This window comes from Bernardetia sp. MNP-M8, assembly GCF_037126285.1.
Taxonomy (GTDB): domain Bacteria; phylum Bacteroidota; class Bacteroidia; order Cytophagales; family Bernardetiaceae; genus Bernardetia.
Genome location: NZ_CP147012.1, coordinates 4,260,932 through 4,318,602 on the forward strand (window position 1 = coordinate 4,260,932; position 57,671 = coordinate 4,318,602).

At 32.6% G+C, this 57,671-nt stretch carries 39 protein-coding genes (2 of these 39 running past the window's edge); 22 read left to right on the top strand and 17 right to left on the bottom strand.

What is annotated here, in order from left to right:
• Positions 1-1,104 carry the 3' portion of a DNA helicase RecQ gene (gene recQ, locus V9L04_RS17340; RefSeq protein WP_338791179.1) on the top strand. It extends 1,050 nt beyond the left edge of the window, so 1,104 of the gene's 2,154 nt are visible here — the last part of the coding sequence; its start codon lies off the left edge, out of view; its stop codon occupies positions 1,102-1,104.
• Between the two features lie 136 nt (positions 1,105-1,240).
• On the top strand, positions 1,241-2,110 hold the full coding sequence (locus V9L04_RS17345; RefSeq protein WP_338791181.1) for a transketolase: 870 nt from the start codon (positions 1,241-1,243) through the stop codon (positions 2,108-2,110).
• Positions 2,111-2,236: 126 nt separating this feature from the next.
• Here V9L04_RS17345 and V9L04_RS17350 read toward each other — a convergent pair whose 3' ends face one another.
• Both V9L04_RS17350 and V9L04_RS17355 read right to left on the bottom strand, forming a co-directional pair.
• Positions 2,237-2,767: an inorganic diphosphatase gene (locus V9L04_RS17350; RefSeq protein WP_338791183.1), complete on the bottom strand. Its 531-nt coding sequence runs from the start codon at positions 2,765-2,767 to the stop codon at positions 2,237-2,239.
• Positions 2,768-2,920: 153 nt separating this feature from the next.
• Positions 2,921-7,207: a CHAT domain-containing protein gene (locus V9L04_RS17355; RefSeq protein ID WP_338791185.1), complete on the bottom strand. Its 4,287-nt coding sequence runs from the start codon at positions 7,205-7,207 to the stop codon at positions 2,921-2,923.
• Positions 7,208-7,425: 218 nt separating this feature from the next.
• On the opposite strand from V9L04_RS17355, the gene V9L04_RS17360 reads away from it, so the two are divergent.
• Both V9L04_RS17360 and V9L04_RS17365 read left to right on the top strand, forming a co-directional pair.
• The gene (locus tag V9L04_RS17360) at positions 7,426-8,256 is read left to right on the top strand and encodes a VanW family protein (RefSeq protein ID WP_338791186.1); all 831 of its coding nucleotides are present in this window, start codon (positions 7,426-7,428) and stop codon (positions 8,254-8,256) included.
• Between the two features lie 62 nt (positions 8,257-8,318).
• Positions 8,319-9,131, top strand: coding sequence for a YdcF family protein (locus tag V9L04_RS17365; protein WP_338791187.1), 813 nt, complete (start codon positions 8,319-8,321; stop codon positions 9,129-9,131).
• A 71-nt stretch (positions 9,132-9,202) separates the two neighbouring features.
• Here the strand turns inward: V9L04_RS17365 and V9L04_RS17370 are convergent, their stop codons facing one another.
• Together V9L04_RS17370 and V9L04_RS17375 are read right to left on the bottom strand one after the other, a co-directional pair.
• Entirely contained in the window at positions 9,203-10,153 is a 951-nt protein-coding gene (locus V9L04_RS17370; RefSeq protein ID WP_338791189.1) for a nuclear transport factor 2 family protein, read from the bottom strand.
• A gap of 235 nt (positions 10,154-10,388) precedes the next feature.
• Complete coding sequence (locus V9L04_RS17375) at positions 10,389-11,117, bottom strand: hypothetical protein (RefSeq protein WP_338791190.1); 729 nt, start codon at positions 11,115-11,117, stop codon at positions 10,389-10,391.
• A 214-nt stretch (positions 11,118-11,331) separates the two neighbouring features.
• Here V9L04_RS17375 and V9L04_RS17380 point away from each other — a divergent pair, with 214 nt between their 5' ends.
• On the top strand, positions 11,332-11,922 hold the full coding sequence (locus V9L04_RS17380; protein WP_338791191.1) for a hypothetical protein: 591 nt from the start codon (positions 11,332-11,334) through the stop codon (positions 11,920-11,922).
• Between the two features lie 96 nt (positions 11,923-12,018).
• Here V9L04_RS17380 and V9L04_RS17385 read toward each other — a convergent pair whose 3' ends face one another.
• Positions 12,019-14,451 (bottom strand): endonuclease MutS2, encoded by a 2,433-nt coding sequence (locus V9L04_RS17385; protein WP_338791192.1) that lies wholly within the window; start codon positions 14,449-14,451, stop codon positions 12,019-12,021.
• A gap of 539 nt (positions 14,452-14,990) precedes the next feature.
• Between V9L04_RS17385 and hisD the strand changes: the two genes are divergently transcribed.
• The 7 genes from hisD to V9L04_RS17420 all read left to right on the top strand — a co-directional run bounded on the left by hisD (position 14,991) and on the right by V9L04_RS17420 (position 22,440).
• Entirely contained in the window at positions 14,991-16,262 is a 1,272-nt protein-coding gene (gene hisD / locus V9L04_RS17390) for a histidinol dehydrogenase (RefSeq protein ID WP_338791193.1), read from the top strand.
• Positions 16,263-16,420: 158 nt separating this feature from the next.
• Positions 16,421-18,298 carry a SpoIIE family protein phosphatase gene (locus tag V9L04_RS17395; protein ID WP_338791195.1) on the top strand — a complete coding sequence of 626 codons (1,878 nt, stop codon included), beginning with the start codon at positions 16,421-16,423 and terminating at the stop codon, positions 18,296-18,298.
• A 98-nt stretch (positions 18,299-18,396) separates the two neighbouring features.
• Entirely contained in the window at positions 18,397-19,401 is a 1,005-nt protein-coding gene (dusB, locus tag V9L04_RS17400; RefSeq protein ID WP_338791196.1) for a tRNA dihydrouridine synthase DusB, read from the top strand.
• 55 nt (positions 19,402-19,456) lie between these two features.
• On the top strand, positions 19,457-19,939 hold the full coding sequence (locus V9L04_RS17405; protein ID WP_338791197.1) for a gliding motility lipoprotein GldH: 483 nt from the start codon (positions 19,457-19,459) through the stop codon (positions 19,937-19,939).
• Between the two features lie 76 nt (positions 19,940-20,015).
• Positions 20,016-20,717, top strand: a complete 702-nt coding sequence (hisA, locus tag V9L04_RS17410) for a 1-(5-phosphoribosyl)-5-[(5-phosphoribosylamino)methylideneamino]imidazole-4-carboxamide isomerase (RefSeq protein WP_338791198.1) — start codon at positions 20,016-20,018, stop codon at positions 20,715-20,717.
• 50 nt (positions 20,718-20,767) lie between these two features.
• Positions 20,768-21,538 carry an imidazole glycerol phosphate synthase subunit HisF gene (gene hisF / locus V9L04_RS17415; RefSeq protein WP_338791199.1) on the top strand — a complete coding sequence of 257 codons (771 nt, stop codon included), beginning with the start codon at positions 20,768-20,770 and terminating at the stop codon, positions 21,536-21,538.
• Between the two features lie 140 nt (positions 21,539-21,678).
• Entirely contained in the window at positions 21,679-22,440 is a 762-nt protein-coding gene (locus tag V9L04_RS17420; RefSeq protein ID WP_338791200.1) for a DUF3891 family protein, read from the top strand.
• A gap of 387 nt (positions 22,441-22,827) precedes the next feature.
• On the opposite strand, the gene V9L04_RS17425 is transcribed toward V9L04_RS17420, so the two are convergent.
• From V9L04_RS17425 to V9L04_RS17455, 7 genes are all read right to left on the bottom strand, one after another.
• Entirely contained in the window at positions 22,828-23,640 is an 813-nt protein-coding gene (locus V9L04_RS17425; protein ID WP_338791201.1) for a peroxiredoxin-like family protein, read from the bottom strand.
• A 164-nt stretch (positions 23,641-23,804) separates the two neighbouring features.
• Positions 23,805-24,437, bottom strand: coding sequence for a DinB family protein (locus V9L04_RS17430; RefSeq protein WP_338791202.1), 633 nt, complete (start codon positions 24,435-24,437; stop codon positions 23,805-23,807).
• 123 nt (positions 24,438-24,560) lie between these two features.
• Positions 24,561-25,970, bottom strand: a complete 1,410-nt coding sequence (locus tag V9L04_RS17435) for an S-layer homology domain-containing protein (protein WP_338791203.1) — start codon at positions 25,968-25,970, stop codon at positions 24,561-24,563.
• A gap of 159 nt (positions 25,971-26,129) precedes the next feature.
• Positions 26,130-27,665, bottom strand: a complete 1,536-nt coding sequence (locus tag V9L04_RS17440) for an S-layer homology domain-containing protein (RefSeq protein WP_338791204.1) — start codon at positions 27,663-27,665, stop codon at positions 26,130-26,132.
• Between the two features lie 105 nt (positions 27,666-27,770).
• The gene (locus tag V9L04_RS17445; protein ID WP_338791205.1) at positions 27,771-30,824 is read right to left on the bottom strand and encodes an S-layer homology domain-containing protein; all 3,054 of its coding nucleotides are present in this window, start codon (positions 30,822-30,824) and stop codon (positions 27,771-27,773) included.
• A gap of 137 nt (positions 30,825-30,961) precedes the next feature.
• Complete coding sequence (locus V9L04_RS17450; protein WP_338791206.1) at positions 30,962-34,171, bottom strand: S-layer homology domain-containing protein; 3,210 nt, start codon at positions 34,169-34,171, stop codon at positions 30,962-30,964.
• Positions 34,172-34,251: 80 nt separating this feature from the next.
• Positions 34,252-37,167 (bottom strand): S-layer homology domain-containing protein, encoded by a 2,916-nt coding sequence (locus tag V9L04_RS17455; RefSeq protein ID WP_338791207.1) that lies wholly within the window; start codon positions 37,165-37,167, stop codon positions 34,252-34,254.
• An 831-nt stretch (positions 37,168-37,998) separates the two neighbouring features.
• On the opposite strand from V9L04_RS17455, the gene V9L04_RS17460 reads away from it, so the two are divergent.
• Positions 37,999-39,372 carry a hypothetical protein gene (locus tag V9L04_RS17460; protein ID WP_338790948.1) on the top strand — a complete coding sequence of 458 codons (1,374 nt, stop codon included), beginning with the start codon at positions 37,999-38,001 and terminating at the stop codon, positions 39,370-39,372.
• A gap of 265 nt (positions 39,373-39,637) precedes the next feature.
• On the opposite strand, the gene V9L04_RS17465 is transcribed toward V9L04_RS17460, so the two are convergent.
• Both V9L04_RS17465 and V9L04_RS17470 read right to left on the bottom strand, forming a co-directional pair.
• Complete coding sequence (locus V9L04_RS17465; RefSeq protein WP_338791208.1) at positions 39,638-44,704, bottom strand: BspA family leucine-rich repeat surface protein; 5,067 nt, start codon at positions 44,702-44,704, stop codon at positions 39,638-39,640.
• A gap of 193 nt (positions 44,705-44,897) precedes the next feature.
• On the bottom strand, positions 44,898-46,037 hold the full coding sequence (locus V9L04_RS17470; protein WP_338791209.1) for a hypothetical protein: 1,140 nt from the start codon (positions 46,035-46,037) through the stop codon (positions 44,898-44,900).
• A 128-nt stretch (positions 46,038-46,165) separates the two neighbouring features.
• Between V9L04_RS17470 and fabD the strand changes: the two genes are divergently transcribed.
• From fabD to clpX, 6 genes are all read left to right on the top strand, one after another.
• Positions 46,166-47,038, top strand: a complete 873-nt coding sequence (gene fabD / locus V9L04_RS17475; RefSeq protein WP_338791210.1) for an ACP S-malonyltransferase — start codon at positions 46,166-46,168, stop codon at positions 47,036-47,038.
• 51 nt (positions 47,039-47,089) lie between these two features.
• Positions 47,090-47,785, top strand: coding sequence for a rhomboid family intramembrane serine protease (locus V9L04_RS17480; protein WP_338791211.1), 696 nt, complete (start codon positions 47,090-47,092; stop codon positions 47,783-47,785).
• A gap of 60 nt (positions 47,786-47,845) precedes the next feature.
• Positions 47,846-48,892, top strand: a complete 1,047-nt coding sequence (locus tag V9L04_RS17485; protein ID WP_338791212.1) for a glycosyltransferase — start codon at positions 47,846-47,848, stop codon at positions 48,890-48,892.
• Between the two features lie 182 nt (positions 48,893-49,074).
• Positions 49,075-49,935: a 2,3,4,5-tetrahydropyridine-2,6-dicarboxylate N-succinyltransferase gene (locus V9L04_RS17490; RefSeq protein ID WP_338791213.1), complete on the top strand. Its 861-nt coding sequence runs from the start codon at positions 49,075-49,077 to the stop codon at positions 49,933-49,935.
• A gap of 124 nt (positions 49,936-50,059) precedes the next feature.
• Positions 50,060-50,716 (top strand): cytochrome c, encoded by a 657-nt coding sequence (locus V9L04_RS17495; protein ID WP_338791214.1) that lies wholly within the window; start codon positions 50,060-50,062, stop codon positions 50,714-50,716.
• A 160-nt stretch (positions 50,717-50,876) separates the two neighbouring features.
• A complete protein-coding gene (gene clpX, locus V9L04_RS17500; protein WP_338791215.1) occupies positions 50,877-52,133 on the top strand; it encodes an ATP-dependent Clp protease ATP-binding subunit ClpX in 1,257 nt (418 codons plus the stop codon).
• Positions 52,134-52,284: 151 nt separating this feature from the next.
• On the opposite strand, the gene pth is transcribed toward clpX, so the two are convergent.
• Complete coding sequence (gene pth, locus V9L04_RS17505; RefSeq protein WP_338791217.1) at positions 52,285-52,845, bottom strand: aminoacyl-tRNA hydrolase; 561 nt, start codon at positions 52,843-52,845, stop codon at positions 52,285-52,287.
• A gap of 351 nt (positions 52,846-53,196) precedes the next feature.
• Here pth and V9L04_RS17510 point away from each other — a divergent pair, with 351 nt between their 5' ends.
• A complete protein-coding gene (locus V9L04_RS17510) occupies positions 53,197-54,216 on the top strand; it encodes a GSCFA domain-containing protein (protein WP_338791218.1) in 1,020 nt (339 codons plus the stop codon).
• Positions 54,217-54,323: 107 nt separating this feature from the next.
• On the top strand, positions 54,324-55,064 hold the full coding sequence (locus V9L04_RS17515; RefSeq protein ID WP_338791219.1) for an isoprenylcysteine carboxylmethyltransferase family protein: 741 nt from the start codon (positions 54,324-54,326) through the stop codon (positions 55,062-55,064).
• Between the two features lie 170 nt (positions 55,065-55,234).
• Here V9L04_RS17515 and V9L04_RS17520 read toward each other — a convergent pair whose 3' ends face one another.
• On the bottom strand, positions 55,235-55,984 hold the full coding sequence (locus V9L04_RS17520; RefSeq protein ID WP_338791220.1) for a hypothetical protein: 750 nt from the start codon (positions 55,982-55,984) through the stop codon (positions 55,235-55,237).
• Positions 55,985-56,203: 219 nt separating this feature from the next.
• Here V9L04_RS17520 and holA point away from each other — a divergent pair, with 219 nt between their 5' ends.
• The gene (holA, locus tag V9L04_RS17525; RefSeq protein ID WP_338791221.1) at positions 56,204-57,241 is read left to right on the top strand and encodes a DNA polymerase III subunit delta; all 1,038 of its coding nucleotides are present in this window, start codon (positions 56,204-56,206) and stop codon (positions 57,239-57,241) included.
• A 93-nt stretch (positions 57,242-57,334) separates the two neighbouring features.
• On the opposite strand, the gene V9L04_RS17530 is transcribed toward holA, so the two are convergent.
• On the bottom strand, positions 57,335-57,671 hold the 3' portion of the coding sequence (locus V9L04_RS17530; RefSeq protein ID WP_338791222.1) for a hypothetical protein. 179 nt of this gene lie beyond the right edge of the window; 337 of the gene's 516 nt are visible here — the last part of the coding sequence; the start codon falls outside the window, past its right edge; the stop codon is at positions 57,335-57,337.

Genomic DNA, 57,671 nt, shown 5'->3' on the forward strand with positions numbered 1-57,671 from the left:
AAAGAATTGCAACTTGCAAAACTAGAACGTATGCAACAATATGCAGATGCGCAGATTTGTAGACGGAAAATTCTATTGAGTTATTTTGGAGAAACACTAAGTGAAAATTGTGGGAATTGTGATGTGTGTAGAAATCCTCCCAAGCATTTTGATGGAACAATTATCGCACAAAAAGCATTTTCTGCTATGATGCGAATGGATGAAAAAGTAGGTTTTACGATGCTTATAGATGTTTTGCGTGGTTCGCAACGTCAGGAAGTTTTGGAAAAAGGATATGATAAAATAAAAACGTATGGCGCAGGTTCGGATATTTCAGCAGGCATTTGGCAACAGCATTTGTTACAGTTTCTCAATATGGGACTTATAGAAATTGCTTATGACCAAAACAATGCGTTGAAACTTACTGACGCTGCTAAAGCTGTTTTGTTTCAAAAAAAGAAAGTAGATTTGGTTAAGTTTGAGTTTAAATCTAAGAAAGAAAGAGAAAAAGAATTTGAAAGACCAAAAAGCAAAAAACGAGAACTTCAAGACGGTTTGTTTGAAGAATTGCGTCAGCTCAGAAAACAAATTGCAGATTCAAAAGGAATTGCTCCTTATATGGTCTTTGGAGATGCAACACTGAAAGATATGGTTGATAAATCGCCTACTCATTTGTTTCAGATGCGACAAGTTTCTGGAGTTGGAGATGTCAAATTGAGAGAATTTGGACAAATATTTTTAGATACAGTCGTAAATTATCTCAAAAATCAAGAAGTAGCAGACCAAGCAAAACTGACCAGTTCGCACCAAGTAACTTATGAAATGTTTGCCAACGAAAATAAATCACTAACACAAATAGCCAAAGAACGAAATATTACCGAAGGAACTGCTTTAGGACATTTATATAAAGCAAGTCAAGATGGTTTTGAAATTGATTGGTTAGAGTTTGTAAGTTTGGAAGAAATTGAAATTATTGAAAAAGCTATCAAGACAGTTAGAAAACGTATTCCAAAAGATGAAACATTCCGAATGAAATTTGTCTATGAATATTTAGAAGAAAAAATGAGTTATGTAAAATTGCGTGCTGCTGTTTCATACAAGAAAAATCAAGAAGCTATTTCATAAATTCATATTTATCCAAAATTTGCATTCTTAATTCTAGTTTGAATAGCTACACTTTCGTACTTTTGTAAAATAGACACATTTCAACGATGTAACTATAAAAAATCAACTATAAAACTCATTTCAAATCTACTTCAAAATGGCTTCGTACAAAAAAAATGATAAGGAATTCTTAGAAAATATGGTCTCACAAGTCCGTAGAGACATTGTCAGAATGGTTCATCAAGTAAATTCTGGACACCCTGGAGGTTCTTTGGGTTGTGCCGAACTGTTGGTAGCACTTTATTTTGAGATTATGGAACATAATCCTTCTTTTGATATGGACGGAAATAATGAGGATTTGTTTTTCTTATCAAATGGGCATATTTCCCCTGTTTGGTATAGTGTTTTGGCTCGTAGTGGCTATTTTAGCATCAATGATTTGGCTACTTTTCGTAAAATAAATTCTCGTTTGCAAGGACACCCAGCAACAGAAGAAGGTTTGGAGGGAATTCGTATTGCTTCAGGTTCATTGGGTCAAGGACTTTCAGTAGCTATTGGTGCAGCTCTTTCTAAAAAAATGAACAATGACAATAAAACTGTCTTTGTTTTGATGGGAGATGGTGAGCAGCAAGAAGGACAAGTTTGGGAAGCTGCTATTTTTGCAGCCCATCAAAAAGTAGATAATCTAATTGCAATTATTGATGCCAATGGAAGACAAATTGATGGAGATGTAAAAGATGTAATGGATTTAGGCGACCTAAAAGGATTAGAACAAAAATATAAAGCCTTTGGTTGGAACGTTTTGACATGTCAGAATGGAAATGATTTTGATACTTTAATCCCAATCATTCGACAAGCAAAAGACCTTACAGGAAATCATAAACCAACAGTTATCTTAATGAAAACTGAAATGGGACATGGGGTAGATTATATGATGGGAAGTCATAAATGGCATGGTGTAGCTCCAAATGATGAACAATTAGAAACTGCTTTAACTCAAAATGAATCTACGTATGGAGATTACTAAAGTAAATAATTAGAAATAATTTTGAAATACAAAGTAAAGTATTTTGTTTTCAAAAAAATATAGTTTCAAAAAAGGCATAGATTGCAATAATCTATGCCTTTTTTATAAGAATAAGTTTGATATATTTTATATTCCTGGACGGATAGAAAATACTTCTTTTTTGTTTTCTTTGTAACGCTCTTGACACTGTAAAACGATTTCAACAGCATGTTTTTCGTCTTGCCAATCTTCTACTGAAACCTTTTTCTTTTCTAAGTCTTTATAAACTTCAAAGAAGTGTCCAATCTCTTTTAGTAAGTGAGGATTTACATCTTCAAATTTATGGATGCTATTCCAAATAGGATCAGAAACAGGTACACAAAGCACTTTTGCATCAGGACCTTTTTCATCTGTCATATTGAAAATACCAACAGCACGTACTTCAATCAAACACCCAGGAAAAGTAGGCTCAGAAACTAAAACCAAAACATCCAAGGCATCTCCATCTAAAGCAAGTGTTTCAGGAACAAATCCATAGTCACTTGGATAGTGCATTGAAGAAAAAATCATACGGTCGTAACGAATCATGCGTTTTTCAGCATCGTATTCGTATTTGTTTCTGCTTCCTTTTGGTATCTCAACGATAACGTCAAAAGTAAAATCTTTTTGATCTGCCATTATTTTTTTATTTGTATTATAATAAATAGTGCTAATTAATTTTATTTCGTGTGATATGTCCCATCTTGGTTTTGATAAAAGGGAGTGCAAAGGTAACTTTTTTACCTTAATTTATCAACTTCTTTCACAAATGTAAATTTTTGTCTCTTGTTTTTATCTTCCTATCATTACAAATGCACCCCAATAAATAGGATCTACATATTTTGGATTTTGACGAAGCTCTCGTTTTGCTTCTCTGATAGCTACTCGTTTGTCACCTGTTTCTTTCCATCTTGTATAGAAAATACGCATTAGCTCTTGAGTTGCATCGTCATCTACTTTAAATAAAGACATTAGAAGTGCATCTGCACCAGCAAGTAAAAATGCACTTTGCAAACCATACACACCTTCTCCCACTTTACTTTCTCCACGCCCTGTTTCACAAGCACTAAGAATAAAAAGAGGAGAATTAATATTCATTGTAGCTACTTCAGAAGCTGTTAGAACACCATCAGCTTTGTTATATTCGTGTACACTTTTATTTTGAACCATATCGCCTCCACCTGTAAAAAGTAATCCAGAACGCATTAAAGGATCATTATATGTTCCCAAAACAGCCGAACGTTCACGTTCTTGCTCTGAAATATCTTCTTTAAAGATACCATGGGTAGCAATATGATAAACAGTATTATTCTGACTATTTAGTTCTTTTATTTGTTTTTCCTTTGCATTTTCTTTTAAGTAGGTAGTTACATTTTTATTTCCTCCTTCTAGTTGAGTAGAAATAATTTCTACTTCACGTTCTGCTCCTAAAAGAGTAGGGAAACTTTGTGCTCCTTTATAATCTACATAAAAAAGAGGATTTCCAAACAAAACAAAATTATTAGGAAATACATTTTTTACTTCTTCTTCAACAATTTGGCGAGTGCTAGTAAGCTGTGCAACAAAATAATTATCTATCACAAAATCATTATCTGCCATTCTAAATGTTTCCACATTAAGCTGATTATAAACTCCATCACAAGCAAGATAAATTTTACCTGCATTTTTATCTATTTTATCTCCGATAGGTTTCCAATAAATTTTATAAGAATCATAATCTTCTAAAGAGAATTCTACTGTATTTCTGTAATATTGTAAATCGCCGTCTTCCATTTTGTTTCCATTTGGCATTTGAGCCAACCTGATATTACCAGAAGAAGGCAACACTAAAGCAATATATTTAATACTATCTGTAAATTCTTTATCAAACTGACGATAGCGAATAATTTCGACAGCATACTCTTTATTTTCTAAATTTTTCTGAATATCTTTCCAACTAATTGGTTTTTGAGCAGTAGCTGCTGCAAAATCAGAAGACTGACGAGAAAGTATTTTTGATAAATCCTCAATTTCTTTCTGCAAATTACGAACATCTATATTTTCTTGCTTTAACTGTTCTGGATTTAACGCCAAAGCTGCATTGAGCCTAATCTTCTTTAATTGCCATTTTTCAAAATTAATACGCAATGTGTCATCAGGACTTCTTTTGTAAATTTCATTACGCAGTTTTTGAGATTGCCCTAACAAAATTCCTTTTGTAAGTAAAATATTATCATACAAATCACGTAACAATTTTTTCTTTTTGGGTTGTAATTGAATGACTAAATGTGTGAAAAACTCAAAGTCTGGACGAATCTGTTCCCAGTTTTTTGCTTTTTCTCGTTCACTAAGTACAGCAAAAGTAGTATTGATATACTCTTTATGTTTATCCAAAACTTCGCTCAAGTATTTTTCAGCTTTTTTGTAATCATTTTTTACATAATACATACGAGCAATACGAGCCAATACATGCACGTATTTTGGATGAACTTCACTAAAAACCTTAGCGTATTTCTTGCGAGCATCTTCATAAAAATCCTTTGCTTTGTCAGGGTTATCTTGTTGAATCTGTAAGTCTCCTAGCAAAACATTTATTTCTGCCAAACTTACAAGTGATGCCGAAGGTAGTTTTTCTAGGATATTTAATGCCTTTCCTAGCTTATCAGAAGCACTTTTTATGTCTTTATGAGCAACATACAGTTCTGCCGATGTTTTCAAAAATCCTGCATAAACAGGCGTATTTTCTCCTAAATTGGCTATAAGCATTTTATCAGCTTCATCAAGCTCGTTTGTTACCTTTTTCCAATCAGCTGTAGAGTAAAAATTAATTCTAGCAAGTTGAATAAGTGTACTTGCTCTATCCAAATGCTCATTGCCAAGTATATCCGTTTTTATTTTAAGTGCTTTTTGAGCAAATTCTTGTGCTTTTTCATAATCTCCAATAGCTAGATTGTAATCAGCCAAAATACTCAAACTTTCCACTGTACGAATAGAATTTTGACCAAATATATTTTGAGCAATCAGTAATGCTTTATTAGCAAACTGCTCTGCTTCGATATACTTTCCGTTAGCAAACTCTAAATGTGCGCTCTGATTGTATGTATTGATTAGAAAACGACTATCTGTTCCATATCTTTTTTCTTTTTCTGCAATTGTTTCTTTTAAAAGCTGTTCGGCTGCACTAAAATCAGCCGTTTCTATATATAAAAAAGCTAATTCTTCTGCTGTACTGGAGTTTGCAATTGACTGACTAGAACGATTAAATCTTCTTTTAGCTTGATTTAATAAATCTTCTGCACGGTCATAAAGTCCCATTATCATATAATAATGAGCTGCTGTTTCTAGTGCTTGAGCATGTTCGAAAGCTAAAGAAGGGTTATATTGTTTTTCATAGATTTGTAGCATTTGGCTTACTTGTGTATCTACTTTTTTGTAGTTACTTTGTTGCATATTCAGACGTGCAGCAATTTCAAGTTGAGCTGCATAGCGTGGGTGTTTGTCGCCATATCTTTGTTGAATCAAATCTAATGCTTCTTTTGATTTTTTATTTGCTTCTTCAAACTGGTCATTTGCCATATAATAATCAATCCAATCATTTAATGAATTGATATAAATAAGACTTTTAGGTTCGACAAACTTTGTCAATGACTGCATGTGAGTGTTATAAAGCTGACCAGCTTCTTTAAATTTTTCAGTATAATTAAAATAATATTTAGCAAGTTTTAGATTTGCTAAATGATAACCAAGCGTATTTTTTCCATGAATACGTGCATGAGAATCTACCCACTCTTCCATTAATTTTCCAGCTTCTTTATAATCATCAGCAGCCAAACGAACATAATAAATATCTTCTATGATAGCCAAACGTCTTTGATGATCTTTAGGAACTAATGCTGTATTTTTATACATATCTATCAGCATTTTCAGTGATTGAGAATAGCGTTGGTTTTCATAGTTCCACATTGCATCTGCTTGAAGTGCAGTAGAATATTGCAAATGTCCTGTACCATAATATTTTGCTGCATTGCGTTCTAACTCCCAACGCTGACGAACATTTTGGGTGCTATACTTTATGTTTTGTAAAAATCTTGGCTTTAAAGAAAATCCTTTGCTTTCTTCGTCTTGCTGCACCACAAAACCACTATTTACATAATAATCAATTAATAAAGCATGTAATTTGATATAATCTTTGTGTACTGTTCCGACAGTTCTTTCAGCCCGATAAAGTGTCTTTTCTAGTAGTTTACGTATTTCATCTCGTTCCTCTCCATTATCAATCATGAGTTGAATTCTGACATATTGATTACGCACATAAGCAAGCTGACGAGTAGATAATTCTGTTTTTATAAAGTTATCTGCTTGTTCTATATATTTACTTGCTTCATTATATCTTCCTGCTAGTCGGGCAGCGTCTGCTTGTAAAGATAGTATTTGAGCATAATCTGTTTTTTTTCGTATTTCTTCTCTATCTGACAGATTACGAGTTTCAGTTTGTTTGCTAACATCACTAAAAAACTGAGTTTCTTTTCCAATAAGTGATTTGCGTACACTCAATAAATCTTGAATTTGATAATCTAATAAATTTAAAAAATTCCCTCTTTGAAAATCAATCAGTATTTGTGTATAATATAAATCTGAAAAAATATAATTTTCAGTTGGTTTTTCTCCTACTATTTTTTTAGCGTCGTTCAAATAGTTTTCTGCTTGCTGTGTAAATGAATATTCAGCATAATATTTTGCAGCCTGTAAGAGTGCTAATCCATATCCTTTACTATTCTCACCTTGTTTTTTGCGATTAGCTATAAATTTTTGTGTTATGGCATGAAACTTTGAAATTTCTCCTGTTGCTTCGTAATATTTAATTAAATACTTTTCTATTTTTGTAGATAAATCAATATTTCCTCTTCTTTGAGTCTTTTTATAGAGTTTTTCAGCTTCAGATAAAGCTTTTTTATAATCTCCATCTTCAAAATAGCGTTCACAGATTTCTAAGTTTCTCTGTAATTGTCTTTCAGCTCCATTTTCTTGTGCAAAGCCAAAAGTAGGCTGTAAAGTAAAAAGGAGAAAGAATATAAATAGTAGTATATTATTTTTTGACATAAAAATTATTTTCTTGATGAAGAAAAATTAGAATACAATTATCTTTATTTAATGAATATATTTTCTCTGAATCCAAAAAAGTAACACATTTAATATTTTATCTAAAAATAGATTATTTATAGATGATATAAAACTGTAAAATAAAAATACTGATGAACCGAGTTTTACTTTAGATTGTAAATCGAAATTACAAAAAATAGTCATTAAAACCTTACCTTATGCAACTCTATTTACCCAAACCTATTACAAGAACAAAATTAAGAATCTTTTTAGGTAAAAAATACTATCGTATTAAGCGATATTTTCGTTGGTATTTTTATACAAATAATTTTGCAAAAGAAAGACAAACTCAAAAAAAACTTCCTTTTTTAGTCAAAAATCATCAATCTATGCTTCTGCGTCCACTTATGGGGGTAGATATGAAACTTCAAGAACAAAAAATTACAAATTTGAAACTTGCTACTGATAGAATAAATGGACTTATTATAAAACCAAATCAAACTTTTTCTTTTTGGTTTTTGGTAGGAAAACCAACCAAAAAAAGAGGCTTTTTAGAAGGTTTAGTTTTAGAAAAAGGAAAAACGACTGTTGGAATTGGAGGAGGATTGTGTCAGCTTGCTAATCTTCTACATTGGATTTTATTACATTCACCTTTAGAAATAACTGAACGTTGGCGACACAGTTATGATGTTTTTCCTGATGCTCAGCGAAAAGTGCCTTTTGGAAGTGGTGCAACAGTAGCTTATAATTATATAGATTTGCAGTTTAAAAATACTACTTTACAAGACTTTCAATTAAATTTTGAGATAAACGAAACCCATCTAAAAGGAGAGTTATTGACGACTATAGATTTGAAAGAAAACTATCAAATAAAAGAAAACAAACATTTTTTTCGTCAAGAAGACTGGGGAGGCTATTCTCGTCATAATGAATTGGAAAGAATTCTGACAGATAAAGAAACAAATCAAGAAATAATGAGAGAAATTATTGCACAAAATCATGCACTTTTAATGTATGAGCCTTTTCTTAGTCATGAGTCAGTAAAATAAATTTGAAAGAGGTAAAGGAATATTTTGTCTAATTGTAATTTTTAATTCGTAATCAAAATACTATGTTTTTCTTTTTATCAAAAACGTTATTTTATTTTTTGATGCCCATTACTTGGGTTACATTTTTTTTATTGATAGCTGTTTTTATCAAAAAATGGCGCATAAAATCACTGAGAATAGGTGTCGTTTTGTTTTTGTTGTTTACAAATCCTTTTTTGGCAAATGAAATGTATTTACTGTGGGAAGTTCCACCAACACCAATAAAAGAGGTCAGAAATTATGAAGTAGGAATAGTTTTGACAGGAATGAGTAATGCAGGAAAAGAACCAAAAGACAGGATTTATGCAGGTTCAGGTATTGATAGGCTCTTGCAAGCTGTTCGTCTATATAAAGAAGGCAAGATTAAAAAAATAATGATTGTTGGAATGTCAGAAGAAATAGACTGGATAAGTGGTAAAGAAAAGCTACCGAAGCGAACCTATAAATACAAGGACATGTTAAAATCTATGTGTATAAAAGAAGAAGATATTTTGATAGAACCCAAATCAAAAAACACCTACGAAAATGCACAGCTTGCAGCACAATTTTTACAAAAAAATAAAGACAAATTAAATTTAAGATTTAACTCTGATTCAATCCATCAGAGTCAAATTTTAGTTATCACTTCAGCTTTCCATTTGAGACGCTCTTTAGGCTGTTTTGAGCAAGCAGAATTACAAGTTGATGGTTTTTCTACAGATTTTATAGCCAATGAACGAAAAAATATGTTTACTATTTTGAGTTTGATTCCGACAGAAGATGCAATGGCAAAATGGGGAAAGATTATTCACGAAATGATAGGCTATGTAGTGTATGACTTAACAGGGAAATTATAAAAATAAAATCAATAAAAAAGCACTTTCTATTTTTTAGAAAGTGCTTTTTTGAGGTTTAATGAAAAAGATATTTATCTTTTCAAATTGATATTTGTACAGTTTTCGGAATATACATCATATTTGAGTATAGACATAATAGCTAATACTTCGTCATTAGGATGAGATTTTGCTATTAAATCTCCTTGAGTTCCATCTGCATTTTGTTTGAAGATATCACCTGTTTGTGTCCATTTATAAACATTATCACCTACTCTTACAGTGCGTTCGCCACTCTGTCCACCCTGATTTTCGTACAAAAATTCAAAGTTACTTACCATAGTAGAGTAATTTTTTCCACTAGGAACAATGGTCTTTACCAAATAATTTCCAGAGTTTACGCCTGTGCTAGACTTATAGAGTTCACATGAACAAATTCCTTTGATGCGCTCATCTTCTGTTCCGATAACTGAATAATGAGCAATTTTCCAATCACTAGTTTGCTTTTCATTTCTGAAAACCATCGAAACCGTTTCAGTTCCCTTAGACCAAATTTCTTTATCTTTTGTAATTGTATATTCTACGACATAAACAATAACACCGATTGCTCCTTTTACCTCATTTTTCAAAACTTCTTTTATAGAATAACTTATCTTTAAGCCTTCTGTACGTGTTATTTTGGTCAAATAACTCAAAAAACCTTCATAATCACTATTCAAAACAGAACCTCTATCTGAAATGTTGAAAGTAACTAATGTAGATGTAACGTCTTTTGCCATGTGTTGCATCACTGATTTTACGTCTTTAGTATCACCTAATTTTGAATAAGCATCTGCAAATTCCATCAAGTTTTTCTTAATAATTACCTCAGCAGCTTTGTCTCTAGCTTTTTGTTTTTCTTCTTCACTTATTTTTGAATTTTTTTGAGCGTAGACGGTAGAGTAAAACAATGAGGAAGAAAACAATAGTAATAATACAAAACAAATCTTAGAAAGGGAGTTTTGAAAAGTTCTCATTGAATGAGAAGGAGATGATGAATATATCATGAAAGTATAAATTTAAGAATGAGTTTGGATAAAATAAAATTAAGGATTAAATAAAATTACTACTTATCCAACAAATACATTTTGAAAAATAGGTAACAAAAAATAATTATGTAAAAATAGGTTTTTGTAGAGAAATAATAGGTTTTCTGCTTTTTTTGGAATTAATTAATAAGATAAATATCGATTTTACAAGAATTAATCCAATGAAATGTAAATTTCGTTAAAATTATAGGAGTTATTTACTTATTCCATAGAAAAGGGTAAAAAATGCAGAGGGAAAAATTTGCTTGTTTTCTGCTAATCCCATAATCTCTATTTTTTTTGAGTAGGCATCAATCATCATTCCAGCTTCAAAACCTACTTGAGAGCCTTTGAAAGCACTAAACTCTAAAGCGAGAGATGTTTTTAGACTAGCTCCTAACTGAATTTTGGCATCTGTTATACGCTTTCCAAATGAACCTGTGCCTATTACAGCTTCAAAAGAAGTATGGACATTTGGGTCATACTGTTCAGTTCGAATTATTTCATTAGTAAATTGATAATCAATAATATAAGGTGCTACAATGCCAATAGTTGGACCTACTGCGCCAATAGCATTTACTTGAATACCACGTTCTTCTGCCTTTCTAAACAAAACCCATTCTCTACCATATTGAGGACGCAAAACATACAAAAAATTACGTTTACCAGGGGTAAAAAATTCACCTGACAAGCGACTTGCTCTTCGTTGTTCTTTGGGGTGTCTTACATCAACAAGCTCTAATGAAAAGCTATGAAACATAGTTTCATTTATTGCCTTTGAATAACGAAAAGAAAAACCACCAATCAGACCAGATTGTGTATTCAAATTAATACCATAAACAAACTGAGTTTCATAATCAAAATCATCAGCATTACTTTGTGAAAAAGAAGGAATACTGATAAATATTAAAAATGCTGTGAGAAAGAAGAATAAAAATTTCATATATAAATAGTTAGAAAATAGGCAAAATACTTTGTACTGCTTCAATGTTAAGTGTTTTTTTTGTAAATATACATAGAAAATTATCTTAATAGATTAACCTAGAAAAACGAATTGTGTTTGAATACGGTTTTTTTATCAAAATCTATATAAATAGAATAGTATTTGCTTTCTTTGCTAAAAATAATTTTCTATCTCCTACAAAAAATAATCTTATATGTTAGCTCGCAATAAAATAAATTATTTTCTATTATTTACTTTCTTCTTCCTAATAAGTGGATTTTTAAATTCATTATTTGCTCAAGTTATTATTTCTGATGAAGAAAGAAAATTATTTACAACCATAGAAAATCTTGAACCTTTAGGAATTGTATATGAAAATGCAAGTGCAGGAGAAGAAATAGAAAAGGAAGATTATGGGGATGGTTCACTCCTTTATACATACGAATTTGAAGATTCTGATTTATGGTTACACGAACTCTTATGGGTAGAATCATCTGCACAAGCAGCAAATTTTACGTATGAAGCCTATGGAGAAGCTAGTAAAACTTACCTTTCAGAAGGACTTATTCTTTCAGCTTTTAGAGTTATCAACTTATCAAATTCGAATGCAGAGGTAGTAGTAGCTGATGTTTATAATGAAAAACAAAAAAAAGTAGGTGCTATTGTTCGATTTAAAGAGCGAAATATAAGTGGTATGCTTATTTTGATAGGAATGGAATTTCAGGAAAGAGTAATAGAAAAATTTCTGAATACAGAAATGCAGCAAATGAATCAAGCGTGTTCGAAACTCTCACTTTGGAGATAAAAAATAAAGCAATTCCTATATTCTTCTCTAGTCTAAAAAACTATTGACAGCCTTGTGAAAGGACTGTCAAAGTTTATAAATAGATTAATTAGTTGATTACTTCAAGGCTACCAAAGTAACACCTGCGCCACCTCTATCAGCATGTTCATCTTTGATACTCTGAACTTGTGGATACTGGCGAAGTGCATCCCTAACTACCTGACGCAAAATACCTTCACCTTTCCCATGCAATATTCGAAGATTTTTTTGAGAAAGCATGACAGCATCATCCATAAACTCAGTTACTATTGGGTTTACTTCTTCGGCACGCTTTCCACGCACATCCAAATCTGGACTAAAATGTAAAACTTTGTTATGAAGTGTAGAGCCTGAACCTGAACCCGAATTAGTAGTAGAATTCATATTTCCTGTAATAGAAGTAGGTAATATCTTTTCATCTACTTTCTGCAAACGATTCATTTTTACAGTAGTTTTGAGCGAACCAATACGAAGCAAGGCATCTTTATTTTTGATTGAAAGAACTTCTGCCACAGCCGTTTGTCCTTTTATCTGTACAAAATCACCTTGTTTTATTTCAGTATCTACATAACGAATCATTTCTTCATCGTTTTTAGGAAGTTGTTTTTCTTCTGATTCGTATTCTACTCGGTTGAGTTCGTCTTGTAGGCTATCCAAATCTTTTCTGACTGACTTTGTAATTTTCTTGTCAGCTTGTTGTTCTTTAATAGTTCGGATAGTATTTTCGATGCGTTGATTTGCCTTTTGTAGTAAAGCCTCTGCTTCTTTTTTAGCTTCTTGCATATATTTTTGCTTATTTTTCTTCAAATCATCTTTCAATGCTTGATTTTCTCTAAGCAATTTGTCTACTTCCAAACCTTGTTTTCTGAGGGAAGTTTGTTCTCTATCTAAATTCGAACGCTGTTTTTCCAATTGTCTTAATAATCGTTCTACTTCTAACTGTTCGCCACCTAGTTTTGAATGAGCTGATTTAATAACATCGGAAGGTAGACCAATTTTTTTAGCAATTTCTAATGCAAACGAACTCCCTGGCTTTCCTATTTCTAGTTTAAAGAGAGGTTCTAATTTATCTACATCATAACGCATTGCTCCATTAACAATAAACTGCGATTTTTCTGCCATAAACTTCAGATTCGCATAGTGAGTCGTAATTACAGCATACATTCTCTGTTTTTCAAACTCTTCTAAAATGGCTTCTGCTATCGATGCACCTACTTGTGGCTCTGTTCCTGTTCCAAATTCATCTATTAAAGCAAGTGTTCGTTTGTTTCCTGCAATAAGGAATTTTTTCATGTTATAAAGATGCGAACTGTATGTACTCAAATCATTGTCAATTGATTGTTCGTCGCCTATATCTATGAAAAGCTGATCGAAAATACCAATCTTTGAGCCTTCCTGTACTGGAATAAGTAAGCCACTTTGAAACATATATTGTAGCAAACCAACTGTTTTTAAAAGAACTGATTTACCACCTGCATTTGGTCCTGAAATAAGTAAAATTCGTTGATTTCCATCTAAAAACAGTGTATTTGGAAGAACTGTTTTTCCTTGTTTTTTATATGATAAATAAAGAAGAGGATGGTAGGCATTTTGCCAATCTATCAAAGCACGTTTTTGAAAATCTGGATTTATGGCATTTAATTTTATGGCAAAACGAGCTTTTGCACGAATAAAATCTACTTGAGCCAAAAATTCATACGCATACTTTAATGTATATAAATGAGGACGTAAAAACGTTGTGAGGTCAGTCAGAATACGCACAATTTCGAAACGCTCTTGGTGCATAAACTGTTTAATATCGTTATTCAAATCTACAATTGCTTCAGGTTCTATAAAAATAGTTTGTCCTGTTGAAGAGGTATCATGAACAATTCCTTTTAGCTGTTTTCGATATTCTGTTTTGATAGGAACTACCATTCTGCCTTCTCTGACAGTTGTGTCGACATCAGAGCGTAAATAATCGTTTTTTCGAAGATCTTCTACAATAGAAACTAATTTTTTTCGAAGTGTGACCTGCGTTCTGACAATGGCTTGACGAATTTTTTGAAGTTCTGGCGAAGCATTGCTTCTCATCTGTCCTTTATCATCAATTACTCTTTCTATATCTTGAATGACTTCATAAGGAACTTCTATATCCTGACACATAGATTGCAGGCGTGGAAATTCTTCTTTGGGCTGTCGTCGAATTACCCTTAAAGTCTGATATAATGTATCTAAAGAGCGTTTGATATCATAAAATTCACTTTCTGTAAGGAAATTATTGACAATTGAAGCCTTTGCCAGATAAGCTGTTACATCAAAATAATAACTTTCTGGTGGACTTTGCCCTGTTTCTATGAGTTTTTTAAATTCTTCAGTCTGTTCGGTAAGGCTGGCAATGGTTTCATAATCATTATGAAATTCCATTTTATCTATAAGCTGTCTGCCCAAAATTCCTTGGCATTCATCAGCTAAAAGTTCTCGGACTTTATCAAATCCTAATTTTGATTCTATATTTTCGGGATAAACCATGTTCAGTTATCAGTAATCAGTGAAACAGTGACCAGTTAATTTCAAGTAGCTGACAGTTTAACTTCGTTGAGGGCTGAAGCCACTTCAACTGTCAGAAATAGAGTGATTCTTGTGAAACTGTTTTAGTATTTTTATTTTGTAATGCTTAGATAAACTCAATAACCCATTTTCTTTAGTTTTGATTCAAAAAGATAAAACTTTTTTTGAAGAGTCTGTAAATCAATGACTTTTGTTTCAATAATTTGTTGAAAATTCTCTAAGATTATAGATTATTTTGTTTACTAATAAGAATGATATAGCTTTAATAAAACTTCTGATAGATTAAGCAGATAAAAATATAAACAAATTTTAAAACACTGTATTAACAGGAACGTCATTGTCAGTTTCTGACCGACGAGATAGTTAATTAATCACCCAATTTTGAAAAAACTAACTTCATGACTACTTTTGTCTAACATTATGGTTTCTCAAAAGATTAGCTTTTTTTGATTCAAATTTATATCTAATGTTTATTTAAAATTATAGCCTTTATTTTTCCAATGAAAATATATAACCAACCTGCTCGCAACGAGTGGGAATCTATCTGTACTCGTCCTACTTTTTCTTTAAAACAAATTGAAACACAAGTTCAAAATATTCTACAATCTATTAAAGAAGAAGGCGATACAGCTCTCAAAAAATTTACAAAAGAATTTGATAAAATAGATATAGAAGATTTTAGAGTAAGCGTAGAAGAACTTCAAGAAGCTGAAAATCTAGTTTCTGAGTCACTCAAAACGGCTATTAATCACGCTTATAAAAATATTTTAATCTTTCACCAAAGTCAACAAGACCAAGTAAAGAAAGTTGAAATTACAAAAGGAATTACGTGTTGGAGAAAAAGTGTAGGTATAGAAAAAGTAGGTTTGTATATTCCGGGGGGAACTGCTCCTCTTTTTTCTACTGTTTTGATGCTTGGAATTCCTGCCAAAATTGCTGGCTGTAAGAATGTAGTTTTGTGTTCTCCTCCCAATAAAGAAGGCAAAATTCACCCTGCTATTCTCTATGCTGCTCATCTTGTAGGTGCAACTGATATTTTCAAGATTGGAGGCATACAGGCGATTGGTGCAATGGCGTATGGAACGGAGTCTGTGCCAAAAGTATATAAAATTTTTGGTCCTGGAAATCAGTATGTAACGGTTGCCAAACAACTTATTCAAAATGAAGGAATTGCAATTGACATGCCTGCTGGTCCTTCTGAAGTAGCTGTTTTGGCTGATAAAAGTTGTGTTCCTAGCTTTGTAGCTGCTGATTTGCTTTCTCAAGCCGAACATGGAAAAGATAGCCAAGTTATTTTGATGACAGACAATGAAGAAACAGCAAATCAAATAAAAGCAGAAGTAGAAAAACAGCTAGAATCACTTCCTAGAAAAGAATTTGCTCAAAAATCGTTAGAAAATAGTCGTTTTGTTGTCTTGAAAAACAGACAAGAAATTTTAGATATGAGTAATTTTTATGCTCCTGAGCATTTGATTATTGCTCTTGAAAATCCAGAAGAAGCAGCCGAACATATCATTAATGCAGGTTCTGTGTTTTTAGGAAATTACACACCTGAGTCTGTTGGAGATTATGCTTCTGGCACAAATCATACCTTGCCAACAGATGGACATGCAAGAGCTTATAGTGGAGTTTCATTAGATAGTTTTGTCAAAAAAATTACATTTCAATCTCTTACAAAAGAAGGACTGAGTCAAATTGGACAAACAGTAATTGAGATGGCAGAAGCAGAAGAATTAAAAGCTCATGCAAATGCTGTTCGTGTTAGATTATAAAAGATAGAAATGCTGTCAAGGCTTGTTGATTTGAACCTTGGCAGCTACTATAAAATAAAATTTCGTCATTGATTTTTAATTTCTTACATAAAATAGCGTTATATTTGGGTTAAAATATGTTTTTTTAGTAATCCTTCTGTCTATTCTAATCAGCAACAATGCGAAATTATTTATTTAGTTCTTTTTTATTTTTGGTTTTTCTATCATTTTTTGTGTTTCCTACAAAAGCTCAGTTTGTAACAAATGATGGTGAAAGGCTGACTGTTGAAATGTGTTTAGAAAAATCTGAAGGGCGCAAAAATCAAGGTGATTATAGAGGAGCAAGTGATTTTTTGAATAAAGCAGCTCTAATCCATTGGGACAAAAAAGAATTGCGACCAGCCATTACTTATTTTCAAAAGTCATTAATTTTCAATCAGAAAGTAGATAATCAGAGTGGAATGTATGGCATTTATAGTAACCTTGCTACTATTTATGCCGATTTAGAAAAATTTGATTCTGCACTTATTTTCTTCCAAAGAACATTAGAAGGACGAAAAAAACAAGGTATAAAAGAACCTATTATTTCAGCTCAAATAAATACGGCTGTTGTTTTAAATAATCTCAAAAGACACGATGAAGCAGCCAAGCAACTAGTAGATGGATTAAGTTTAGCAAAAGAATCCTTTGATTTGGAACAAATGAGAAGCATTTATGGAATGCTTGCCGAAACCTACGAAAAAGCAGGAAACTCTGAAAAAACAAAAGAATATTTTGAATTGTATCGCAATTTTCATGAGATGTCACAACAAAGAAAAATGGCTGTTGTGAGTGCAGAAGCAGACAAAGCAAGACTACAAGCAGCTTTAGCAGAAACAGAAAAACAACGAGCAGAATTAGAAATTGCCTTAAAAAACACCAAACTACAAGAACAAGAAAAAAATATAGAAAGTAAAAATGATGAATTAAATAAACTAGAATCTAATTTCACAAAACAAGAACTAGCCTATAAAGTCCTTCAACAAGAAACAGACTTACAAGAAGCCAAGTTTGCCCAAGAACAAGCCGAAAATGAACAGAAAATAGCAAGACAAAGACTTTATATCGGAGGCATTGCAGCTATTTTATTACTTGCTCTAGTAGGAATTATTTTTATTTATAGAAGCAGGCAACAAAAAAAGAGAGCCAATTTAGAATTACAAGATAAAAATGACGAGATTAGTTTTCAACAAATGCACATCATGCAACAAAACCATGAGTTAGCGAAAGCTGTAAATGAAATTGAAGATAAAAATCATCAAATTACATCTAGTATTACTTACGCAAAACGCATTCAAGAGGCAATGCTTCCCAATATTGCCAATATTCAAAAAGCACTACCCGAATCATTTGTCTACTTTCGTCCTCGTGATATTGTAAGTGGCGACTTTTACTTTTTTCATCATTTTGAGGAAGAACAAAAAGTAGTTTTAGCTGCTGTTGATTGTACAGGTCATGGCGTACCAGGAGCATTTATGTCTATGATAGGAAATGAAATTTTGAGTAGAATTGTAGCAGAAAATAATATATGTTCGCCTGCAAAAATTCTGACTCAGTTAGATAAAGGAATTACAACAGCTTTACACAAAGACGAAACAAATATCCATGATGGAATGGATTTAGCTCTCGTTTGTATAGATAAAAAGAATAAAACCCTTACTTTTGCAGGAGCAAAAAACCCTATTTTTTATATCCAAAATAATCAATTAGAGGTAATAAAGGGCGATAAGATGCCTATTGGTGGTTCAGAAAGAGAACATAAAAGTGAGTTTACAGAGCATGTTATTGATATTTCTATTCCAACCACATTTTATATTTTTTCTGATGGTTTTCAAGACCAATTTGGAGGAGAGCGAGGACGCAAGTTTATGGTAAAAAACTTTAGAGAGCTACTATTTGATATTCATACAGAAGATACAGCAGAACAAAAACAAATTCTCTATCAAACTTTTAAAAATTGGATAGGAAACGAACATAAACCAATTGACGATGTACTTGTAATTGGTGGTAGAGTTTAGAATATTTATTCTGAATGACGTTTGAAATAGTATTTTTTGTAAATTTGTAGTGTTAAAATTAACTTTAAATAAAAAGTAAGAAGATAAGATAAAATAATATGGTAAAGATTGGAAATGTAGAGTTAGGCGACTTCCCTCTTTTGCTTGCACCGATGGAAGATGTAAGTGATCCTCCTTTTCGTGCTGTCTGTAAAGCCTGTGGTGCAGATATGATGTACACCGAATTTATTTCGGTAGAAGGATTAATAAGAGATGCAGATAAGAGTGTAGAGAAATTAGATATTTTTGATTACGAGCGTCCTGTTGGTATTCAAATTTTTGGTGCTGAGCTAGATTCTATGCTTTTGGCTACCGAAATTGTTGAACGAGAAAATCCAGAAGTTTTGGATATAAATTTTGGTTGTCCTGTCAAAAAAGTTGTTTGTAAAGGTGCAGGAGCTGCAATTTTGAAAGATATTCCTAAAATGGAACTCTTATCAAAGGAAATTGTAAATAAAACCAAACTTCCTGTTACGGTAAAAACCCGTTTGGGTTGGGATCACGATTCTATAAAAATTTTAGAAGTTGCAAAGCGTTTGCAAGGGGTTGGTGTTCAGGCACTTTCTATTCATGGACGTACTCGTAAGCAGATGTATACAGGAGAAGCTGACTGGTCGTATATTGCAGAAGTCAAAAATAGTCCTGATATTCATATTCCTATCTTTGGAAATGGCGATATTGATTCTCCTCAAAAAGCATTAGAATACAAAAATCGTTTTGGTGTTGATGGAATTATGATAGGACGTGCAGCCATTGGTTATCCTTGGATTTTTAGAGAAATAAAACATTATTTGGCTACTGGCGAGCTTTTACCACCTCCAACATTAGAAGAGCGTTTGGACATTTGTAGAAAACATTTTATGTTTTCTTTAGAATGGAAAAGAAGTGAAATAACAGCAATTAATGAAATGAAACGTCATTATGCAGCTTATTTTAAAGGATTAAGAGGAATTAAACAATATAGAATGCGACTTGTTCAGTCTAGTAGTTCACAAGAAGTATTTGATATTCTAAACGAAATTGAAACTCAATATGCAGGAATAGAGTTTGTCCACGAATATTAATCAATAAAATTACCAAACAGACAAAATGTCTGTTCTACATTAAACCAAAAATATCATGAAATTTATCAAATCTGTTTTTCCAGTCATTACATTAGCTGTTTTGTTTTTATTTTCTTCTTGTGATGAAAACAATATTTATAGAAATCATGAAGACGTAAATTCGGTAGGTTTTAAGTGGAATATGAGCGATGAGAAAACCTATAAAGTAAATGTAGAAGAAGCAGGAATGTATGATATTTCGATAGAATTACGTCACGGAATAGCCATTCCTTATCAAAACCTTTTACTTACACTTACTTACGAAACGCCAGATGGAAAAGCATCTGAAGAAAAAGTAGATTTTACATTACGTGATGCTGGTGGACGTGCAGTAGGCGAAGGTGTAGGCGAAACATATGATACAAGACAAGTGGTGATGTCTAATTCCGAATTAGAAAAGGGAACATATACTTTCAAAATAAAACACGCAATGCCAAAACAAGATCCTATAAATCCAGTCTTGGAAGTCGGTTTGGTAGTGGATAAAGTAAAGAAATAAATCTGTAGCGTACCTTTTAAGGTGCGAAAATGTAATGTAGCCTTTAGGCTGCGATTTATGATTAGATAAAATAACTATGAATCTTCAACTCATTCCTGCCATTGATTTAATTGATGGTAAATGTGTTCGTCTTACGCATGGCGATTATGACACACAAAAGATATACAATTCAGACCCTTTAGACCAAGCCAAAATCTTTGAAGACAAGGGAATAAAACGTCTTCATATAGTAGATTTGGATGGCGCAAAAGCTGGACAACCAAAACACTTACAAATTCTAGAAAAAATTGCTTCTCAAACTGATTTAGTTATCGATTTTGGTGGAGGAATCCGTCATTCTGATTCTATTAAAAGTATTCTTTCTAGTGGTGCTAAAATGGTAAGTGTAGGAAGTGTAGCTGTAAAAAATCCAGAGATGTTTGAAAGTTGGTTATCTGAATTTGGTGGAAATTCTATTTTATTGGCTGCTGATGTTCGTGGTGAAAAGCTACTTACAGATGCGTGGAAAAAAGAAAGTGAATTTACCATTTTTGAGTTTATTGAAAAATGGAAACAAAAAGGACTTACCCAATTTTTTTGTACTGATATTACCAAAGATGGCGCATTAGAAGGCTTAAATACTGACTTTTATGGAGAATTAAAAACTAAATTTCCAGATCTTACAGTCATAGCTAGTGGAGGAGTAACCAGTCAAGATGATTTAGTTTTGCTTGATAAATTAGGCGTTGATGGTGCAATCGTAGGAAAGGCAATTTATGAAAATAGAATTACTATTTGATTTTATAATTCATTAATAATTTATCATTCACAATTAATAATTCAAAAACTTTGTTATCCAAAAGAATAATTCCCTGTTTAGATATAAAAGATGGTCAGACCGTAAAAGGAGTTCAGTTTGAAGAACTTCGTTTTGCTGGCGACCCTGTTGAGTTAGGCGAAAAATACGCAAAAGAAGGAGCTGACGAACTTGTTTTTTTAGATATTACAGCCACGCATGAAAAGAGAAAAACACTTAAAGAACTAGCTCTCCGAATTGCCAAAAACTTAAATATTCCGTTTACAGTTGGTGGTGGTGTGAGTAGCGTTGAAGATGTTTCTGTTTTGCTAGAAGCTGGTGCAGATAAAGTTACCATAAATTCGGCTGCCGTTCTGAATCCAAACCTCATTGAAGAAACTTCCAAACGTTTTGGTAATCAATGTATTGTCATTGCGATTGATGCTAAAATGAATGTGTCAGGAATAAACAAAGGAAAATGGGAAGTACACACAGGAGGAGGACGAAAAAATTTAGGAATTGACCTTTATGAATGGGCAAAAGAAGCACAAGAACGAGGAGCAGGAGAAATTTTGTTTACCTCAATGAGTCACGACGGAACAAAAAATGGTTTTGCTTGTGATGTCTATTCAAAACTAAGTCAGATTTGTAGCATTCCGATTATTGCAAGTGGAGGAGCAGGAACTACACAGCATTTTGTAGATGTTTTTAATGAAGGAAGAGCGGATGCTGCCCTTGCTGCCAGTATTTTTCACTTTGGAGAAATTCCTGTTCCTGTTTTGAAAAAAGAACTTTTTGAGAAGGGAATTCATGTTAGGATTTAAGAGAAGATTGGAAATTAGGAATTAGGAAAAAGGCTACTTTTATTAAACTTGTTTTAATAAAAGTAGTTATAAATTGAAATTTCATACAATAAAAATGCTATTGTAGTTACTTCTACCTTCCTAATTCTAAATTGGTTTCTATGATTGTCAATACTTCTACTCAAGGTTGGGAAATAATTTTTCAACGAGCGCACGGACTTTTGGCTTCCAAAATTGGTTTTTATTGGCAAAAAAGAGAACGTCCAGAAAGATGGTTAGAAACGCTTACAGCCATTGCCGAACACGACGACGAGCAAATCGGTTGGAAAGGAATGTATCATATCACAGAAGCTGGTGCACCTCAAGATTTTTCTTTATCCAAATTTTCATTAGAACAAGCACAGAGGATTGCAGCCGTTTCTCGTTACAAATCTCAATGGATTGCCTTGATGATTTCGATGCATTTGTCTTATTTATACGAATCTTTAAGAGAAGAAAAAGCTGCAAAAGAAGAAGGACTGACTTTGAAAGAACATAAAAAAACGATTGAATTTTTGAATTTACAGAAAGAAAATCAGAAATTATTTCGAAAAAATTTGAAAGTAAATCAACAAGAAGCTCAAAAAGCCTATAATCTTATTCATTTTTGTGATAGATGTTCGCTTATTTTATGTAGACAGAATATTCCCGAAGACGGACGTAAAGTAGAAGTTTTTGTTTTGCCAAACGGAGAAAAAAGCTATTTACATCAACGAGAAGACAAAACAATTTGTATTACACCGTGGGTTTTTGAAGAATCCGAATTTGAGGTAAAGGTAGAAGTGCATTGTCTTTCTCAATTAAAATTTGAAAATGATAAAGAATTAGCCAATGCGCTTCCGTCTGCTACAATTATAGAAAAAAAATGGTTTTTTAGGAAGTAAAATTAGACCCTAAGGCTAGGCTGTTTAGAATTTCAAAAATTCTTCCTAGAAAAGATGATTATTTTAAATCATTTTATTTTTGTAGAAATTTAGCTGCGTAGCTGCGAAACATTGGTAGAATCGAAAAATATTAAGTTCAAAAAGCTGCGTAGCTGCGTAATATTGTTGTTTGGTATTTGAAAGTTATTAAATTTCAACATTTCGCAGCTACGCAGTTCTAAATACGGAAATTAATTTGATTCTCTACATCCGAAGGTCAGCGAGTCAGCGAAGCTAAACATTACGCAGCTATGCAGCTAAAATACGCTACATTTTTAAAAATCATAATTACAAAACTGCACGAAAAAATAACCAAATTATAAACACCCTACCCTAAGGGTCTGTATTTTATTTCATATCCTTTACTTTCTGCAAAACCTCTCTAGGTTCTGCACGTTTTTTATAATCTGCATCTAAGAAAGCATATACAATTTCATTTTCAGAATTTATAATATAGGTCGCAGCCAAAGGCAATGTATAAGAAGCGTCTCCATTATACTTTTCTAAACCCATATTTTTATAGGCTTCTCTGATAGATTCGTCCAATGGAAAAACAATTCCATAGTCTTTTGCTACTTTATTTCCTACATCACTCAAAACTTCAAATTCTAATGCGTTTTTTTCTTTTGTAGAAAGTGTACTATCTGGAAGTTCGGGCGTAATGGCAATTAACTCAATATTTTCAGCTTTTATTTCTGGTAAAATATCTTGCCAAGCAGCCAAAGTAAGATTACAATATGGACACCAGCCTCCTCTATACCACGTAATGATAGTATAACCATTTTTTGTTTTGTCGGCTAAAGTTATTTTTTTTCCTGTTGCATTTGGAAGTGTAAAATTAGGAGCTTTATCACCTTCTTTTTTAGAGTTGCCTATAATTCCACTTGCAGCTACTTTTTCGATGGCAGCTTCATACGTTTTTACTTTTTCTGGGTCTGCACGCTCTTTGAAAGCAGTTGCTTTATTTTCTAGTTGTTCGGTTAGTGATTGTATTTCTGTTTGGTTAGTTTCATCTACAAGCACTTCTGTTTTTGGTGTTGTTACTTCTACTTGTTCTTCGCTTTGTGCTTTTTTGTTATTGGAACATGAAAAAAAGCCAAAAGTCAGCAATAAAGAAAGAATAAATAAAATTTTTGATAACTTGAATGTTTTGTTAGTCATTTTGAAATGAATTTTCTAAAAAAATATAATTGATTGGTGTATTTCTTTCCCTCTATTTTTCTTGTAAAGATATATAAATCAGAACGTTTGTTCCAATTAGCTATGAAAAATTTGTAATTAAATAACAAATCCTTTTATTGTGAGTGAATAAAAGGATTTGATAACTAGTTTTTTAATTGCGTATTTGATAAAATATTTTTAATTTGAATAAAGTGTCTAATTTCATGGTTTATCACAAAACGAAATGTATCACCCAAATTAAATTTCAGAAGAGGAAGCGTAAGAGAAACCTTTGTTTTGTTCCAATCTACCTGTTGAGCCTTTTCTAAAAGTCGCATAAATTCATTTTGGTCATCGATAAAAGTGTCCAAAACTCGTCTATCTACGCCACTATGAATTGGGTTTTTGTCTTTGAAAGTCTTCATTTTGTTTCCAATTCGCAAAGAATGATTTGCTGTCGGACTTTTATTCTCACTTATCGAAACGATTCCTTTCTGAACAGGAAGCATAGAATTAGCTGAATAATTTCCTAAAAATCCACTTTTGAAAATGTAATCTTGATTTGATGTGAGTTTGTTTTTGTCTATTTTTTCATCAATTCGCTTTTCGATCTCTTCCAAATAAAAAATACTATATCGATTTAGATGTTCGATACATTCTAAGACAGTCCAACTTTCTGTATTCGGACGAAAATTTAATTCATCATTTGATAACTGTTGAAGCTGAACTGTTTTTTGAAGAATTGTTTTGATTTCTTCAATTAGACTCTGATTAAGTTTTGAGGTTTGTATTTTCATAGAGAAAGAATTTTAATAGTTTGATTATTTACTACAAAAATACAAGCCTTTATACTTTAAAACATTGATTGAAATCAAGAATTTGAAATAATCATAATTTTATACTACTTGATACTTATTCTTCTATCTATTAATTCTTTGTCTAAATAAAGCAAGTGTAGTCAAATCTTTGCCAATTCCGATGCGTGGAATAGAGTAATTTGCTGGTGCATTTTTATAACCAAAAAAGTTGACTGCAAACGCTATTTTGAAATAAGTAGGAGCTTGTCTGGTTACTTCTTCACTATATGACCCAAATGGATAAGCTAAATACTCACAAGTTTTATTTAACTGGCTTTCAATAGTAGCTTTTGAGTTAGCTAACTCACTTTGTACTTGTGTAGGAGTCATATTTTCTAAATACCCATGATTTACAGTATGCGATTCTACTTCAAAAAGTGAATTTGCTTCAATACTACGCAACTGATTCCAACTCATTTTTGAGTGTGAACCTCCTGTAGTTCCTACAAAACCTGTATGAACAAAAAAAGCAGCTTTAAAATTATGTTGCTCTAAAATAGGTAGCGCATTGGTGTAGTTTCCAATGTATCCATCATCAAAAGTAAGCAAAACACTTTTTTGAGGAACAACAGCATGATTTGTAACAACTTCATAAAATTCATCTAAAGAAAGCGTACGATAGCCTTGAGACTTGAAGAAATTCATTTGTTCGATAAAATTAGGTGTACTTACATCACTACCATATATAGGATTTGTCAAAACCTCGTGATACATCACTACCAAAGGCATTCTATCATACGTTATCAAATAGGGATTTTTGTAGTCTGTAGCTCTATTTTGTTTCACCAAAGCACGATAAAGAATTACAGAAACTTCTCCACGAGTAGTATTTTCATTTGCTCTGAAATTACGTTTGTTTGGATAGTTAGCGACCAAATTATTGATTGTGGCATTAGCTATGGAAGGTTTCGCCCATGTTGCTAGTTGAGAAGCATCATCGTAATAAGAAGATAAACGAGCTACATCTCCACCTGTCAGATTAAGTCCATTCGAAATTGCTACTAAAGATTGTGTACGAGTAAGATTTGCAGAAGGCATAAATGTTCCATCAGGATAACCAGATAAAAACCCACCACGATATGCCTTTTGAATAGCATTATAAGCCCAATGTGTTGTAGGAACATCAGGAAATTCGATGGCTGTGCGTATAGGTGTAGGATTCAAAACACTTGAAATAAAAGCTGCAAACTCTGCTCTTGTTAGAAAATTATTTGGTTTAAATGTTCCATCAGGATAACCTGAAGCGTAATTATTAGAAATAAGATATTCTATTTCAAACTTTGCCCAATGTCCATTAATATCAGAAACAGAGAATAATTGTTGAGGGGAGTTTAAATTTTTAGAAGAACTTGTTTTTTGATAGGATTTGGCAGAAGTCTCAGTGCAATCATGATGAGAAGCATTCTCCATAATCTCTTGATTTATAATTTGCCCTTCATCTACACAAGCAGAGAGAGAAAATATAAAAAACATCAAACATAATTTGATGCATATTTTACTTGATTTATAATTAAATTTTAACATTTTATTAATTAGGTTTTAAAAAAACAACCTTTTGTATTTATAATCCAGTAGCCAAACTATCAGCAGTGATGGATTTTGTACAAAAGGTTGTAGTATATTATTTATGGCTTAGTTAGTAGAATAAACTCTGTGCATCCAAAGTAAGCCATCAGGAGAGAAAGCTGCACGAATAGCACTTTTCCTATATCTAGTAGCTTTTCCGATTGTTTGACCACGAGTATATCCAGAACTATAAGCTACTTGATCCCATTTTCCATATGGGTCATGAACATAATAATAATCAGCATCATGCCCTAAAAACACTAAAACATGTCCAAAACTTGTAGTATATCCATGAGCAATAACAGGCTTTCCTTGGTCTAATAAAGTCTCCATTTGAGCTAATGTACCATTCTGCTTTCCTTCTACTCGTACATTCAAACCAAAATAAGCCGCTTCAGAATTGAATACAGCTTGTAAACCAGACACAGTTTGCGCTCTATCTTTTCCATATTCTCTAGTTATGTCATCAGGAGTAGTGCTTCCACCATAATAATTAATTACCATGGCAATGGAAGTGTTCTGACAAGAAGTACCGGGATACAACGCATTATTACGTTGATAGAAATAAGGTACATTTTGCATAAAAGGACTAGCTTGACGCACGTCGATAGTTTGATTACGTGCTTTTACCAAAGTAGTACCATTATATCCTTCTACACGAAGAACACGAGCTATACCAGCATTATTGATAGTAGCTGTAAAAGAATAAGAACCATTACTTGGAGTAGTACCTAATGGATATCCATCTATAAAGAATTTGAGTAGGGTAATACCTGTACTTGTACCTGAAAATGTAACAGGACTTCCTGCATCTACAGGACTTGGATAATTCAATGAAAAATCGCCTGTAACAGGTGGTGTGCTAGTAGGATTTACTAAATACTGATTTGTATAAGAAAGGTTTCCATTTGTTCTCTTCATAGCACAATACATCAATGCAGTTGCATCAGCTCGTGTAGCATTTTTGAGTGGAGTAAATAGAGTTTTTGTAGGATAATTCAATACCAATCTATTCGTTAGGGCATTTGCCACACTTTGTTTTGCCCAAGTTGGAATCTCTGCATTATCTGTAAAAAAAGTAGTTAAATTAGTTACATTTCCTCCTGAAACAGCCAAACCATTTGATATAGCAATAACAATTTGAAGTTTACTGATATTTTGATTGGGCATAAATGTTCCATCAGGATAACCAGATAAAAAACCAGCCTTTGCAGCTTGTAAGATATTGTTTTTTGCCCAGTGTGTACTAATATCTGAAAATATAATAGTTGAATTTTCAGGTTTTGGAGTTGGATTAAGACAACCCACAATCATTGTAGCAAATTCAGCACGAGTAATCGTATTATTTGGCTTAAATGTTCCATCAGGAAACCCTGACATATAGCCATTTGAAGTCATATAATTAATTTCTGTTTCTGCCCAATTTCCTGCTACATCAGGCATAATTGCCATTACTTGATCTGATGAGTTTTGGTTGGAGTGTTTTTGCTTGTTGTGATTAATTGAGTTTGTTGCAAGATTTTCTGTCAAAATTTCATCTTGACTACAACCTCCAAATAATAATAAGACAATACCAATAAGAACTAAATTCAGTGTTTTCATGAAAAAGTTTTTGTTTAAATGTAATTGAATAGGGGATTTTTTTTAAGACTTTTACAAAAAATAATAGCACTATTTTTTTGTAAAAGTCTTATTTTTATTAAAAAATTAATTTTTAATAAATCTAACCGTTTGTGTTTGGGCAGTAGAAATAATGCGCAAAATATAAGTTCCTGTCTGAAGATTGAGTTTTGATAAATCAAATTCTTCTTGAAACATTCCTTCTTTGCTATCTTCATTGAATAATAGTGAAATTTCTTCTCCTAAGACATTATACAATCGTATCTCAACAGGAGTAGATTCTTCTAATAAGAATTTCAATTTTAAATTATTACCCTCTAATGGATTTGGATATAAGACTAGACTTTGGAGTGATTTATCTTCTGACTTTGCAGCCACTTTAGAAGCAGGATTTGCAGGCACAACAATATAGGTATTGAATAATTCGGGAGCACGATTTAGATAACGTAACGCTTGATACATTACCACAGTAGCATTTGCTCTTGTACTATTATCATTTGGCTTGTAATAGTTTTTATCTGGATGATTTGCTACAAAACGATTTGCTATTCCATTTGTAACCGAACTAGTAGCCCAAGCAGGCACATCATTTTTATCTGTAAATAGATTTAATAATGTACTTGTTCCTCCTGTTACTCCTAGTCCATTTGAAATAGAAAGTGTTACTTGCATTCTTGTAATAGGGTCATTTGGTCTGAATGTTCCATCTGTATAACCACTCAAATAACCTGCACGAGCTGCTTTCAAAATGTTTGCTTCTGCCCAATGTCCACTAATATCAGTAAAACTACGACTCGCCACAGTAGGGTCACTTGAAATACTTGGGTCAATAATAACAGCTATCATTGTCGCAAATTCGGCACGACTTGTCGTGTTATTTGGACGAAATGTATTATCAGCATATCCTGACATAAATCCATTATCTAACATATAACGAATTTCATTTTCTGCCCAGTTGCCTGTAATATCTGTTATAGCTGGTGTGCCAATAGTAACATTTGCATTGGCTACATTAGAAAAATTACCTGCTGCATCTCTTACAATAGATTTTACTTGTCCAGTTGCAGCTAAATTAGTACGCAAATCTTTTCCATTTGTATTTCCTACAGTTACTGTAACGCCTGTGCTTCTTCCTTTATACACTTTCAAGTCATCAAACTCTACATTTGCTTGATTAGTACGAAGCGAAATATAACTTCCAGAAGTAAGTGGACTAGAATCTGTCCATTCTGTGAGTAAGGCATCATTTCTAAACACTTCAATTTTACCTGTGGTGGTAGAATAAGCTACTTTGTAATCTGCCCAACTTGTACCTACAGTGATAGAAGCACTTGCACGAGTATTGAGTGTATTATTAATAGTTTCATAAATAGTAACAGAACCCCCATCTTCTGAGAACCAAACTAAATAAGAGTTTCCTCTTTCAGAATCAGTTTGAGAAGCCATAATATGAATTCCAAAACGACGGTTTCCAGTTGTACTATTGAGTTTTGCAGCAAAATTATATAAATAACTTTGTCCGTTTGTTTGAGATAAGAATGTAGATAAAGAAGTATTTGTACTTGTGGTATTTGATTGAACCAAACGTCCAGAAGAGTTAGCTGACCAGCTTCCTGTTCCTACAGTATAATCTGAATGAAGCGAACCTGTAGAAAAATTATCATTATAAAAACCATTGCCACGATTAGCACGAGTTTCAGAGGCATAATTTTCTAAGATTTGATAAAAACGACCTGTTACAGATACATTATCAGCATCTGTAAAACTAGCAGAAAAATCACTTGTTGCACTACTTGGTGCTGTAATGCTTGTTGTTGGATCTACTGTGTCTGATGGTGTGCCTGTTCCTGCTGTATATTTATAGCCTTGACGAGGTTGTCCTACATCTGAAAAAGTTCCTATGGTAGAAGAATTTCCCCCTGCTGCACGCCATTCGAAGTGTAAGTGATCTCCTGAAGATTGTCCTGTTGTTCCTTCTAATCCTAATATAGTTCCTTGCTGTACACTCTGCCCTGAACTAGTTAAAACTTGTTTCATGTGAGCGTAATACGTACGAGTTCCGTCAGAATGCTGAACAATTACTAAATTTCCATACCCACAACCACAATCTCCTGCTGAAGTTACAGTTCCTGCTGCTGCTGCACGCAAATTTTGGTCTGCATTATCAGGTGTATCAAAATCAACGGCTGCATATCCATGTTGTCCAATTCCATCATAAATAGAAGTTCTTGAGCCTGTAGGATTATGAAAACCACTCGGTGCAGGAGTTCCATGGCGAGAAACATAATAAGCTCTTCCTGAATCCCACGGTAAGAAATAATCAATAGTAGAAGAAACTCGGTGTTCATCCTTTGTTTCATTTGGGGAAATTTTATGAACTTTTATGTCATTATTTTCCTTTTCTTTAACCCAACCCGCTAACTGTAAAGGTGTTTTATCCTTTTTGTAGGTAGATTTTTCTTTTGCTCCTTCAATATTATACACCATAATCTCATCAGCATAGCCATGTAATAAATCTCTTTTGGCTTCATTACTATTGAGATATAAAAAATAATTTCGGTCAGGAGAAAGCATCGGAGTAGTAAAATAATCTTTCGAAATAGATAATTTACTCATCTGCTTTGTTTTTAAATCATATTTCCAAATTCCTTCATGGTCAAAATCTGTATCAAATTTTAGCATTTCTAAATAAAATGCAGATTTATCAGCACTCCAAGCTATTGGTTTGAAAGAATAATTTTCTTTAGGAGTAGTTTTTTGATTCAGCAAAAGCGTTTTTTGATGAGTATCTGCATCGTAGAACCAAAGTGAAAATTCTGTTCCTATTTGAGTACGTTCCATATAAATCCACGTATTAGAATAAGGAGATTTTAGTCCTTGAAAAAACACCCAATCTTTTGGAATAGAAAGCTCTGCCGAAATATCCTTTGGAAAAAGAGCAATTTTATCAATTTTGACAAAATCATCTTGTTCGTATCTAAGATTTTCGCCTATATTTTTAGTACTATGTTTTTTAAGATTTGTATTCATCAAATCATTTCCATTATAGAAAGCAATTTGAGCATCTTGTGCAAGAACATTTCCTGCTAGGGTTATTCCAAAACCTAAAATAAGGTTTTGAAAAATTTTTGAAAGTTTCATATTTTTTTAATTTTATTATTTAAAAGGGAATAAAGAAGTCAATGAATCATTTTTTCAGATTAAATCTTTTTTAAACTGATTCATTGACTTCTTCTATTTTTGTGAAATTGGGTAGCTTAAAAGTATTCTACTACATTTTATAGTTTTACTAAACGCAATGTTTGAGTTCCTTCTTTAGAAGAAATTTTGATAATATACGTTCCTGCTTTTAAGCGAAGAGTAGAAAGTTCGAACTCTTCTTTGTGAGTTCCTGCTTCTTTATTTCCTTGATATAAAATAGAAATTTCTTCTCCTAAAATGCTGTATAAACGAATGCTTACATCAGACGCTTCTTTCAAAGAATAAGCTAGATTTAAGCGAGAGTTTTCTATTGGATTTGGAAATAAAGACATCTCTGCTAAGATATTTTCATCTAATTCATTTGTAGTGGCAGCCACTTTAGAAGCAGGATTTGCAGGCACAACAATATAGGTATTGAATAATTCTGACGCACGACTCAAGTAACGCAACGCCTGATACATCACTACAGTAGCATTTGCTCTAGTGCTGTTTTCATTTGGTTTGTAGTAATTTTTATCAGGATGATTTGCTACAAAACGATTTGCTATTCCATTTGTAACCGAAGTAGTAGCCCACGAAGGAACATCATTTTTATCTGTAAATAAGTTAAGCATAGTGCTTGTTCCTCCACTTACGCCCAATCCATTTGAAATAGAAAGTGTTACTTGCATTCTTGTAATAGGGTCATTTGGTCTAAATGTGCCATCCGTATAACCACTCAAATACCCAGCACGAGCTGCTTTCAAAATGTTTGCTTCTGCCCAATGTCCACTAATATCAGTAAAACTACGACTCGCCACAGCAGGGTCACTTGAAATACTTGGGTCAATAATAACAGCTATCATTGTCGCAAATTCGGCACGACTTGTCGTGTTATTTGGACGAAATGTATTATCAGCATATCCTGACATAAATCCATTATCTAACATATAACGAATTTCATTTTCTGCCCAGTTGCCTGTAATATCTGTTATAGCTGGTGTGCCAATAGTAATATTTGCATTAGCTACGCTAGAAAAGTTTCCTGCTGCATCTCTTACAATAGATTTTACTTGTCCTGTTGAAGCTAGATTAGTACGCAAATCTTTTCCATTTGTATTTCCTACAGTTACTGTAACACCTGTGCTTCTTCCTTTATACACTTTCAAGTCATCAAATTCTACATTGGCTTGATTGGTACGAAGCGAGATATAACTTCCTGAAGTCAAAGGACTTGAATCTGTCCATTGCGTCAATAAAGCATCATTTCTAAACACTTCAATTTTACCTGTGGTGGTAGAATAAGCCACTTTGTAATCTGCCCAACTTGTACCTGTAGTAATAGAAGCACTTGCTCTTGTATTCAAGACATTATTTACTGTTTCAAGAATACTGACTGTTCCACCATCTGCCGAAAACCAAATTAAGTAAGAGTTTCCTCTTTCAGAATCAGTTTGTGAAGCCATAATATGAATTCCAAAACGACGGTTTCCAGTTGTACTGTTGAGTTTTGCAGCAAAATTATACAAATAACTTTGTCCATTCGTTTGAGATAAAAATGTAGATAAAGAAGTATTTGTACTTGTGGTATTTGATTGAACCAAACGTCCAGAAGAGTTAGCTGACCAGCTTCCTGTTCCTACAGTATAATCTGAATGAAGCGAACCAGTAGAAAAGTTATCATTATAAAAACCATTGCCACGATTAGCACGAGTTTCAGAAGCATAGTTTTCTAATACTTGATAGAAACGACCTGTTACACCCACATTATCAGCATCTGTAAAAGTAGCAGAAAAATCACTTGTTGAATTGCTTGGAGCTGTAATGCTTGTTGTTGGATCTACAGTATCACTAGGTGTACTACTACCACTTCTTTCTATTCCCCCAGGATTGTAATAGTGGTCAAGAATCCAGCCATAAGTTTTGTTTTGCTGACTTGCCCAGCGTTGAGAACCCCATTGTGAAAGACCTCTTCCGTGTCCGAACGATGCGTTACCAGCGTTAATAGCATCAGAAATACAAGGCCAACCTTGATACGTATTTACTGAACAAGAAACACCATTAAAACCTGTACCTCCTGTACCTGCAAAACCATCTCCACACCCAGAGTTATTATTTTCTGCTGAATATTCTGTAAAAGCAATTTTGGTATTATCACACTCACGAACAAGCACTTCACCTGCTGTAAATTGTGCTGCTGCACGACAACGTGTAGTAGTTCCTGATACCCATACTTGACGACAAGTCGTGCTACTAATATCGTAATTTGATCTAATTGGATTCAAAACGTGGTTTGCTCCATAACTGCGATAAGCCACAGCTCCAGAACGTAATGAATTATCGCTCCAGCTTGGAATCCATTCATTATCAATACCTTGCTCAACATACGACTCCAAACCCATAACTGTAACACTTGAACAAGAATTACATGAACAATTCAAGCCTACACGAATACTTGAGGGAACTACAAGTGCTTCTACTCTTGAAACTTCCTCTGTCGTGGCAGGATTAGATTTGTGATTGTGGTTGTCGTTAAGACGAATGTTGTTACTTGCGTTATCTTCTTCTCTTGTTTTGTCGAAAAAACCGTGAGAAAATGTCTCAGTTTCAGTTGTGGTTGTACTACTTTGTTTCATTTCCGAAGTTGCAGCAGTCATAGCAATTTTGAGTAAATAATCTTCACCCAACACCCTGAAATCTTTGAGTAAGTGAGTTGTAAATCCTTCTTTAGAAAAAGAAATTTGAATTTTTTGATGATTATTTAATAATCCTTCTATTGTTTGAATAGCCTCAACATCAAAAGGAATAGAAAACTCATAAAAACCATTTTTATCTGTATAAGCAGTCGCATTTAAAGTTGTTACTTTTACATTTGAAACAGGAAAACCAGTTTCTTTATCACTTACAAACCCTGAAATAACTGAAGTTTTCTCTTGTTTTCTTAAATTTTGGAGAGAAAAATTTGTTTTAGGTAAAATTGGATCTAACTGAATTTCCATTTCCAAACCTTCTTCTACAGAAGCTAATTGATAATAGGTCTCAATAGGACTATATCCTTCTGCACTAACTCTAATTACTTGTTTTTGAGTGTTTTTTTGAATAAATACTTTTCCTTTTTGATTAGAAGGAATTGAATTTTTAGAAGAAGATAAAATTTCTATTGTGGCATTTGGAATGCTAAAACCTGTTTGTTGGTCAGTTACTCGTATTTCTACGAAATTTTTTTTCGTATTTTGAGCAAATACTTGAGTAAATGATGAATAAGAAAATGCACACAGCATTCCCATTAATATAATTAATCGGTTCATTGTAATTGTATTTTTGATGGAAAGAAAAGAACGCAAAAAATAAAATACGTTCTTTTGTAAAAATCGATAAAGAGAAAAAATTATAGTTTAATTAAACGCAATGTTTGAGTTCCTTCTTTAGAAGAAATTTTGATAATATACGTTCCTGCTTTTAAGCGAAGAGTAGAAAGTTCGAACTCTTCTTTGTGAGTTCCTGCTTCTTTATTTCCTTGATATAAAATAGAAATCTCTTCTCCTAAAATGCTGTATAAACGAATGCTTATATCAGACGCTTCTTTCAAAGAATAAGCTACATTTAAGCGAGAGTTTTCTATTGGATTTGGAAACAACATCATTCCTTCTATGGTATTTTGCTCTGTTTTTACAGCAATTTTAGAAGCAGGATTTGCAGGCACAACAATATAGGTATTGAATAATTCTGACGCACGACTCAAATAACGCAACGCCTGATACATCACTACAGTAGCATTTGCTCTTGTACTATTATCATTTGGCTTGTAGTAATTTTTATCAGGGTGATTTGCTACAAAACGATTTGCTATTCCATTTGTAACCGAAGTAGTAGCCCACGAAGGAACATCATTTTTATCTGTAAATAAGTTAAGCATAGTGCTTGTTCCTCCACTTACGCTCAATCCATTTGAAATAGAAAGTGTTACTTGCATTCTTGTAATAGGGTCATTTGGTCTAAATGTGCCATCCGTATAACCACTCAAATAACCTGCACGAGCAGCTTTCAAAATGTTTGCTTCTGCCCAATGTCCACTAATATCAGTAAAACTACGACTAGCCACAGCAGGGTCACTTGAAATACTTGGGTCAATAATAACAGCTATCATTGTCGCAAATTCGGCACGACTTGTTGTGTTATTTGGACGGAAAGTATTATCACTATATCCTGACATAAATCCATTATTCAACATATAACGAATTTCATTTTCTGCCCAATTTCCTGTAATATCTGTAATAATGGGTGCTCCAATAGTAACATTTGCATTAGCAACACTAGAAAAGTTTCCTGCTGCATCTCTTACAATAGATTTTACTTGTCCTGTTGAAGCTAGATTAGTACGTAAATCTTTGGCGTTTGTGTTTCCAACTGTTACTGTAACGCCTGTGCTTCTTCCTTTATATACTTTCAAATCATCAAATTCTACATTCGCTTGATTGGTACGAAGCGAAATATAACTTCCTGAAGTCAAAGGACTTGAATCTGTCCATTCTGTAAGTAACGCATCATTTCTAAACACTTCTATTTTACCTGTGGTGGTAGAATAAGCCACTTTGTAATCTGCCCAACTTGTACCTGTAGTAATAGAAGCACTTGCTCTTGTATTCAAGACATTATTTACTGTTTCAAGAATACTGACTGTTCCACCATCTGCCGAAAACCAAACTAAATAAGAGTTTCCTCTTTCAGAATCCGTTTGAGAAGCCATAATATGAATTCCAAAACGACGGTTTCCAGTTGTACTGTTGAGTTTTGCAGCAAAATTATACAAATAACTTTGTCCATTCGTTTGAGATAAAAATGTAGATAAAGAAGTATTTGTACTTGTGGTATTTGATTGAACCAAACGTCCAGAAGAATTTGCAGCCCAAGTACCTGTTCCTACAGTATAATCTGAATGAAGCGAACCAGTAGAAAAGTTATCATTATAAAAACCATTGCCACGATTAGCACGAGTTTCAGAAGCATAGTTTTCTAATACTTGATAGAAACGACCTGTTACACCAACATTATCAGCATCTGTAAAAGTAGCAGAAAAATCACTTGTGGTGCTACTTGGTGCTGTAATGCTTGTCGTTGGATTTACTGTGTCCGAAGGAGTTCCTCCTCCTCCACATCCATTCTGAATCATTGTATTTACCTCTGTTCTTACACCTGGCAATAGAGCATAAAGAGAATTTCCAGGACACTCAGAACAACCTCCTCCGTCTCTATGACCAGCAATATTTTTCACGCTTCCACCCGTAGAATAATGATAAGATGAACCTGTTGGGTTAATTCCTTCTTTGTTTGCTTTCCAAGCTAATAAAGATTTCAAACTATTCATGGCTGCAGTAGTCGGAGTAGTACTTGAAAAAGTACCAAGCATACAAACTCCCATGGTGTTTGAGTTATAACCACAAAAATGTGCTCCAATTACATCTTCAGGACGACCTTGATAGATAGTTCCACTTTTATGAATCAAATAGTTATATCCAATATCTGACCAGCCATTTGAATTTTGATGCAAATCTTGAATAGCTCTAACGGCTGCTGCACCATCATTCCAATCATATCCATAGGCATGATGAACTACCAAATGTGTAACGTTTGTATAAGAATAGCTGCTTTTTGAAGAACGTGCGCCCCAACTAGCACGAGAAACTACAGGAGGCTGTGAACAACCATCACTCTGTACATAGTTTGTCATATCATTTTGTGCTTTTTTGATATTTTGTTGAGGAGTTTCTCCTGGGCTATAAAAAGAAACTTCGACATCTTCGATACGTGCAGCTTGTTCACTTCCTGTTTTCCAAGAAATTCTATATTGTATTAAACGAGTTTCTTTTGGTAAAAAACTAGCTACCGAAGTAAGGCGTTTTGCTTCCTTGTGATTTTCTACATTTACGTGTCCATCAAAATCAGTTTTTTCCCAACTATTCCAATTTTTGCCATCTATTGAAGTTCTTTGTTCGATAGTCAAAAATTCGTGGTGTAAATTTTCGCCTTTCCAAGTAGTATAAGCAGAAATAAATGGAGTAGGATTTTCAAGTTCAATTTTAATAGTTCTTGTAGTAAAACTACCTGTTTGTTTCAAACTGTTTAGAGTAAGTCCATTTTTTTGTTGTATTAAGTTTTGTTGAAAACTCAAATTATTTTTTTGAGCAAAGTTTAGACTTTTTTGAGCAGAGCCTTCATTTTTTAGAAGTATTCTATCGTTCTGTGCCGTAGCATAAAACATAACTGATAACCAAAATAAGGCTATTAAAGGGATAATTTTTTTCATTACTGTTAGAGTATAAGTTTTTATAAATATTTAAGGGATTATTTAATGAATCTTGGTAGTGTTTTTTAGTATAGCATTAGAAATTATACATTAATTGTACAACAGTGTAAATACGTGTTTAAGCGAAATTATAACTTGTATTTATGAAATAAAAGTATTAAATTAAATTTGATTTGTACAATTTTAGTTAAAATATCTACTCCCAAATGTAACAATTTTTATTCATAATACACAAATAATAATCAATGATTTTTTAAATAAAAAAGATATTTGTATTGTAAATTATTGATTATCAAATAGTTATAAATAAAAAAAAGATTAATGTTCATAATTAATTAACTTAATTGATAAGGTTTGCGAAGAAAGGGAAATTAAAAAATTTAGCTAGATGCTTATAATGTTTATTTATTGATAATTAAGCTATTTTTTAACATATTGAGTGGTGTAAAATTGAATTACATAGTTGAAGTTTTAGGTTGTTTTTTTATAAAAAAAATAACTTTATATAATTAATTAAATTAATTATATAAAGTTATGTGCTTTATTCTATTTTGCTAAAAAAACATTTTTTTAAGTTACACAAATGGGTGCTTTTTGCTAATTTTAGGGAAAATTTAGTGTCACATATTGCAAGGTTTCTTATATGAATTAGTCAAAACCTTGTAGAGATTGTTGTTTTTTATGCTCAGCAAAAGTCTCAATCAATTGCAAACAACTCTTTTTCCTCCTCATTTTTCTCACTTTGGGAAAGTATTAAAGATAGGCTGTACAAACTATAAAAAAAATTCCTCGTATTTTTGAGTTACTACACAACAAAAAATACCGAGGAATATGTCTAAACGACAGTATGAATATAGGATAAAAAACTGGAAATCCAAAGCTATGGCACGCAGAAAAGAAAACGACTATTTAAAAAGTCGTATTAAAGAACTCTTAGATAGCCGAGATTCTTGGAAAAAAAAATATCAAGCAGAAAAATTACAAGGCAAATTAAACTTGTCTACTAAAAAAGCAAAAAGACACCAGTATAGCTTACAGGTAGTCAATTTTGTACTAGAACTATATAAATATGGTGGTATGAGTTTACGCAGTTGTCGTCATACGTTAGTTTGCTTACATCTTTGTTTTGGTTTACAAGGCAAATTACCAAGTCATAGCAGTATCCGTAATTGGTTATGCAAATGTGGAGCTTATCGTCTTGAACACACAGAAAACCAAAGTAGCGAGTATGTGGTCTATGTGGATGAAAGTATTAGTTTTGGTAGTGAAAAAATACTTTTGCTACTAGGTGTTTCAGTAGATGCTATTCCTAAAAACCGAAGTTTATCTCATAGTGATATGGAAGTTTTGGCAGTAGAAATTGGTAACGAATGGAGAGGCGAACAAATAGCGAAAGAATTAAGTAAAATAGCCTCTGAAACAAAAATAAAATATATTGTTAGTGATGAAGGTACTAACTTAAAAAAGGCTTATAAATCATTGAATTATACCCATATAGAGGATTGTACTCATATTTTAGCTAATCATTTAAAGCGACTTTATCATCAAGATGCTGATTTCAAATTATTTAGTAACCTTGTCGGTCAATTACGACAAAAATGGAATTTAAGTAAAGATAATAGTCAGTATATGCCTCCTTCTATGAGGGTAAAAATGCGTTTTGCAAATATCTTTCCTTGTGTTAATTGGGCAAAAAAAATAGTACAAAATTGGGACAATTTACCCTCATGTGTTCAAGAACAAGTTCTTTTTTTGAAAGAAAAAGAGGAGTTTATAAAAGGACTAATACAGGTAGAAAAAGTATTTAAAATGGTTTGTCAAGAGCTTAAAACTACAGGATTTGGAGTTTTACAAAAGAAAAATATTCTTAATAAATTGCTACTTATTGAGTCTCAAGCAGGAGACAAATTAAACCCAAAAGCAAAAGTTTTTATGGAGAACGCTAAATTATATTTGAATAATTTAGAAAACAAAAGTAAGAGTTTGAAGGAGGAATTTATTCTTTGTAGTTCTGATATTATTGAGAGTTATTTTGGAAAATTTAAAACTAAAATAAATCCCAACAGCAGAAGTGGTTTAACTGAATTTATTTTTACAATAGCTACTTTTGGAAGAGCTTTTTCAATAGAAGAAACTCAAAATGCGTTAGAAAACATAAAATGCAAAGAGTTAAAGTTGAAAAAAATAATGAAAAATGTTGCTTAAATCAAGGTCAAAAAATTAGGGAACTTTTTGACCTTGATTGAACAGCCTATATTAAAGATGTTCAAAAGTCAGTTTAGAACGGATGAAAAAATGGTGAAACAAAGTATTATATATAATCAAGAAATACCTCTTTTTTTACATTTGCAAACACCAGAAACAACTCATTTATCAAGAAAACATTCAATTAAGAACCTCTAAAAAAGAAAAATCAGGCAATCTATAAGACTGCCTGATTTTTCTTTTTTCAGAATTAGACAACTCTTTTTTATTGAATAATCAGTTGTTTTGTATATACTTTTCCTTGAGAAACAATCTGTACTACATAAACACCTGCACTTATTTTTGGAAGTGTAATAGTAGTAGTTTTTTCGTTTCTAGAAATTTCTTTACTGTAAATTGTTCTACCAAGTGCATCTACCAAAACAAGATTTGTCTTTTGGTTAGTAGTTGTAGCAAACTCTACTTTAAACGAACCATTATTTGGATTTGGATAGACAGTAAATATTTTAGCAGATTCTTCTTCAATTCCAGTTTCTATATCGAAAGTAAATGCTTTTTCTTCGGTTTCAAATTCACAGCCTGAAATATAAGTTACTTTTGCTTTGTAATTTCCACTTTCAGTTGGTTCAATCGTTTTTTGATTATTGAAACTAGCTACTTCAGTTCCATCTTTAAACCAAACTACTGAAACAATAGAATCAGAAGACGAAACACTAATCGTTTTGTCAAAAGAATTCTCTTTGTTTATTGTAATCGTTGCATTTGGAGCTTGTGTTTCTGTGATTTCTACTTCATTTGTTTCTACTTGACAACCTTCTGCTGTTGTAATTTCTACTTTGTAAGTTCCAATTTCAGAAGTTACTAAAGTAGATGAATCATTTGAAATAGCTGTTTCATTTCTAAACCAATTGTAAGTAAAACCTGTGCTAGTTGTTACAGACAGCGTTGTTTCTTCACTTGAACAAATTTCTGTTTTATCAGCAGAAAGAACCACAACAGGCAAATCTGTAATTGTAACAGCAATACTCACGCTATCCAAACACGAAGGCTGACTTGCTGTTAGAGTATAATTTCCAGACTCTGAAACTGAAATTGATGTTCCTGTTCCTACATCTGTTCCATTTAAAGACCAAGTATACGTTACATTTGAGCTTGTATCTTGTGCATTTAACATTCCATTTCCACAGAAAGTAACTTCACTTCCTTGTTCTATTTTGGCAGTCGGAGCATCAACAAAAACCACTTTTGTAGCTTCAGAAACAGCAAAACAACCGTCTCTTTCAATTCTTACAGTATAATTTCCTTCAAAAGAAACAACCAATGCTCTTGTATTTCCTACCTGAATATTATCTCTAAACCAAAGATAAGAAGCATTTTCTACTTCATTAGCAGAAAGTGTAAAGATATTAGTACATGATTCAAACAAACTTCCTTGCTCAACAATTGCCTCAAAAACTTCTTTTATTGGAACAACAACTTCTAATCGTTCACTTTCTAGGTTATTTATAATAACAGAAATATAAAAAGTAGTTGTATCATTCAAAGCAGGTGTTTGAATAGTTGCATTAGCTGTTTCAAAAAGTGGCGTTGTAGCATTTTGAGAAGCATAAACACGATAGATAGCTCCACTACTTCGTACTTCAATTGTGCCACTTTCTCCTTTACAAGCAGCTTCTAAAGAAAATAAAGTTGGCGTTGATGGAACGGTACGTACTTGAACAAAGTTAGTAGTCGCTGTATTATTTCCACAAATAGCCTTTATAGAATAGGTATATTGTGTGCTTGAACTAACTAATGAATCAATAAATGATAATTGAGAAGAAACAATAGTTTCTAGTAACTGATTATTTCTCCAAATTTCATAATTGATAGCATTTGAATTTGCTGGAGTTGCCCAAGATAATTTTACTCTTGTTGCAGAAAGTGCTTCTGCTGTCAAATTAGTTGGCGACTGGCAATCTGCAATTGGTGGATTTGAACCACCAGCAGGATCACAATTTGGCAAGACATCTAAAATAGTGTTTTTGACTGTATTCGTGATAATTGGTGCATTTGTATCAAAATAAATATAAGATTTATTTTCAATTCTTGATGTATCTGTATGTGCTGCAATTTCATCCAGTTCAAAAATAACATAGCCTTGACTAAGCTCTGGGCTAGAAGTGCTATCAGGCAGGTTAATATTATCAAAACGGAAATTGATAATATTATTATTTGCTGTTGTATCAACCACCATCGGATGGCTACTTCCAACAACTCTCAAAGAGCTTCTATCCAACAAATTACTCAAAGAATCTACAATATTTACATTCAAAGCAGGTGCATTTCCTGTATTTTGGAAACGGATTGTATAAGTAAGAGGTAAATCAGAACGCTTTGTAAACTTATCATCACAGATTCCTTGTGGATAGACTTGTTTGTCGTTCGGGTCATACGAGTTTACGATTGGAAAACAGTATTGTTTTAGATTATTCAAACGAGTAAGGTCATTTGTTTCAGGAGTAATATGTCCTGAAAAACAAACTTCATCGCCAATATTTAAACTAATATCTGGAGTTATAAAAACTCTAACTACGAAATTTCTATCAAAACTTAAATCTGTAACATCCCAAAACAAATTATTTCCTGCAATTCTATCTGGAGTGATAGAAGCAGAATTATAAGCTACATCAGTAGGTAAAGTAACTTTGAGTTCGCCAGACTTTGGAGCGCAAGAATAATTATTTGCTAAGACTGTAATCATTGTAGGTATATCAGGGCGAAATATTCCTCCCACTATATTTACATTGAAGTCATAATTTGTAGCAGAAGGATTAATAATTACAGGTTGTATGACTTGATTTCCTGCTAGGTCTTTAATTAACAAATCGAAATTTCTTCTTGAACTACTCCCACAGTCAAAAACTCTACTTTCTAACCCTGTATCGTTAAAAACTACTTGTATATCTGCTGAATCTGTACAGTTATCGCTCAAAGAAATAATGAAATCTCTAGCTAAAATAGTTGCTTGATTAGAAGCATTAAAAAGGACAGGAAGGATTCTCGTTACAACAACTGGAGGAATAGTATCTTTTACATGAATAATAGAAGGAGACGTTTCTATATTTCCTTGACTATCTGTAACTCTCAAAACTACATCGTGAACTGCATCTGTATCAGTACAAGAAAATGAACGAGTAGCTAATCCTGTATCATCAAAAAGGTAAGAAGCAATTGTATTTCCACAACCTGCTGAACTTGCACTATCTAATAAAATTGCATCTACATTTGTACTTCCTGTATTATCTAAATAGGCAGTATAGTTTGTTTTACTTACTGCATTTAGGCTTTGATAGGTAGTAACTAACATTTCTAACCTGTTATTACTTCCACAACCTACAATAGAATCTAAAGCATAGAAATAAGTAGAATCTTGCGTCAGAGTTGGCGTTGTAAAACTATTTCCTATGTGTACAGGTGTCATATTTGTAGGTGAATCGTACCAATAGACTGTTCCATTTCCATCTACTTCAAGAGTAGTTTGGATATTTGAACATATACCATACTGATTTTGTGGTGGAGTAGTATTTTCCATTGATGAAGTAGTAACTAATAGTGGTAATCTATTACTAACTCCACAACCAGTAACTGAATCTTGAGCATAAAAATAAATAGAATCTTGCGTCAGAGTTGGCGTTGTAAAACTATTTCCTATGTGTACAGGTGTCATATTTGTAGGTGAATCGTACCAATAGACTGTTCCATTTCCATCTACTTCAAGAGTGGTAGGTGTATTTGGACATAAATTAAATTGATTTTGAGGAAGTGTAATATTATTTATTGATGCTCCACCTAATAAAGCACCTGTGATACTCCAGCTATTTGGAGGAGAGGTAAGGATATTACGTGCTGCTATAGAACTACAATAAGTTAGACCACTAACGCCCAAAGACACATTTGGCTGTACATTTTGTGATGCCCAACCTATTAGAGTAGAGTCATAGTTTGCTATATTTAGACTAGAATTAGAGAGCATATTGTTCATATATATAACATTACTAATATTCCAGTTTCCAATATTTTGATTAAAAGATATAGCATCCCAAAACATTCTACTCATATCTATTATATTCTGTGTGTTCCAGTTTCCAATATTTTGATTAAAAGACGTAGCATTCCAAAACATACCCTTCATATCTATTACATTCTGTGTATTCCAGTTTTCAATATCTTGATTGAAAGATGTAGCATTACGAAACATATAACTCATATCCCTTACGTTTTCAGTATTCCAATTTCCAATATCTTGATTGAAAGACATACCATTGGAAGAACCATAGAACATACCTGACATATCCCTTACATTTTGAGTATTCCAATTTCCAATATTTTGATTGAAAGATGTCGCTTCAGCAAACATCTGACCCATATTTGTAACAGATTCGGTATTCCAGTTTCCAATGTCTTGATTGAAAGAAGGGGCATTATAGAATATAGCAGACATATTCGTTACATTTTGAGTATTCCAATTTCCAATTGGTTGGTTAAAAGATGTTGCTCCCCAAAACATCCAACTCATATCTGTTACATTTTGAGTATTCCAATTTCCAATTGGTTGGTTAAAAGATGTCGCAGCAAGGAACATCCAACTTATATCTATCACATTTTGAGTATTCCAATTTCCAATTGGTTGGTTGAAAGATGTAGCTTCAGAAAACATTTGATCCATATTTGTAACAGATTCGGTATTCCAATCTCCAATTGGTTGATTAAAAGATGTTGCATTAAGGAACATCCAACCCATATCTGTTACATTTTGAGTATTCCAATTTCCAATACTCCCATTAAAATTACCACAATCACGAAACATCTCTCTTAAGCTACTTACGTTAGATAAATTCGGAATATCGGTAGCGTTATAAGTAAGATTAGAGCAACCTGAGAAAGCTTTTTCCATACTTGTCCATGCTATATTTCCCCATGCTTCTATAGTTTGGAGTGAGTTTGCACCACTACCATTATTCATATAAAAACAAGGAAATGTTCCAGTAATAGCTACTTCGTACGTATCTCCATTGTTAAGTCCCGTAATAGTATAATCCCATGTTCTTTCTGTAACAGAACCATCGCCTATACCTAAATTAGTAAGGTTTGTCCAAGTAATATCATAATCATACATACCATTAAAAAAGTTAGTAGGAATCGTTATTGTTCCATCAGTTGTTACCCAAGTAGTACGAAAGGCTTGTGCATCTGCTGTATTTGTGCTAAAAAAGAAGAATGCAAAAAGCAAAGAAAAACCAAATAATATAGTTTTGACTTGGTTTCTAAAATTAGAATATGATTGTCTCATCAAAAGAAATTCAATTACGAATTATGAAATTAAAAACTACTGTTCTTGGGATTGAGAATGTAGTTTAGTAATTCTGAATAATTCTGTGTAGAAATAAAATAAATAGTAATAGAGGGGAATTGTGAGTGCAAAGGTACGTTTTTATTTTTTAAATAGAGTAATTTAATATTACTTTTAATAACTAATCTTTCATTTATGAATCAATACTTTCAGAGTCAGAAGAAACAACAGCCGTTTTATCAAAAAGTAGCTTTCGGAGTTCGGGATTTTTTCCAAATTTCCATATTAGTCCGTCGATGTAATAGTGATAAATTACAACCATTGTAAAGGGAACAAAAAGCCATTTTGCCCATCCATTAGTCATTAAGCCTATTATTTCTATCGTTCCGACAACAAAACCATAAATCATAGCCACACCAAACCATTTCAAAACAACGTTTTTTATATGCGAAAAACGTTTTCTTTGATAGTGCATAACAAAGCCTTGATACTGAATGTTATGATAGACAGTTTCTAGTGATTCTGCAACTAAAAAGGGTAAAGCAGTAAGAAAAAATACAAAATAATGCGTAGAAAGTGCAGCTACTAAAAATAGTATTTTAGGAATATTAATTGGCTTTCGCTTATAAAAACGCCACACTTGACGCAAAGAAAAAGTAACTAAAAAGAAAAGAAAAATACTCCAAATTATCTCTGTAATCTGTGGAGGAAGATAAGGAAAGTTAGCAGTCAGTTCTTTGTACACCACAACTGGACTTTTTATATCCGAATAATCTCTAAAAAAACAAGCAAACATACCCGAATAAAAAAGACCTGTATCCAAATAATCATCAATTTTATCAAAATCTTGATTAATTCCTTTATAGGCTTTCAAAAAACCAGAATGCTGACGGATAATGTGCCAACTTCCAAAAAATGCTGCAAATACAATTAGTTCTTTTTCAAATCCCATTCCTGTCACAATAAGTCCAGCCACAATAAAAGCAGCTAATCCCCAAGTATGCATGTATTTTCGTTCTTCAAATTCTTCTTTGTCAGCGTGTGTTCGTGAGAAGGTTTGAAAGATATGAGGGTGGTCAAAAATAGCTGTAAAGACAAAGTAAGTCAGAATAATAGAATCACCTTGAGGAGCTAAATCTAATGTCTCTGCATACATAAAAATACCCAAAAATAGAAGCGTAAAAACACAACTTCCTATAAAAAAGAAACCATCATACCGACGACTTACTATCCAGTTTATAGAAAAATGCTTATTTGTTTTGGATAAGTTTTTCTTCTCTTTAGGGTTCTTATTTTGCTCTTTCTCTACTTTGTTTTGTATTGTAGCTTCCATGTCTGACTATTTTTTGCCTTTCTTCTGTATTCTGATAATCCAAAAAGCTATTGAGTTCTATAATTTTATTAATTTTGAATCAATTTACAAATCTTAATTTACAAAAATCATAAAACACAACAAAATACATGAACGCATACATTTTTCCTGGACAAGGCTCACAATTTGTCGGAATGGGCAAAGAATTATATGAAACTAACGAAACAGCCAAAGAGCTTTTCGAAAAAGGAAACGAAATTTTAGGTTTCAGAATTACAGATTTGATGTTTGAAGGAACAGAAGAAGACCTCAAACAAACCAATGTTACTCAACCTGCTATTTTTCTTCACTCTGTCATTTTGGCAAAAGTAACTGAAAATTTCAAACCTGATGCTGTTGCAGGACATTCTTTGGGAGAATTTTCGGCACTTGTGGCTGCTGGTGCGCTCTCTTTCGAAGATGGACTAAGACTTGTAAAAGTTCGTGCAGAAGCAATGCAGAAAGCCTGTGAAAAAGAACCTTCTACTATGGCTGCTATTTTGGCTTTAGACGATGAAACGGCTGAGAAAGTATGTGAAGGAATAGAGGAAATTGTAGTTCCTGCAAACTACAACTGCCCTGGGCAACTTGTAATTTCAGGTTCGATAAAAGGCGTAGAACTAGCTTGTGAGGCAATGAAACAAGCAGGCGCAAAACGTGCCTTGATGCTCAATGTAGGTGGTGCTTTTCATTCGCCTTTGATGGAATCGGCTAGAGAAGAACTGGCTGCTGCTATCAATGAGGTAAATATTGAATCGCCTTCTTGTCCAATTTATCAAAACGTAGATGCAAAGCCTTATACAGAACCTGCAAAAATCAAAGAAAATTTGATTGCTCAACTGACTGCACCTGTGCGTTGGACACAAACTATCCAAAATATGCACAACGATGGAGTTACTAAATTTATAGAATGTGGAGCAGGAAAAGTTTTGCAAGGACTTGTAAAGAAAATTGAAAGAAGTGCAGAAACTGTTTCTGTATAACAAACAAACCCTAAGGGTCTTTAAGACCCTTAGGGTTTTAAAGAAATAAAAATGAAAGAATCACAAACCATCTCGCAATCTATTCGCTATATTTTACTTATAGCCTCTGTTTTTTGGGTAGTTTATCTGACTGAATGGATGTGGGAACAAAACTGGTCACACTGGGTCGGTTATCCTAGAAGTAAAGAGGGAATTATCGGTATTTTTTTGAGTGCATGGTTACATGGTGATTGGATTCATTTGGGTTCGAATACAGTTGCATTTATAATGCTTGGAAGTGGGCTTTTTGTGCTTTATCCTGCGTTATCTGAAAAAGTTTTGTGGATAAATTTGTTTCTAACTGGTATTGGGGTTTGGCTTTTTGCTCGTCCTGCTTATCATATTGGTGCAAGTGGTTGGATTTATTCGTTGGCTAGTTTTCTGTTTTTTAGTGGTGTTTTTCGAAGAGATAGGCGTTCACTTCTGATTAGTTTTACAATTATGTTTGTTTATGCAGGAATGCTAGAGACCATTTTTCCATCAGAAAAAACAGCCTTAGAACATATTTCGTGGGAATCACATCTTGTTGGTGGAATTGTAGGTGCATTTATGGCATTTTCATTTCGTAAAGAAGTAGCAGATAATTCTGTTTTGAGTGAAGAAAATCAAATTCTTGATTATTTAGATACACATAAAAATTACCAAGAAGGAATTATTCCACTAAAAACGTCTAATTTTGTGTATTCTTATAAAGAAAACAAAAAGTAATTTTATTTAATTATCGCCATTGTTGGTGTTCTCACTAACGATATATTTAACTATAAAAAATTGAACTCAAAAATAGCTGTCGTTATCCTAAATTATAATGGAGAAAAACTTTTTCCTGTCTTTTTGCCTTCTGTAATTGAGCATAGCACGAATAATTTTACAGAAATTATCATTGCCGATAATGCCTCTACTGATAATTCTATTGAGTATTTGAAAGAAAATTATCCACAGATTAGAAGAATAGAACTCACTCAAAATTATGGTTTTGCAGAAGGATATAATCAAGCATTAGCTATTCTGAAATCAGAAAAACAATTTGATTATTATATTTTACTTAATTCTGATGTAGAAGTTACACAAAATTGGCTTAATCCTATCTTAGAAATTTTTGAAAAAGACACAGAAAAGAATATTTCAGCTATTCAGCCAAAAATCAGAATGCATGCGCACAAACACCTTTTCGAACACGCAGGAGCAGCAGGTGGGATGATTGATTATTTGGGTTATCCCTTTTGTAGAGGACGAATTTTTGATACTTTAGAAGAAGATAAAGGTCAATATAATAATCAAATTCCTATTTTTTGGGCGACAGGTGCAGCAATGGCAATTCGTGCAGAAGTGTATCACGAGTTAGGAGGACTAGATAAAGATTTCTTTGCTCACATGGAAGAAATAGATTTGTGTTGGCGAATTCATCATACAGGAAAAAAGATTGTTTATTGCCATGAAAGTACCGTTTTTCATTTGGGAGGAGGAACGTTGAACCCAATGAGTGAAAGAAAAACCTATCTTAATTTTAGAAATGGATTGACACTTTTACTCAAAAATTTACCTTCAAAAAATCTATTTTTTAAAATCTATTTTAGAATGATTTTGGATGGAATAGCAGGAATTAAATTTCTTTTGGAGGGAAAACCAAAGTTTACACTAGCTATCTTAAAAGCTCATTTTTATATGTATGCAAATCTTTCTTCTATTTTGAATAAAAGAAAAGACAATCAAAATAAATTTGGTACATTAAAACTCCCTTCTATTGTCTATCCGAAAAGTATTGTTTGGCAGTATTTTGCAAAGAAAAATAAGACTTTTGATAAATTGGAAAGATAAACCTCAACTTCATAAAAAACCAAAACAGACACTTCAAAAAATTGTCTGTTTTTTTATTGCTTCGTACATTTGTAAATTAGCAGAATCAAAAAATAGCATCAAAAACAAATGCTATAACTATGTGTTAGGTAGAAATTGAATCAAAATAAATCACTAAAAATACAACATTTCCCATAAAAGTCATGAACGAACGTATAAAATTAATAGAAGCAGCTTGGTTAGATCGTACTTTGTTAAAAAATACAGTCGTACAAGAAGCTGTTTTTCAAACAATTGAAGATTTAGATAAAGGAATTTTAAGAGTTGCAGAACCAAATTTGAATCTCACTATTGAACCAACTGAATTTGCTGACCAACAAATAGCTTCTGAATGGACTGTTCATGAATGGATAAAAAAAGCTGTTATTCTTTATTTTCCTCTTCGTAAAATGGAAACTATCGAATGTCCTCCTTTTGAATTTCACGACAAAATTCCATTGAAAAAAAATTATGCAGACCTTGGCGTTCGTGTCGTTCCTCATGCGATTGCAAGACACGGAGCTTTTATCAATAGAGATGTTGTCATGATGCCTTCTTATGTCAATATCGGTGCGTATGTTGATAGTGGTACAATGGTGGATACTTGGGCAACCGTCGGAAGCTGTGCTCAAATAGGAAAACACGTACATTTGAGTGGTGGGGTCGGAATTGGAGGCGTTTTAGAACCTGTACAGGCTGCTCCAGTAATTATTGAAGATGGTGCTTTTATCGGTTCTCGTTGTATTTTGGTAGAAGGTGTCAGAGTTGGAAAAGAAGCTGTTTTGGGTGCAAATGTAACCATTACAGGAAGCTCAAAAATTATTGATGTAACCAAACAAGAAGCTGTTACTTATCGTGGATATGTTCCTCCTCGTTCGGTAGTAATTCCTGGAAGTTATCTCAAAAAATTCCCTGCTGGAAAATATAATGTTCCTTGTGCTTTGATTATCGGACAACGCAGCGAAAGTACAGACTTAAAAACTTCTTTGAATGAGGCTTTACGTCAGAATGATGTAGCTGTTTAGTGAAGCCGTCGGTGAGACACCGACAACGGCAAGTTTTTTTACAAATGAAAATTCGCCTTTTTTATTTTATATCTATTAAATAAATTGAACAGGGTTTTAACCCTGTTTTTATAAAAAAAATCAAATGCTAAACGCTATCCCAACAGGTGCTTATACAGGACTTTTGCACACACACAAATTAGTTGTCCTTCTTTTTCTAGTTATTTATGTTATTAAATTAGCTCTATTGCTTTTTAGTGAAGCTAATTTGGATAAAATGAGAGCAAGCAAACCTGCACGTATTTTCGAAGTTATTTTGAGTGTTCTTTTTTTAGTTACAGGAATTGCAATGTGGACAAATGTTGCAGAGCCATTTCAAACACTTTTTTTAATAAAAATTGTAGCCGTTTTTGCATCTATTCCTTTGGCTGTTATTGGTTTTAAAAAGAAAAATAAGGCATTAGCAGTGCTTTCGGTAGTTTTGCTTTTTGCAGTGTATGGAATTGCAGAAGTAAAAAAGAAAAGTTATTTGAAGCCAGAAAAACAAGATATGGTTTATAATGAAGCCGAAACAAGCGTTTATGGCAAACAATTATATACTCAATATTGTGAAAATTGTCATGGGGCAGATGGTGCAGCAGGACTTTCAGGTGCAAAAAATCTTCAAACAAGCAATATTTCTGATGCAGATTCTAAAATGCAAATCAAAAATGGAAAAGGAAATATGCCTGCTTATGATGGAATATTGAATGACAAACAAATTGATGCTGTCATTACACATATTAAATCACTTCGGAAATAAGTGAAAAAAAAATACGATATTTGTGTAATCTTAAAATCTAAACCAAATAAGCTAATTGAAATTTAACTATTTTATATTAGCTCATTATGCATTGGAATAACAGTTAATAAATTACTAATTCGTAATTTTTAATTCGTAATTCGTAATTGTCTTTAAAAATATGGCTAAAGAAAAATCATGTAATTTTTGTGGTTCGTCGGCTCGTTCTCGTCAGCTTATGGTTGATGGACCTGGTGGTGTAACAATTTGTAATCAATGTATCGAACAAGCGCATCAAATTTGGCAACAAGAAGAGTTATCACGCAAAAAAGGTAAAGTCAAATTGAATTTGATTAAACCAATGGAAATGCGAAAACTTTTAGATGAATATGTTATTGGACAAGAAAAAGCAAAGAAAATTCTTTCAGTTGCTGTCTATAATCATTATAAAAGATTGATGCGTTCTGGTCAGGCAATGGGAGTTCATTCAGATATAGATGACGGAATTGTTATCGAAAAATCAAATATCTTGATGGTTGGTAAAACAGGAACAGGAAAAACATTGCTTGCCAAAACATTAGCTAGAGCTTTACAAGTTCCGTTTTGTATTGCTGATGCCACTGTTATTACAGAAGCAGGTTATGTAGGTGAAGATGTAGAAACCATTCTTACTCGTCTTCTGCAAGCTGCTGATTATGATGTCTATGCTGCCGAACGTGGAATCGTTTTTATTGATGAGATTGATAAAATTGCTCGTAAGTCGGATAATCCGTCTATTACTCGTGATGTAAGTGGTGAAGGTGTTCAGCAAGCACTTTTAAAACTTTTGGAAGGAAGTATTGTAAATGTTCCACCACAAGGAGGACGCAAGCACCCAGACCAAAAGATGATTGCTGTCAATACAGAAAATATTTTATTTATTTGTGGAGGAGCATTTGATGGTATTGATAAAAAAATAGCTAAAAGGTTGAATACCAAATCGTTAGGTTTTGAGAGTAATTCCGAACGCAACCGAAATATTGATGAGAGAAATATATTACAATATGTAAATGCTCAAGATTTGCGTTCTTTCGGACTTATACCAGAACTTATTGGTCGTATGCCTGTCGTTACACATCTCAACCCATTAGATAAAGAAGCATTGAGAAATATTTTGACAGAACCTAGAAATGCGATTACCAAACAGTATCAAAAACTCTTCAAGATGGAAAATGTAGATTTGACATTTGAAGAAGAAGCATTAGATTACATTGTCGAACAAGCTATGGAATCTGGTTTGGGAGCAAGAGGGCTACGTTCTATTTGTGAGACGATTGTTTTGGAAGCTATGTATGAAGTTCCTTCAAATCCGAATCAAACAGAATTGGTTATAACACAAGAATATGCGAAAGACCAATTTACAAAGTCTGAAATGATGCGTAGCTTGAAAGTTGCCTAAGCAGAATTGTGAATTGTGAATGGTAAATTATGAATGAAAATACTTTAGCTGATAAATCTGTTGAGCTTGTTTAGTTTCTCATTCTTTATTTAAAAAAAACTGCTTCAAATTGCTACGCTTGAAGCAGTTTTTTATTTCTAGCTCCATTCTATTATGAATTATACTGACTCATCGTTCTATCAATTCCAATACTACAAAAAGAAAGTGTCATTTCTTCTATTTTATCCAAAATTAAAGGAAGTGCAGCCGATTCATTTTTATCAAATTCGCCCAAAACAAAATCAATTTGTTTTCCTTTCGAAAAATTATCTCCAATTCCGACACGCAAACGAGGATAATTTTGAGTTTGTAACAAATCTTGAATATTTTTTAGTCCGTTATGTCCTGCATCAGAACCTTTTTTACGCATTCTGAGGGTTTCTAAAGGCAACGCCAAATCATCAACAATTACCAAACAGTTTTCAATTTCTATTTTGAGTTCGGTCAGCCAATGACGAACAGCTTTTCCACTCAAATTCATATAGGTAGAAGGTTTTATCATATAAATTGCTCTACCTTTATGCTTGAAAGATGCTACATCAGCATAGCGTTTGGTTTCAAAAGTTACTCCTTTTGACTCTGCCATTTTATCGACAGCCATAAAACCTATATTATGGCGTGTATTTTTGTATTCTGAACCAATATTTCCAAGTCCAACAATTAAATATTTCATAGTTTTGTAATTATCTGTATCGCCGACTTTAGTTTAATGCTATTAAGCTAAGGATTAGTAATTTTTATTTACTATGTAAGAGTTTCATATTGGTAGAAAAGATATGAATTTAGTTTTCATTTACTCCGTAGGAGTTATATATTGGTAGGTTTTGTGCGATTTGCAAACAAAATGCTACCAATATGCAGTTCCTAACGGAACAAAAGAAGGATTTTCTCTTCGTTTTTTACCAATATGAAGTTCCTATGGAACAGAACTTCTTAGCTTAATAGTATTGGGCTTTAGTCTGCGTGTATTTTTTTACAAAATAAGGCAAACTAAATTCTAAAATCAACTCATAAATTCAATAACGTGAAATTCAGAACCGAACTACATCCTATTTCATTACAAAAAAAAATAAATTTATCGAATAAAATAGTTACGATGGGTTCTTGTTTTTCAGAAAATATTGGACAAAAACTCCTTCAAAATAAATTCGAAACACTAATTAATCCTTTTGGTGTTATCTTTAATCCTCTTTCAGTTATTCAGCTTTTAGAATGGATTATAGAGGAAAAAAATGGAGATGTTTTGATGGATAATTTAGAAAATTTTTATATTCAGCACGATGAAGTTTGGTATAATTATCATTTGCATTCCAAAATTGCTAGTCAGGATAAAGAAGAACTAAAACCAATTGTAAAAACAAAAGCAAAACAAACATTTGAATTTTTAGAAAAAGCAGATACAATTATTTTGACTTTCGGAACGGCTTTTATGTATGAATTATTGGGAGAAAATGGAAATAATAAAATACCCATTTCAAATTGCCACAAACAACCAAAAAATCTATTCAATAAAAAGTTAATTGACTTAGAAATTGCAAAAGTGAAATTTGAGCATTTTATCAAAAAAATAAATTTATTTGGAGAGAAAGAACAACAAATTATAATTACAGTCAGTCCTGTTCGTCATTTGAAGGAAGGTTTGGTGGAGAATAGTGTCAGTAAATCTATCTTGAGAGTTTTGGCGCATTTTCTTACAGAAAAGTTTGAAAACGTAAATTATTTTCCTTCTTATGAACTCGTTTTGGATGATTTGCGTGATTATCGTTTTTATGAATCTGATTTACTGCACCCAAACGCTCAAGCAATAGAATACATTTGGAGAAAGTTTTCTGAAAATTACTTTGATGATAAAACTCAGTTATTCTTAAAAAAATGGCAAAAAATAGCTTCTTCGTTAGCTCATAGACCTTTTTTTCCTAACCGAAAAAGCCATCAAGATTTTATTCAAAAATTGATTTCTGATATAGAAAAAGTAAAGAAAGAATTTAAAATTGAGCTAAAAGAAGAAATTGAGTTTTTGAAAAATAATAATTTAAAGTTATAATAAAGTTTTCACATACTTTAAGAGCTAAATAAAATACCTTACCTTTGCAACACTAAAAAAATAAGAACATTTTTACAGAACTATTAACTCATAATCCAACTTACTAAATGGCATTAATTGAAGAACTAGACAAAGAAGGTAATTTTTTATTCAAACATAGAGGAACTCTTCCAATCCCTTTTGTTTTTGTAGCATTAGGAATTTATGCATGGCAAGCTCAGAGTCAAGGCTTTCCAGAATGGTTTCCCTATTACGAATATGTTTGTTTGGCTGTTGGGCTGTTGGGGCAGTTTGTACGAGCTTATACTGTTGGACACACGCCAAAAGGAACTTCTGGCAGAAATACAAAAGAGCAAGTAGCCGAAACGCTTAATACAAGTGGAATTTATTCGATTGTGAGACATCCACTTTATGTAGGAAATTTCTTGATGTGGCTGGGTGTAGCTCTGCTAACGGCTAATTTTTGGTTTATTACGTGTTTTGTTTTGGCATATTGGTTATATTATGAGCGAATTATGTATGCAGAAGAATATTTTTTGCGCAACAAATTTGGTCAACAGTATTTAGATTGGGCTTCAACTGTTCCTCCTTTTATTCCTCGTTTTTCTAATTTCAATGGTGCAAACTTAGAGTTTTCTGCCAAAAATGTTTTGAAACGTGAGTATAACGGATTCTTTGCTTTGATGCTTATTTTTACTGTTTTTATTGGTATTCGTTTTTATTTCAAAACATTTATGTACGGACTTCCTAACGAATGGTATATTATTTTTGGAGTAAGTTTATTAATCTTTGCAACACTTAAAATACTAAAGAAATTTACGAAAGTATTAGACGTGCAAGGTAGATAATCACAAGAAGACAAAACGAGAAAAAAATCAATAAAAAACGGATTCAAAATAGCTTGAATCCGTTTTTTTATAAAAGAATAAATCAAAATTTCTTGTTCAGCATTTTCTTTGCCCTTGTTGGTGCATCTATCTATCATCGATGAGATAGAAAAATAATTTATAAGAGCAGATTATTTGAATTTTACAGAATTTCCAATATCTACTTTTTTATCTTCTTGCATCAAATCCAAAAAAGGAATTGTCATAGTTAATGTTTTTTTATCTTCGGAAACTGTCGTATTTGATTTATTAGAATATGATTTTACTTGATTAGGAACATGAACAATATAAGTATAATTTGCACCTCCAAAAAACATTTGCATCATCTGTTTCATCTGTGCTTTTTCTTCTTCGGTTTGTTCTTTATCGTCATCCTTTTTTCCTCCCATAATTTCTGACATATCCATTCCATTGTCTCCCATTGAAAAAGAATTTGCTCTAGTAAACTCTCCCTTTTTGAAAGAGTATTGTTTCTGCATTATCTTTACTTCGCCTTCTTTTTCCTCTTTAGAAGCATTTATGGCTCTATTGAGTGCATCTACATCTTCAAAATCATACATTACTGTAAACTTCATTCCTTCTGTTGAAGCTGCTGTTTTGATATTTGAAATTCCTTTTACTTTAGATAATTTTGCTTTTGTTTCTTCTAAAGTAGAGTCCATTTTGTTCATTTCTTTATTTGCACTCTTTGCCGAATCACTTTGCATATTGAGTGCCATTTGTATCATTGGATTATTTCCCAAATCAATTGTCTGAATAAAAGAACCCGAACCGTCTTTATTGATGGTAACTTCTTCTTTCAAGTCAAAACAACTAGTAAGTGAAATAGCTAAAATGGCTACGATGGCTAAACTGTAAAATCGTCTGAAAATATTTTTCATAAAATAACTAAAATTAGATAAGTAAATTAAAAGTAGTAAAACCTAAAAGTGGTTTTAACGAACAAATATACTTTATGGTTTACAATGTATATGCCATTTGTAAAATCAGTTTAAAAACACATTTTTGTAAAATCAATTCAACACATACACTCAAATTTAGATTATATTTGTAGAAAAATAGAATAAAATCACTTTTAGCGACGACAAAAAAAACTATTTATGCCAAAAAAGCCAGAAGAAATTTTAAAAGATTTAAGTGCAGGAAAATTTTCTCCTTTTTATTTTTTGATGGGAGAAGAGTCTTTTTATATAGACAAAATTTCAGATTATATTGAGGAAAATGCTTTAGAAAAGTCAGAAAGAAGTTTTAATCAAACAGTTTTGTATGGAAAAGATATTCAGATGAAGGATATTATTTCGCAAGCCAAACAGTTTCCTGTTATGGCAATGCGTCAAGTAGTAATTGTGAAAGAAGCACAGGAAATTAGTGATTTTGGAAGAGAAACTGCCAAAACTCAACTTCAAAGCTATGCAGAAAAAGCAGTTCCTACTACGGTTTTGGTGTTTTTGTACAAACATAAAAAGTTAGCTCTCAATACAAAACTTGCTAAGGCGATAGACAAACATGCTATTTTGGTAGAATCCAAACCACTTTATGAAAACCAAGTTCCTGCTTGGATTGGCAATTACTTGCAACAAAAAAAATATAGAATTACACCTGATGCAACAGCTTGGCTCATTGAAAATGTGGGTATAGAACTCTCAAGATTAGCCAATGAAATAGATAAATTATTGCTCAATTTTGGTAAGGCAGAAGTGGGTTCGCAGCCTTCACAAATCACCACTGAGCTAGTCAAAAAATATATTGGAACAACAAAAGAATATAATGTCTTTGATTTGCAACGAGCAATTGCCCAGAGAAACAGTTTGAAAACACATAAAATAATAAATACATTTGCAGCCAATCCAAAGGACAATCCAGTTATTCCGATTGTTTCTTCTCTTTTTGGATATTTCTGCAAACTTATCTTGATACACAAAAATCAAGGAAAGAGTAATAATGAATTAGCAGGTATTTTGAAAGTAAGTCCGTTTTTTGTCAAAGATTATTCGGCTGCAGCTCGTAATTATAATATTCCAAAAATTTTATTTGTCTTACACGCTCTCCGTATTGCTGATGCACAATCAAAAGGAATAAATAGTAGTGCAAAAGATGAAGAAATTTTGAGAGAATTAGCTGTGCGAATTTTGGGATAAAAAGTGTGTAAAATAGAAAAAAAATGTTTTTTTGCTCTATTTAAATTCTAATAAATACTAAATTTTGACTAAGGAGTTTCCTTATATAAAAAATCACACATTCTCTTTTGTATTATAATCGTAATTCCATTCTAACCTTGTCCAAAGTCCTGCATATTCTTGTAGAAAACTAAATTTATTGTTTTCAAAAAGTATTTCAATTTCTATCACATATTCACTTCTCTTTATTTTCCAGTTAGTATCTGCTAAAACTAGAATATAATTTTTAGGTGTTTTTGATTGCTGAGGAATTATTATAGCTTTATATTCCAAATCAAATGCTTTTTTAGATTTGATACTCTTTTTAGTAATTTTATTTTCTTGAATCAATTCTTGAGCATACTTCTCCAACTCTTGTTTCATTAAAGATATTTCATCTTCACTTATCTCA

Coding starts and splice junctions, on each gene's coding strand:
- V9L04_RS17345 (WP_338791181.1), top strand. CDS start 1,241: ATGGCTTCGTACAAAAAAAATGATAAGGAATTCTTAGAAAATATGGTC.
- V9L04_RS17350 (WP_338791183.1), bottom strand. CDS start 2,767: ATGGCAGATCAAAAAGATTTTACTTTTGACGTTATCGTTGAGATACCA.
- V9L04_RS17355 (WP_338791185.1), bottom strand. CDS start 7,207: ATGTCAAAAAATAATATACTACTATTTATATTCTTTCTCCTTTTTACT.
- V9L04_RS17360 (WP_338791186.1), top strand. CDS start 7,426: ATGCAACTCTATTTACCCAAACCTATTACAAGAACAAAATTAAGAATC.
- V9L04_RS17365 (WP_338791187.1), top strand. CDS start 8,319: ATGTTTTTCTTTTTATCAAAAACGTTATTTTATTTTTTGATGCCCATT.
- V9L04_RS17370 (WP_338791189.1), bottom strand. CDS start 10,153: ATGATATATTCATCATCTCCTTCTCATTCAATGAGAACTTTTCAAAAC.
- V9L04_RS17375 (WP_338791190.1), bottom strand. CDS start 11,117: ATGAAATTTTTATTCTTCTTTCTCACAGCATTTTTAATATTTATCAGT.
- V9L04_RS17380 (WP_338791191.1), top strand. CDS start 11,332: ATGTTAGCTCGCAATAAAATAAATTATTTTCTATTATTTACTTTCTTC.
- V9L04_RS17385 (WP_338791192.1), bottom strand. CDS start 14,451: ATGGTTTATCCCGAAAATATAGAATCAAAATTAGGATTTGATAAAGTC.
- hisD (WP_338791193.1), top strand. CDS start 14,991: ATGAAAATATATAACCAACCTGCTCGCAACGAGTGGGAATCTATCTGT.
- V9L04_RS17395 (WP_338791195.1), top strand. CDS start 16,421: ATGCGAAATTATTTATTTAGTTCTTTTTTATTTTTGGTTTTTCTATCA.
- dusB (WP_338791196.1), top strand. CDS start 18,397: ATGGTAAAGATTGGAAATGTAGAGTTAGGCGACTTCCCTCTTTTGCTT.
- V9L04_RS17405 (WP_338791197.1), top strand. CDS start 19,457: ATGAAATTTATCAAATCTGTTTTTCCAGTCATTACATTAGCTGTTTTG.
- hisA (WP_338791198.1), top strand. CDS start 20,016: ATGAATCTTCAACTCATTCCTGCCATTGATTTAATTGATGGTAAATGT.
- V9L04_RS17420 (WP_338791200.1), top strand. CDS start 21,679: ATGATTGTCAATACTTCTACTCAAGGTTGGGAAATAATTTTTCAACGA.
- V9L04_RS17425 (WP_338791201.1), bottom strand. CDS start 23,640: ATGACTAACAAAACATTCAAGTTATCAAAAATTTTATTTATTCTTTCT.
- V9L04_RS17430 (WP_338791202.1), bottom strand. CDS start 24,437: ATGAAAATACAAACCTCAAAACTTAATCAGAGTCTAATTGAAGAAATC.
- V9L04_RS17435 (WP_338791203.1), bottom strand. CDS start 25,970: ATGTTTTTTATATTTTCTCTCTCTGCTTGTGTAGATGAAGGGCAAATT.
- V9L04_RS17440 (WP_338791204.1), bottom strand. CDS start 27,665: ATGAAAACACTGAATTTAGTTCTTATTGGTATTGTCTTATTATTATTT.
- V9L04_RS17445 (WP_338791205.1), bottom strand. CDS start 30,824: ATGAAACTTTCAAAAATTTTTCAAAACCTTATTTTAGGTTTTGGAATA.
- V9L04_RS17450 (WP_338791206.1), bottom strand. CDS start 34,171: ATGAACCGATTAATTATATTAATGGGAATGCTGTGTGCATTTTCTTAT.
- V9L04_RS17455 (WP_338791207.1), bottom strand. CDS start 37,167: ATGAAAAAAATTATCCCTTTAATAGCCTTATTTTGGTTATCAGTTATG.
- V9L04_RS17460 (WP_338790948.1), top strand. CDS start 37,999: ATGTCTAAACGACAGTATGAATATAGGATAAAAAACTGGAAATCCAAA.
- V9L04_RS17465 (WP_338791208.1), bottom strand. CDS start 44,704: ATGAGACAATCATATTCTAATTTTAGAAACCAAGTCAAAACTATATTA.
- V9L04_RS17470 (WP_338791209.1), bottom strand. CDS start 46,037: ATGGAAGCTACAATACAAAACAAAGTAGAGAAAGAGCAAAATAAGAAC.
- fabD (WP_338791210.1), top strand. CDS start 46,166: ATGAACGCATACATTTTTCCTGGACAAGGCTCACAATTTGTCGGAATG.
- V9L04_RS17480 (WP_338791211.1), top strand. CDS start 47,090: ATGAAAGAATCACAAACCATCTCGCAATCTATTCGCTATATTTTACTT.
- V9L04_RS17490 (WP_338791213.1), top strand. CDS start 49,075: ATGAACGAACGTATAAAATTAATAGAAGCAGCTTGGTTAGATCGTACT.
- V9L04_RS17495 (WP_338791214.1), top strand. CDS start 50,060: ATGCTAAACGCTATCCCAACAGGTGCTTATACAGGACTTTTGCACACA.
- clpX (WP_338791215.1), top strand. CDS start 50,877: ATGGCTAAAGAAAAATCATGTAATTTTTGTGGTTCGTCGGCTCGTTCT.
- pth (WP_338791217.1), bottom strand. CDS start 52,845: ATGAAATATTTAATTGTTGGACTTGGAAATATTGGTTCAGAATACAAA.
- V9L04_RS17515 (WP_338791219.1), top strand. CDS start 54,324: ATGGCATTAATTGAAGAACTAGACAAAGAAGGTAATTTTTTATTCAAA.
- V9L04_RS17520 (WP_338791220.1), bottom strand. CDS start 55,984: ATGAAAAATATTTTCAGACGATTTTACAGTTTAGCCATCGTAGCCATT.
- holA (WP_338791221.1), top strand. CDS start 56,204: ATGCCAAAAAAGCCAGAAGAAATTTTAAAAGATTTAAGTGCAGGAAAA.